The 57,671-nt window shown below is 46.9% G+C and carries 50 protein-coding genes and 2 pseudogenes (2 of these 52 cut by a window edge); 31 read left to right on the plus strand and 21 right to left on the minus strand.

Going from position 1 to position 57,671, the window contains the following annotated elements; genetic code table 11:
• Positions 1-658 carry the start of a methionine--tRNA ligase subunit beta gene (gene metG / locus BKN38_RS00830; RefSeq protein WP_070957648.1) on the minus strand. 1,520 nt of this gene lie to the left of the window's left edge, so only the first 658 of its 2,178 coding nucleotides appear in the window; its start codon is at positions 656-658; the stop codon falls past the left edge of the window.
• Between the two features lie 76 nt (positions 659-734).
• Between metG and BKN38_RS11400 the strand changes: the two genes are divergently transcribed.
• The 3 genes from BKN38_RS11400 (at position 735) to BKN38_RS00840 (ending at position 3,304) form a co-directional block, all read left to right on the plus strand.
• Positions 735-878, plus strand: a complete 144-nt coding sequence (locus BKN38_RS11400) for a hypothetical protein (RefSeq protein WP_156528126.1) — start codon at positions 735-737, stop codon at positions 876-878.
• 122 nt (positions 879-1,000) lie between these two features.
• A complete protein-coding gene (locus BKN38_RS00835) occupies positions 1,001-2,170 on the plus strand; it encodes a NifS family cysteine desulfurase (protein ID WP_066454676.1) in 1,170 nt (389 codons plus the stop codon).
• Between the two features lie 153 nt (positions 2,171-2,323).
• Positions 2,324-3,304 carry an iron-sulfur cluster assembly scaffold protein gene (locus tag BKN38_RS00840; protein WP_066454677.1) on the plus strand — a complete coding sequence of 327 codons (981 nt, stop codon included), beginning with the start codon at positions 2,324-2,326 and terminating at the stop codon, positions 3,302-3,304.
• Positions 3,305-3,724: 420 nt separating this feature from the next.
• On the opposite strand, the gene BKN38_RS00845 is transcribed toward BKN38_RS00840, so the two are convergent.
• Together BKN38_RS00845 and BKN38_RS00850 are read right to left on the minus strand one after the other, a co-directional pair.
• On the minus strand, positions 3,725-5,266 hold the full coding sequence (locus BKN38_RS00845; protein ID WP_066454679.1) for a S1 RNA-binding domain-containing protein: 1,542 nt from the start codon (positions 5,264-5,266) through the stop codon (positions 3,725-3,727).
• Between the two features lie 12 nt (positions 5,267-5,278).
• Positions 5,279-5,737: a GatB/YqeY domain-containing protein gene (locus tag BKN38_RS00850; RefSeq protein WP_066454682.1), complete on the minus strand. Its 459-nt coding sequence runs from the start codon at positions 5,735-5,737 to the stop codon at positions 5,279-5,281.
• A gap of 23 nt (positions 5,738-5,760) precedes the next feature.
• Between BKN38_RS00850 and BKN38_RS00855 the strand changes: the two genes are divergently transcribed.
• The 4 genes from BKN38_RS00855 (at position 5,761) to BKN38_RS00870 (ending at position 9,741) form a co-directional block, all read left to right on the plus strand.
• A complete protein-coding gene (locus BKN38_RS00855) occupies positions 5,761-5,973 on the plus strand; it encodes a hypothetical protein (RefSeq protein ID WP_066454684.1) in 213 nt (70 codons plus the stop codon).
• Between the two features lie 137 nt (positions 5,974-6,110).
• Positions 6,111-7,562: an LLM class flavin-dependent oxidoreductase gene (locus tag BKN38_RS00860; protein WP_066454686.1), complete on the plus strand. Its 1,452-nt coding sequence runs from the start codon at positions 6,111-6,113 to the stop codon at positions 7,560-7,562.
• Complete coding sequence (locus BKN38_RS00865; RefSeq protein ID WP_066454688.1) at positions 7,552-8,685, plus strand: RimK family alpha-L-glutamate ligase; 1,134 nt, start codon at positions 7,552-7,554, stop codon at positions 8,683-8,685. The genes BKN38_RS00860 and BKN38_RS00865 overlap by 11 nt, the downstream gene beginning before the upstream one ends.
• A gap of 30 nt (positions 8,686-8,715) precedes the next feature.
• A complete protein-coding gene (locus tag BKN38_RS00870) occupies positions 8,716-9,741 on the plus strand; it encodes an LLM class flavin-dependent oxidoreductase (RefSeq protein WP_066454691.1) in 1,026 nt (341 codons plus the stop codon).
• A 237-nt stretch (positions 9,742-9,978) separates the two neighbouring features.
• Here the strand turns inward: BKN38_RS00870 and BKN38_RS00875 are convergent, their stop codons facing one another.
• On the minus strand, positions 9,979-10,548 hold the full coding sequence (locus BKN38_RS00875; RefSeq protein ID WP_082942483.1) for a 3-isopropylmalate dehydratase small subunit: 570 nt from the start codon (positions 10,546-10,548) through the stop codon (positions 9,979-9,981).
• A 47-nt stretch (positions 10,549-10,595) separates the two neighbouring features.
• On the minus strand, positions 10,596-11,942 hold the full coding sequence (gatA, locus tag BKN38_RS00880) for an Asp-tRNA(Asn)/Glu-tRNA(Gln) amidotransferase subunit GatA (protein ID WP_066454695.1): 1,347 nt from the start codon (positions 11,940-11,942) through the stop codon (positions 10,596-10,598).
• 296 nt (positions 11,943-12,238) lie between these two features.
• Here gatA and guaB point away from each other — a divergent pair, with 296 nt between their 5' ends.
• From guaB to BKN38_RS00915, 8 genes are all read left to right on the plus strand, one after another.
• Positions 12,239-13,684 carry an IMP dehydrogenase gene (gene guaB / locus BKN38_RS00885; protein ID WP_066454698.1) on the plus strand — a complete coding sequence of 482 codons (1,446 nt, stop codon included), beginning with the start codon at positions 12,239-12,241 and terminating at the stop codon, positions 13,682-13,684.
• A 23-nt stretch (positions 13,685-13,707) separates the two neighbouring features.
• A complete protein-coding gene (locus BKN38_RS11575; protein ID WP_256325502.1) occupies positions 13,708-13,839 on the plus strand; it encodes a hypothetical protein in 132 nt (43 codons plus the stop codon).
• 24 nt (positions 13,840-13,863) lie between these two features.
• Positions 13,864-14,559, plus strand: a complete 696-nt coding sequence (coaE, locus tag BKN38_RS00890; RefSeq protein WP_066454700.1) for a dephospho-CoA kinase — start codon at positions 13,864-13,866, stop codon at positions 14,557-14,559.
• Between the two features lie 397 nt (positions 14,560-14,956).
• Positions 14,957-15,403 carry a flagellar basal body rod protein FlgB gene (flgB, locus tag BKN38_RS00895; protein ID WP_066454702.1) on the plus strand — a complete coding sequence of 149 codons (447 nt, stop codon included), beginning with the start codon at positions 14,957-14,959 and terminating at the stop codon, positions 15,401-15,403.
• A gap of 121 nt (positions 15,404-15,524) precedes the next feature.
• The gene (flgC, locus tag BKN38_RS00900; protein ID WP_066454707.1) at positions 15,525-16,019 is read left to right on the plus strand and encodes a flagellar basal body rod protein FlgC; all 495 of its coding nucleotides are present in this window, start codon (positions 15,525-15,527) and stop codon (positions 16,017-16,019) included.
• A 188-nt stretch (positions 16,020-16,207) separates the two neighbouring features.
• On the plus strand, positions 16,208-16,525 hold the full coding sequence (gene fliE, locus BKN38_RS00905) for a flagellar hook-basal body complex protein FliE (protein WP_082942484.1): 318 nt from the start codon (positions 16,208-16,210) through the stop codon (positions 16,523-16,525).
• 17 nt (positions 16,526-16,542) lie between these two features.
• A complete protein-coding gene (locus BKN38_RS00910) occupies positions 16,543-18,321 on the plus strand; it encodes a penicillin-binding protein 2 (protein ID WP_066454715.1) in 1,779 nt (592 codons plus the stop codon).
• Positions 18,322-18,474: 153 nt separating this feature from the next.
• Entirely contained in the window at positions 18,475-19,314 is an 840-nt protein-coding gene (locus BKN38_RS00915; RefSeq protein ID WP_066454717.1) for a hypothetical protein, read from the plus strand.
• Between the two features lie 5 nt (positions 19,315-19,319).
• Here the strand turns inward: BKN38_RS00915 and BKN38_RS10880 are convergent, their stop codons facing one another.
• Positions 19,320-19,466 carry a hypothetical protein gene (locus BKN38_RS10880; RefSeq protein ID WP_156528128.1) on the minus strand — a complete coding sequence of 49 codons (147 nt, stop codon included), beginning with the start codon at positions 19,464-19,466 and terminating at the stop codon, positions 19,320-19,322.
• 59 nt (positions 19,467-19,525) lie between these two features.
• On the opposite strand from BKN38_RS10880, the gene BKN38_RS00920 reads away from it, so the two are divergent.
• Entirely contained in the window at positions 19,526-20,899 is a 1,374-nt protein-coding gene (locus BKN38_RS00920; protein WP_070957646.1) for a DUF354 domain-containing protein, read from the plus strand.
• 126 nt (positions 20,900-21,025) lie between these two features.
• On the opposite strand, the gene BKN38_RS00925 is transcribed toward BKN38_RS00920, so the two are convergent.
• Both BKN38_RS00925 and argB read right to left on the minus strand, forming a co-directional pair.
• Positions 21,026-22,252: an aspartate aminotransferase family protein gene (locus BKN38_RS00925; protein ID WP_066456149.1), complete on the minus strand. Its 1,227-nt coding sequence runs from the start codon at positions 22,250-22,252 to the stop codon at positions 21,026-21,028.
• 149 nt (positions 22,253-22,401) lie between these two features.
• Complete coding sequence (argB, locus tag BKN38_RS00930) at positions 22,402-23,262, minus strand: acetylglutamate kinase (protein ID WP_199769839.1); 861 nt, start codon at positions 23,260-23,262, stop codon at positions 22,402-22,404.
• Positions 23,263-23,590: 328 nt separating this feature from the next.
• On the opposite strand from argB, the gene BKN38_RS11580 reads away from it, so the two are divergent.
• From BKN38_RS11580 to BKN38_RS00950, 5 genes are read left to right on the plus strand one after another with little or no spacing between them, the layout of a single operon-like run.
• On the plus strand, positions 23,591-23,716 hold the full coding sequence (locus tag BKN38_RS11580) for a hypothetical protein (RefSeq protein WP_256325503.1): 126 nt from the start codon (positions 23,591-23,593) through the stop codon (positions 23,714-23,716).
• A complete protein-coding gene (gene ilvA, locus BKN38_RS00935; protein WP_066456112.1) occupies positions 23,704-24,912 on the plus strand; it encodes a threonine ammonia-lyase in 1,209 nt (402 codons plus the stop codon). The genes BKN38_RS11580 and ilvA overlap by 13 nt, the downstream gene beginning before the upstream one ends.
• Positions 24,890-26,260: a hypothetical protein gene (locus BKN38_RS00940; protein ID WP_066456115.1), complete on the plus strand. Its 1,371-nt coding sequence runs from the start codon at positions 24,890-24,892 to the stop codon at positions 26,258-26,260. Before ilvA ends, BKN38_RS00940 begins: the two co-directional genes overlap by 23 nt.
• The gene (locus tag BKN38_RS00945; protein ID WP_066456121.1) at positions 26,244-26,954 is read left to right on the plus strand and encodes a Tfp pilus assembly protein FimT/FimU; all 711 of its coding nucleotides are present in this window, start codon (positions 26,244-26,246) and stop codon (positions 26,952-26,954) included. The genes BKN38_RS00940 and BKN38_RS00945 overlap by 17 nt, the downstream gene beginning before the upstream one ends.
• A complete protein-coding gene (locus tag BKN38_RS00950) occupies positions 26,948-28,765 on the plus strand; it encodes a hypothetical protein (protein ID WP_066456123.1) in 1,818 nt (605 codons plus the stop codon). The genes BKN38_RS00945 and BKN38_RS00950 overlap by 7 nt, the downstream gene beginning before the upstream one ends.
• Before the next feature lie 686 nt (positions 28,766-29,451).
• Here BKN38_RS00950 and BKN38_RS00955 read toward each other — a convergent pair.
• Complete coding sequence (locus tag BKN38_RS00955) at positions 29,452-30,312, minus strand: DUF5718 family protein (RefSeq protein WP_233712825.1); 861 nt, start codon at positions 30,310-30,312, stop codon at positions 29,452-29,454.
• Between the two features lie 328 nt (positions 30,313-30,640).
• Between BKN38_RS00955 and BKN38_RS00960 the strand changes: the two are divergent.
• The 5 genes and pseudogenes from BKN38_RS00960 to nusB form a co-directional block, all read left to right on the plus strand.
• Positions 30,641-31,279: pseudogene (locus BKN38_RS00960) on the plus strand (carbonic anhydrase); the annotation flags it as partial.
• Between the two features lie 94 nt (positions 31,280-31,373).
• Positions 31,374-32,894, plus strand: coding sequence for a hypothetical protein (locus tag BKN38_RS00965; protein ID WP_066456125.1), 1,521 nt, complete (start codon positions 31,374-31,376; stop codon positions 32,892-32,894).
• Between the two features lie 187 nt (positions 32,895-33,081).
• The gene (locus BKN38_RS00970) at positions 33,082-34,611 is read left to right on the plus strand and encodes an NTP/NDP exchange transporter (RefSeq protein ID WP_066456130.1); all 1,530 of its coding nucleotides are present in this window, start codon (positions 33,082-33,084) and stop codon (positions 34,609-34,611) included.
• 81 nt (positions 34,612-34,692) lie between these two features.
• Positions 34,693-35,193 (plus strand): 6,7-dimethyl-8-ribityllumazine synthase, encoded by a 501-nt coding sequence (ribH, locus tag BKN38_RS00975; protein ID WP_066456136.1) that lies wholly within the window; start codon positions 34,693-34,695, stop codon positions 35,191-35,193.
• A 130-nt stretch (positions 35,194-35,323) separates the two neighbouring features.
• Complete coding sequence (gene nusB / locus BKN38_RS00980) at positions 35,324-35,731, plus strand: transcription antitermination factor NusB (RefSeq protein ID WP_066456139.1); 408 nt, start codon at positions 35,324-35,326, stop codon at positions 35,729-35,731.
• Positions 35,732-36,358: 627 nt separating this feature from the next.
• Here the strand turns inward: nusB and BKN38_RS11585 are convergent.
• The 3 genes from BKN38_RS11585 to BKN38_RS00995 form a co-directional block, all read right to left on the minus strand.
• Complete coding sequence (locus BKN38_RS11585; RefSeq protein ID WP_256325504.1) at positions 36,359-36,490, minus strand: hypothetical protein; 132 nt, start codon at positions 36,488-36,490, stop codon at positions 36,359-36,361.
• A 458-nt stretch (positions 36,491-36,948) separates the two neighbouring features.
• Positions 36,949-38,334: a type I glyceraldehyde-3-phosphate dehydrogenase gene (locus BKN38_RS12220; protein ID WP_066456142.1), complete on the minus strand. Its 1,386-nt coding sequence runs from the start codon at positions 38,332-38,334 to the stop codon at positions 36,949-36,951.
• Positions 38,335-38,529: 195 nt separating this feature from the next.
• Positions 38,530-39,531, minus strand: a complete 1,002-nt coding sequence (locus tag BKN38_RS00995) for a DnaJ family molecular chaperone (protein WP_066456143.1) — start codon at positions 39,529-39,531, stop codon at positions 38,530-38,532.
• A gap of 1,375 nt (positions 39,532-40,906) precedes the next feature.
• On the opposite strand from BKN38_RS00995, the gene BKN38_RS10175 reads away from it, so the two are divergent.
• Positions 40,907-41,884 carry an outer membrane beta-barrel protein gene (locus BKN38_RS10175; RefSeq protein ID WP_082942506.1) on the plus strand — a complete coding sequence of 326 codons (978 nt, stop codon included), beginning with the start codon at positions 40,907-40,909 and terminating at the stop codon, positions 41,882-41,884.
• A gap of 783 nt (positions 41,885-42,667) precedes the next feature.
• Here BKN38_RS10175 and ccoS read toward each other — a convergent pair.
• The 3 genes from ccoS to BKN38_RS01030 are packed head-to-tail and all read right to left on the minus strand — an operon-like array spanning position 42,668 to position 46,799.
• Positions 42,668-43,837 (minus strand): cbb3-type cytochrome oxidase assembly protein CcoS, encoded by a 1,170-nt coding sequence (gene ccoS, locus BKN38_RS01020; protein WP_082942505.1) that lies wholly within the window; start codon positions 43,835-43,837, stop codon positions 42,668-42,670.
• Positions 43,834-45,594 carry a 4-hydroxythreonine-4-phosphate dehydrogenase gene (gene pdxA / locus BKN38_RS01025; RefSeq protein ID WP_066455064.1) on the minus strand — a complete coding sequence of 587 codons (1,761 nt, stop codon included), beginning with the start codon at positions 45,592-45,594 and terminating at the stop codon, positions 43,834-43,836. The genes ccoS and pdxA overlap by 4 nt, the downstream gene beginning before the upstream one ends.
• On the minus strand, positions 45,591-46,799 hold the full coding sequence (locus tag BKN38_RS01030) for a type II secretion system F family protein (RefSeq protein ID WP_066455058.1): 1,209 nt from the start codon (positions 46,797-46,799) through the stop codon (positions 45,591-45,593). Before BKN38_RS01030 ends, pdxA begins: the two co-directional genes overlap by 4 nt.
• Positions 46,800-47,423: 624 nt before the next feature.
• Between BKN38_RS01030 and BKN38_RS01035 the strand changes: the two genes are divergently transcribed.
• Together BKN38_RS01035 and BKN38_RS01040 are read left to right on the plus strand one after the other, a co-directional pair.
• Positions 47,424-47,867 (plus strand): hypothetical protein, encoded by a 444-nt coding sequence (locus BKN38_RS01035; protein ID WP_066455055.1) that lies wholly within the window; start codon positions 47,424-47,426, stop codon positions 47,865-47,867.
• 80 nt (positions 47,868-47,947) lie between these two features.
• Positions 47,948-48,214 (plus strand): helix-turn-helix domain-containing protein, encoded by a 267-nt coding sequence (locus BKN38_RS01040; protein WP_066455053.1) that lies wholly within the window; start codon positions 47,948-47,950, stop codon positions 48,212-48,214.
• A gap of 435 nt (positions 48,215-48,649) precedes the next feature.
• Here BKN38_RS01040 and groL read toward each other — a convergent pair whose 3' ends face one another.
• Positions 48,650-50,287, minus strand: a complete 1,638-nt coding sequence (groL, locus tag BKN38_RS01045; RefSeq protein WP_066455050.1) for a chaperonin GroEL — start codon at positions 50,285-50,287, stop codon at positions 48,650-48,652.
• 46 nt (positions 50,288-50,333) lie between these two features.
• Positions 50,334-50,597, minus strand: a pseudogene (gene groES, locus BKN38_RS01050) (co-chaperone GroES); the annotation flags it as partial.
• A gap of 270 nt (positions 50,598-50,867) precedes the next feature.
• On the opposite strand from groES, the gene BKN38_RS01055 reads away from it, so the two are divergent.
• Positions 50,868-52,574, plus strand: coding sequence for a CHC2 zinc finger domain-containing protein (locus BKN38_RS01055; RefSeq protein WP_066455046.1), 1,707 nt, complete (start codon positions 50,868-50,870; stop codon positions 52,572-52,574).
• On the plus strand, positions 52,571-53,695 hold the full coding sequence (locus BKN38_RS01060) for an argininosuccinate synthase domain-containing protein (RefSeq protein ID WP_066455043.1): 1,125 nt from the start codon (positions 52,571-52,573) through the stop codon (positions 53,693-53,695). Before BKN38_RS01055 ends, BKN38_RS01060 begins: the two co-directional genes overlap by 4 nt.
• Before the next feature lie 218 nt (positions 53,696-53,913).
• On the opposite strand, the gene BKN38_RS01065 is transcribed toward BKN38_RS01060, so the two are convergent.
• From BKN38_RS01065 to BKN38_RS01080, 4 genes are all read right to left on the minus strand, one after another.
• Positions 53,914-55,128: a DegT/DnrJ/EryC1/StrS aminotransferase family protein gene (locus BKN38_RS01065; protein ID WP_066455040.1), complete on the minus strand. Its 1,215-nt coding sequence runs from the start codon at positions 55,126-55,128 to the stop codon at positions 53,914-53,916.
• Positions 55,129-55,173: 45 nt separating this feature from the next.
• Entirely contained in the window at positions 55,174-55,605 is a 432-nt protein-coding gene (locus tag BKN38_RS01070; protein ID WP_066455037.1) for a group III truncated hemoglobin, read from the minus strand.
• Positions 55,592-56,722, minus strand: coding sequence for a tRNA guanosine(34) transglycosylase Tgt (tgt, locus tag BKN38_RS01075; protein ID WP_066455036.1), 1,131 nt, complete (start codon positions 56,720-56,722; stop codon positions 55,592-55,594). The genes BKN38_RS01070 and tgt overlap by 14 nt, the downstream gene beginning before the upstream one ends.
• Before the next feature lie 252 nt (positions 56,723-56,974).
• Positions 56,975-57,671: the final stretch of a flagellin B gene (locus BKN38_RS01080; protein ID WP_066455035.1), read on the minus strand. 848 nt of this gene lie beyond the right edge of the window; 697 of the gene's 1,545 nt are visible here — the last part of the coding sequence; its start codon lies off the right edge, out of view — the gene reads right to left on this strand; the stop codon is at positions 56,975-56,977.

The raw sequence follows: 57,671 nt of genomic DNA on the forward strand, positions 1-57,671 counted from the left end.
TAGCCACGCTAGGCAGATTCACACCCCACTCAAAGCTCGTGCGCGATATGGAGAGATCTTGCAACCCGCCCTCTACAAAGCGTATCACTTCATTTTTGCGATAGTTTGGCAGTATCACATCATCGCTGCTTTTATACCACTCTAGCAGTTTGTCTTGATACCTGCTTAGCGCGAAAAAATAGCTTTCTTCTTTGATTTTGATAAGCGGTTTGTTGCCTGCGCAATCGGGGCAAATGCCATTTTCCACACCGGTAAAAAAGCTCTCGCAGCTCACGCAATAATCGCCCTCATACTCGCCCAAATACACATCGCCATTTTCACAAAGCTTCTCAAACACGCGCACCACAGCGTCTTTGTGATAGTCATAAGTCGTGCGTATGAAGTAGTCATAATCGATCTCTAGCTCATCCCAAAGCGCCCTAAACACCGCGCTTATCTCATCGGTGTAGGCTTGGGGGCTTTTGTTTCTGGCGCGCGCGGACTGCTCGATTTTCTGCCCGTGCTCATCTGTGCCTGTCAGCAAAAACACATCGCTACCAGCAAGCGTTTTGTATTTTTTGAGCGTGTCGGCGATGATAGTCGTGTAGGCATGCCCGATATGTGGCACATCATTGACATAATAAATAGGCGTGGAGATAAATTCTTTTTTTTGCTTCATTTGTTTTGTCCTTTTTGTGTTAGTTTGCGCGCTTACTTGTTTGCGCTGGTTTGATTCGCGCAATTATAAGGCTTCTATGCTTAAAGACACAAGGCTTAATATGCAAGTGGATTTTCTGCAAATCGCCCAAAACGCCGCCCAAGCGCGACAAAATCGCCCCAAAACGCCTCATATTAAAATAGAGTCTCATTATCCGCGCATTTTTTTGGCTACACATTAGAAAACCTGCGCTATAATCGCCCCGCAATTTAAGTTTATTTTAATCTAAAACTTTAAATCACACGATAATCAGCCATTTCATCGCCACTTTTTGCAATGTAAATTTATCATTTAGGAGAGAGAATGCAAAAGAGAATCTACCTCGATAATAACGCCACTACCATGGTCGATCCCAAGGTAAAAGAGGCGATGGATCCGTTTTTTTGCGAGCATTATGGGAATCCAAATAGCTTGCATAAATTTGGCACAGAGACGCACCCAGCCATAGCAGATGCGCTGGAGAAGCTCTATAATGGCATAAATGCGCGCGATGAGGATGATATTATCATCACATCTTGTGCGACAGAGTCCAATAACTGGGCGCTAAAAGGCGTGTATTTTGACCTCATCCACAATGGCGCCAAAAACCACATCATAACCACTGATGTCGAGCATCCAGCTGTGGGCGCGACTTGCGATTTTCTAGAGAGTCTAGGTGTGAATATCACGCGCCTAAAGGTCAATAAACATGGCAATATCTTTAAAGAGCAAGTAGAAGAGGCCATCACTGATAAAACCGCGCTTGTAAGCGTGATGTGGGCAAATAACGAAACCGGCGCGATTTTCCCTATCGAAGAAATCGGCGCTATTTGCAAGCAAAGAGGCGTGCTTTTCCACACAGACGCGGTGCAGGCTATCGGCAAAATCCCTGTGGATGTGGAAACAGCAAATGTCGATTTGCTAAGCTTTAGCGCGCATAAATTCCATGGGCCAAAAGGCATCGGCGCGCTTTATATAAGAAAAGGCGTCGAGCTCACACCTTTGCTTCATGGCGGCGAGCATATGCGCGGGCGACGAAGCGGCACGCTAAATGTCCCCTATATCGTGGGTATGGGCGAGGCGATGAAGCTGGCGGTGGATTATCTAGACTATGAAAATAGCTATGTCAAAGCCCTGCGTGACAAGCTAGAATTCGGACTGCTAGAGATAAAAGATGTATCCGTGATAGGCGATATCAAACACCGCGTGCCAAACACGATCCTCGTAAGCGTCAAAGGGATCGAGGGCGAAGCGATGCTATGGGATCTAAATAAAGCTGGTATCGCTTGCTCTACAGGAAGTGCGTGCGCTAGCGAGGATCTCGAGGCAAACCCCATCATGGTAGCGGTGGGTGCGGACAAAGAGCTAGCACATACCGCGATACGCATCTCGCTTGGGAGATTTAACACGCAAGAAGACATCGACTACACGCTAGAGGCGTTTAGAAAGGCAGTCGAGCGACTACGCAATATCTCTAGCTCGTATGATGCGTAAAAGCGCGCTTTAAGCATGCGCGAGAATCTGGAGCCGAGAATCTAAAACATTAGAATCTAGATTCTGCTAGATTCTTGTATATTTGGATTCTGGCGCGATTGACGCAAATAAGGTGCGACAAACACAAACAACGACAACAAAAAGGATAAAATAATGGCAAAAAACGAACTCATAGGAGGCGCCCTCTGGGACGCTTATAGCAAAAAAGTAGCAGATAGGATGGATAATCCCACGCATCTAGGCGTCATCACGCAAGCCCAAGCCGATGAAAAGGGCGCGAAGCTCATCGTAGCCGATTATGGCGCAGAATCTTGCGGCGATGCGGTGCGGCTGTATTGGCTGGTGGATGCAAATGACAAAATCATCGATGCGAAATTCAAAAGCTTTGGCTGTGGGACGGCTATCGCTAGTAGCGATATGATGGTAGAACTCTGCCTTGGCAAAACCGTGCAAGAAGCGGTAAAAATCACAAACCTTGATGTAGAGCACGCCCTGCGCGATGACCCAGACACCCCAGCGGTGCCGGGGCAAAAAATGCACTGCTCTGTCATGGCGTATGATGTCATCAAAAAAGCAGCCGGGATGTATCTAGGCAAAAGTGCTGAAGATTTTGAAGATGAAATCATCGTGTGCGAATGCGCGCGCGTGAGCCTCTCTACCATAAAAGAAGTGATAAAGCTAAATGACCTAAAAAGTGTCGAGGAAATCACACAATACACCAAAGCGGGCGCGTTTTGCAAAAGCTGCGTGAAGCCCGGCGGTCACGAGCAAAGAGAGTATTATCTAGTTGATATTTTGGCTGATGTGCGCGCAGAGATAGACGCGCAGAATCTAAAAAGCAAGCTAGAAAAGCAAAGCAGCGGGGAAGCGAGCTTTGCTGAAATGACGATGGTGCAAAAGGTAAAGCTTGTGGATAAAACTATCGATGAGACCGTGCGCCCGATGCTTATGATGGATGGCGGGGATATGGAGATTTTGGATATCAAGGACACAAGCGATGGCTTTATCGATATCTACATCCGCTATATGGGCGCGTGCGATGGATGCGCGAGTGCGAGCACTGGCACGCTTTTTGCCATAGAGCAAGTGCTGCAAGAAAGGCTAGATCCCAAAATCCGCGTGCTGCCTATTTAATTTGATTTGGCTTAGTTGGGTTTGCTTGGATTTGGCTTTAATTCTGGATTGGATTTGGCTTTGATTCTAGATTGGATTGGTTTTGGCTTGGCTCGGCTCGGCTTTAATTTAATTTTGCCTTGCTTTGATTCAATTTGATTTAGGGCGCCTTACTTTTATTTGCTTTGATTTAGGCTGCCTTGCTCTAGTTTAGTTTAACTTGGGTTGCTTTACTTTTGCGCGCGCTTTAAGCTTGGCTAGCTTTTGGGCTAGCCAAGCACTTTTGATCTTGCTTGCAATGTTGGTATTTACCTATTTGCGTTAATTTTGTGTGCATATTACCCCTTGCGCACCTTCCCCCTAATTGCGCATATATTTTTTGACATATTTCACAAATACAAATCTGCAAAGATTGCAAAATTCAAAGCTTTTGTTAAAAAATTATTTTAGGATAATCTCTTTTTGTGGGATTAGGGTGATTTTTTGTGCTTTGAGGAGCTCGGTTAGGGCGCGTTTGAGTGCCTTTTTGCTGATGCCAAAAAGCGCGTTTATGGATTCTGGGCTGGAGTCATAATGCACGCCAAGCCGCCCGCCATTTTCTCGCAAGCGCTCTAGAATCTTTTGCGCATCACTTTTGGCACTGCTAGCACTTCGCAATGTCAAATCTAGCCTGCCATCTTCGCGCACTTTTTGGATAAACGCGACGCCCTCTTTGCCTATCTCTAAGCCGAAGTGGCTTATATCTAGCGTGTTTTGCGCGCACTTGCTGTCGGTGGCGTATATCAAGCCATAATACCGCCCTTCCACCACGCAAGACACGCCAAGCGGGCTTACTTCATAGGGCAGGATTTTTACCTTTTTGCCCCGCTGTGCTTGCGCTTTGCCCTCATGCGCTATTTTGTAGGGCGCTAGTGCCTCTTTGATGCCGCGTTTGGCGATGAGGCGCCCGGATTTATCAAGGCTAATATATACCGCGATTTTGGGAGCAGAATCTACACTAGAATCTAGCGAGGCGGATTCTAGTGTAGTGGATTCTGGCGCATATTTCTGCGCGTTTTTGCTAGGCATAAAAATATCTTTGTCAATCCCAAGATCCAAAAACAAGCCATTGCTAGCTATGCTTACCACGCGCAAAAACGCCAGCTCGCCAAGCGTGGCAAAGGGCGTCTGCGTCGTAGCCACAGGGCGATCGAGCGAGTCGGTATAGACAAAAGCTGGCACGATGTCGCCCACTTGCATTTGTGGCGTGCAAAATTTCTGCGGCAGCAAAACTTCGGTGATTTGGTGGCTGGCGAAGTTTGGAATGGCGTTTTTTAAAAATACGCGGGATTCTGATGCGCGGGATTTGGCGGCGCGCGCGTTTGCGCTAGAATCTTTTTTGCCAGAATCCAAAACGCTAGCATCCAAAAAGTCTGCGTTTAAAATTTTAGATTCTGCGATATTTTGCGCTTTTGGCATTATGAGATACGCGCCATGGTCGCTAAATCTGGCGATTTCTAGCGCGCTTATTATGCCTATTGGTATGCCTTGCGCGCTATTATTTTGGCGAGGATTTTGCTTTGTGGGATTTGTATGTTTTGGCGATGTGGCGCGCGACTCGCTTGATTTATAAGGCATTTGTGATTTGTGAGATTGCGATTTATGTGGCGTGCGCGATTTGGATTCTGATGTATTTTTGCTAGATTTTGGCATCCTAGAATCTAAACTAGATTTTGCGCCTGCTCTAGAATCTACGCTCCTAGAATCCGCGCTTACCCTAGAATCCGCGCCCGCAGAATCTAAATCTCGCGCCGCGCCAGCCATTGACTTAGCCGCTTTGGCCGCTTTAGCCGCCGCATCCATATCAAACGCCCTTTTATGCACTTTGCCAGCATTGGTTTGCCCCGCGCCTGCTGGGTGCGATTTGTTTTGCCCCGTGTTTATCGGGCGGGCATTCATTTGGCGCGCGTTTGCTGGGCGCGTATTCCTTGCGCGCGGATTCATTGTTTGCGCCTTCTAGCCCAGCTGATTTAGCAGCGTTTTCACCATTTCAGAGATTCTGCGTCCATCGGCGACTTCGCTTAGCGCCTTGCTAGCGCCCATCACTTTGCCCATGTCTTTGGGGCTACTCGCGCCCACTTGCGCGATGATTTCTTTGAGTTTAGATTCTAGCTCGGCATCGCTTAGCTGCTGTGGCAGATAGCGCAAAATGACTTCCATCTCCTTGCTCTCGCGCTCAAAAAGATCCGCGCGCCCGGCTTCTTTGTAGGATTCTGCGGCGTCTTGGCGCTGTTTGTAGGCGGTTTTTAGGATTTTGATGACTTTGGCATCATCTAGCACCTCGCGCGTATCGACTTCGACTTGCTTTATCGCCGCATTTAGCATGCGTATCGTATCGCGCAGAAACTCATCTTTTGCCTTCATTGCTTCTTTTAGATCAGCGCTTAGGCGCGCTTTTATGCTTGATTCGCTCATTTTTTTCCTTTATTTGGTTATTTGTGAAGCGCGTATTATATCCAAATCACAAGGCAGAATCTAAATATTTCGCGCATTGGCAAATTTTTGACTTCTCAAACCCAGAATCTAAAAATCAGCAAACACAATATGTGTTTAAAAGTAACACACCAGCAAAATTTTTGCAAAAATTTGCAAACACATATTGTGTTTATACAAAAAATTGCTACAATGCCAGCATATTTTACAAGACTTAAGTGGGCGCGACGCCCAAATGCAAGCCAGATTCTAGCCTAGATTCTAGGGATTCTTAGGAATTCTTGGGAACTCTTCAGAATTCTTGGGACTCTAGGATTCTTTGCGATTCTGGCATCAACCAAAAAGGAGAATCCAAATGGGTAAAAATCAAAAACAAATCAGCTTTAATGCGTTTGAGATGAATTGTATATCGCATTTGAGCCCGGGGCTTTGGCGCTATCCGGGCGATGAGGCGCTCAAATACAAAGATATCGAGTATTGGCAAAATATCGCCAAAATCGCGGAGAAAGGGCTCTTTGATGCGGTGTTTATCGCGGATGTTTTGGGCGTGTATGATATCTATGGTGGCAATGACATAGGCGCGCTAAAAACAGCGCTCCAAGTGCCGGTAAATGACCCCACACAGCTCGCTGTCATCGGCGCTGCGGTGACGAAGCACATAGGCTTTGGCGTGACAGCGGGTGTGCCTTTTGAGCATCCTTTTCCTTTCGCGCGTCGGCTTAGCACGCTAGATCATCTCACCAAAGGGCGCGTGGGCTGGAATATCGTCACAGGCTACCTCCCAAGCGCCAACAAAAACATGGGCGCTAGCGAGCTGCCGCATGATGAGCGCTATGAGCTAGCGGATGAGTATATGGAGGTGATTTATAAGCTGCTGGAGGGTAGCTGGGAGGATGATGCGGTGATTTTGGATAGGAAAACGGGCGATTTTGCCAATCCTAGCAAAATCCACCACATAGGCCATCATGGCAAATATTTCGATGTGCCCGGAATCCATGTCTGCGAGCCAAGCCCCCAGCGCACGCCCGTGCTTTTCCAAGCGGGCAACTCGCCGCGCGGGCGTAAGTTTGCTGCGACGCATGCGGAGGCGATTTTCATCGCGCCACCCACCAAAGAATACGCCAAAGTCGCAGTAAAACAAGTGCGCGATGCGCTAGTGGCAGCCGGCAGAGATCCATATAGTGCCAAAATCTACTTGCTAGCCACGATAATCACTGATGAGACGCAGAATCTAGCGCAGGCGAAATACAATGATTTGCTAAAATATGCAAGCGTAGAGGGCTCTTTGGTGATAAATTCTGGCTGGCTGGGCGTGGATTTGAGCCGATATGAGCTAGATGACCCGCTAAGCAATATCAAATCAAACGCGATGGTCGCGCAAGTAGAAGCGCTAAGCAACTCCACCACCGATGATGGCAGAGTCTGGACACTGCGCGATCTTATAAAGCTAACAGGTGTTGGTTGCCAAGGACCAAAATTTGTCGGCAGTCCCGCGCAAGTAGCAGACACACTGCAAGAAGTCATCGCGTATTCTGATGCGGATGGGTTCAACCTAGCCTATGCCACGACACCGGGGACATTTAGCGATGTGGTGGAGTTTATCGTGCCAGAGCTGCAAAAGCGCGGCGTGTATAAGCAAAGCTACACGCAAGGCAGCCTGCGCCACAAGCTATTTGGCAAAGGCGATAGGCTAGGAAGCGAGCATATCGGCGCGCGCTATCGCGTAGGTGGCGCGAAATCCACGATAAACGATTTCGCCGGCACCGGCAGAATCAAAGGCAAAAAGGAGAATGAATATGTCATCTAACAAATCTCAACTCTACAACAATCTCAAAAAAGGGATCTATATCATACATGAAAATAGCGAGTGGATTCCGCCTTTCAAAGAGGCTTTTGCACGCGCTGGTATAAGTGGAATAGAATCTAGTGGCGCAGAATCTAATAACGCAGCCAATAAGGCAGAATCCAGCGAAGTAGCTTTTGGTGAAATCGACTTGACAAAAGGCAGCATCGATTTAGATTCTGCGCCGCCAGAGGGGGTGTTTTGGAGCAGACTTAGTGCTTCTAGCCACACGCGCGATCATGCCTTTTCCAAAGAATATGGGCGCGCGCTTCTCTCATGGCTAGAATCCTATGGGCGCTGCGTAATAAATGGCTCAAGCGTGCTAGAGCTAGAAGTAAGCAAAGTGCGCCAATATCTAGCGCTAAGTCGCGCGGGATTCCGCACGCCAAAGACGATAGCCGCTTTTGGCAAAGATGAGATAATAAGCGCCGCCAAAGAGATAGAATCCCGCTTTGGCACGCCTTTTATCACCAAACATAACCAAGGCGGCAAGGGCTTAGGCGTGAAGCGGTTTGAAAGTGTCAGCGAGCTAAAAGAGTATGTAGAATCTAGCGCGTTTGAAGAGCCAATTGATGGCATCACACTTTTGCAAGAATACATCCCTTCCAAAGAGCCTTTTATCACGCGCGCAGAGTTTATCGATGCGAAGTTTCACTACGCAGTGCGCGTGGATACGAGTGGCGGGGCGTTTGAGCTATGCCCGGCGGATGCGTGCGATATAGAGCGCGCGCAAAAGGTGGATTCTGGCGATTTGGATTCTAGCAAGCTAAATTCTAGCGCGCGACTGCCAGAGCTAGCCAGCGCGGCGTGTGAGGTAGGCAGCGGGGATAAATTCCGCGTGCGAGAAGAGATAACCAGCGACACGCCCCTCATAAGACAGCTAGAAACATTTTTCAAAGCGCAAAAAATACAAATCGCAGGCATCGAGTTTATAGAATCTAAAAGTGGTGAAATAGTCGTGTATGACATCAACACCAACACCAACTACAACGGCGCGCTAGAATCTAGCCTACGCCAAAAGGGCGCGCAATGCGCAGCAGATAGAGTGGTGGAGTTTTTGCGCGAGCAATACGCCAAAATCCGCTAAACGATAACACAAACCTAAAAAGGAGCAAAAATGAAATTTGGATATTGGAGTCCTGTATTTGGAAGCTGGCTAAGGAATGTCGATGATGACACGACAAAATGCTCATGGGAATACATCAAAGACCTAGCGATAAATGCCGAGAATCTAGGCTATGACTTGACTTTGGTCCCAGAGCTTTATCTAAATGACATCAAAGGGCACAAAGCCCCTGTGCTTGATGCGTGGGCTATCGCTAATGCGCTGGTGGCGGTAACTTCGCGCATAGAGATTCTAGCCGCGCTCCGCCCGCAATACCACCAAGTAGCGCTCACCGCCAAACAAATAACCACCATCGCAGAAATCGCCAATGGACGATTTAGCATAAATATGGTAAGCGCGTGGTGGGAAGAGGAAGCGCGCCAATATGGCATAAGCTTTGATGGGCACGATGATCGCTACACGCTCACGCGCGAATACACCGAAGTGCTGAAAGGTTTCTGGAGTCAAAGCCCTTTTAGCTATGATGGCAAATATTTTCACTTCGAAAACTCCTATAATGAGCCAAAACCTGCCAAACAGCCGCTAATCTATGCGGGCGGTGAAAGCGAGATAGGGCGCGCGGCGATAACGCAGTTTGCCGATAAATATCTGCTGCATGGTGGCACGCTAGAAGAGGCGCGCGAAAAGATAGATGATATGAAAGCGCGTCGAGAAAAGGCTGGATTAGCACCATTTGCGGGGTTTGGCATGGCGGTGTATATGATCGTGCGCGACACAGAGGAAGAGGCGCAGGCAGAGCTAAAGCGCATCACGACTATCAAAAACTACGATGACTATGCTAACTCATATGATGACTTTACTAGCAACTCAAACCTCAATGTCGAGGTAAGCAAAGAAGAGTATAGCGTCTCAAACCGCGGACTGCGCCCAAGGCTCATAGGCACGCCAGAGCAAGTGGCAAAGAAAATCAAAGAGTATGAAAAAGCAGGCGTGGGGCTACTCATCGTGCAATGCGCGAATATGAAAGAAGAGCTCGCACGCATCGCTAGGAATGTATTCCCGCTAGTAAAAAGCTAGTGAATGGCTAGCGAATGGCTGACAAATGACTGGTGGCAAAAAGCTAATGGCGAAAGAACTAATGGCAAAGAACCAATAGTAAAAATCTAATGGTAAAAAGCTAGGCGCACGCCTGTGCGCTTTGCACAGCACACTTGATGCGCGACTTTCTAAAACCTATTAGTTTTAATTGCCATATGCTAGGCTTGGACTAAAAACGATCCAAGTAAGATGCTTATAAATCTTCTGTTAAAATATCTAAGATATCTGCTTTTTGGCGTATTGGATGAGTCCGCCGCTTTGCAAAAGCTCGAGCATAAACGCAGGGATGGGCTTGAAGGCAAACTCGCTATTTTTGCTGCGGTTAAACACCTTGCCCTGCGCCAAATCCGCCTCCAAAATATCGCCCTCATCGATGCTTGCAATCACGCTGCTATCCTCGCATTCTAGGATCAAAAGCCCCATGTTAAAGGCATTGCGATAAAAGATCCTAGCAAAGCTTGGCGCTATCACGCAAGCAATGCCAGCCGCCTTTAGCGCCAAAGGCGCGTGCTCGCGGCTTGAGCCACAGCCGAAATTCTCGCCTGCGACGATGAAATCGCCCTTTTTGATGATACTAGCAAAATCCGGGCGCGCATCCTCCATGATGTGCTTGGCGAGCGCGTTTTCATCGCTGGTGTTTAGGTATCTCGCTGCGATTATCACATCTGTGTCGATATTATCAGCAAACTTCCACGCGCGCCCGCTAAGATTGGCGAGGCTGGCGATATTGACAACATTGTCGGTATTAGCGACGCTCGCGCTATTTGTGCTTTTAGATTCTTGCATTCTCTCTCCTTTATTTTCGCTCGCCTTTTTGCTTGCGACTTTTGCTTTTACTTCAGCGCAGATTCTAGCCCAAACGCCGCATCTAGCACGCTTTGCTCTTCAAACGCGCGTCCGATGAGCTGCATGCCGATAGGCAGATTCCCGCTTTTGCCTACTGGCAGGCAGATAGCTGGCAGTCCGGCTAGATTTACCCCGATAGTATAAATATCGCTTAGATACATCTCTAGCGGGCTTTGAGTCGCGCGGAATTTGGGCGCGGTGGTGGGCGCTATGGGTGAAAGTATCAAATCCACATCATCAAAAATCTCTTCATACTGCTTTTTTATCATCGCGCGCACTTTTTGCGCTTTGAGATAATACGCATCATAATACCCGCTACTTAGCACAAAGCTTCCTAGCAGAATCCGATTTTTCACCTCATCGCCAAAGCCTTGCGTGCGCGTTTTGAGATAGAGATCTTTTAGCGAGGTGGATTCTGCTCTGTTGCCATAGCGCACGCCATCAAAGCGCGCGAGGTTGCTGCTGGCTTCTGCGGTGCAGATGATGTAGTATGTCGAGATATGAAGGCTTGTGTCTATCATCTTTTTTGGCACGATTTTGTGTCCGCTAGATTCTAGGACTTTTATCGTGTTTTCATAGGTTTTGGCGATTTCTGGCGAGGCGTCTTTTAGCGCATCATTTAAAACGCCGATTTTAAAGCCTCTCTCTCTATCTAGCTTGGAAAAAGTCTGCAAAGGTGCTAATGGCGCGCAAGTAGAATCCATACTATCCGCGCCACTTATCGCATCTAGCAGTATCGCGCAGTCCTCGACATTTTGTGTGATTGGTCCTATTTGATCGAGGCTAGAGCTATATGCCACAAGCCCATAGCGGCTCACGCGCCCATAGGTGGGCTTGAGCCCCACGCAGCCACAATACCCAGCAGGCTGGCGGATAGATCCGCCTGTGTCGCTGCCAAGTGCAGCTATAGCTAGCCCGCCAGCCACTGCCGCAGCGCTCCCGCCACTGCTTCCGCCGGGCACATGCGCGCCATCGCAGGGGTTTTTTGTCCTGCCATAGCAGCTAGATTCTGTCGTGCTTCCCATGGCAAACTCATCCATATTCGCGCGCCCAAAAGCGCTCATGCCATTTTTGCGTAAATTTTGCACCGCAGTGGCGTCATAGGGGGCGATGTAGCCTTTTAGAATCTTGCTAGCGCAGGTGATTTCCCAGCCCTTTACATTTATATTGTCTTTTATAAGGATAGGCACACCATCAAAGCCATCATCAGAAAAGTCGATATATGCGTTTAGCTCGATGTTGTCTTTGGATTCTTGCACCTTTTTGGCGATAGCGGATTTTAGCGCCTTTTGCTCCTCTTTTGGTAGAAGCAATGCTTGCTTTAGGGTTGTCATCATCTATCCTTTGGCTTTGGATTCTGGTGTTTATATTTGGATTTATAAAGTGCGCGATTATAAGCCAAAATAGCTTAAAACTTTTATAGCGCAGAAGCGGTGCAGGTAGGGTGTGGGCAGATGGGCGAAGTGGTTAGGCGAGGTGGATAGGTGAGGGAGATAGGCGAGTTTGCCTAGCATTTAGCAAGCTTTTTGCCTAAACTTGCTACAATTCCAAAAGTGAATGCACTTTTGGTTTGAAAATGCTGCGCCCTAGGCTAACGACACATGCTACAAGCACTTCATGAGGAGAAAACATGCGAAATATCAAAAAAGCCCTAACTTTCGAGGATATCCTACTTGTCCCAGCATATTCTGAAGTCCTACCCAAAGAAGTAAATACCAGCTCCAAACTCACAAAAAACATCACGCTAAACATCCCCTTCGTCTCCGCGGCGATGGATACAGTGACAGAATACCGCACCGCAATCTCTATGGCGCGATATGGCGGCATAGGCATCATCCACAAAAATATGCCAACAGCTCACCAAGTCGAGCAAATCATTAAAGTAAAAAAAAGTGAAAGCGGCGTAATAAAAGATCCTATCTACATCCAAGCCAACCGCTCGCTAGCTGATGCCTGTGTCATCACAGATAACTACAAAATCTCTGGCGTGCCAGTGGTGGATGAAAATGGCGTTTTGATAGGGATTTTGACAAATCGCGATATGCGGTTTGAAAAAGATCTAAGCCGAAGTATCGGCGAAGTGATGACAAAAATGCCTCTAGTCACCGCGCGCGAAGGCGTGAGTCTCGAAGAAGCGCAGCAAATCATGCATAACCACCGCATCGAAAAGCTCCCCATTGTCGATAAAGACAATGTCCTAAAAGGGCTCATCACCATAAAAGACATACAAAAACGCATCGAATACCCAAACGCCAACAAAGACAAGCTAGGACGCCTGCGCGTGGGCGCTGCGATAGGTGCTGGGCAGATCGATCGCGCGGAGTCGCTTATCGAGGCGGGTGTGGATTGTCTGGTGCTGGATTCTGCGCATGGGCATTCCAAAAACATCATCTCCACGCTTGAAATCATCAAAAACCGCTTTGAAATCGATATCATCGTGGGAAATGTCGTCACCGCGCGCGCGACGCAAGATCTCATAAATGCTGGCGCTGATGCAGTAAAAGTAGGCATAGGACCGGGCAGTATCTGCACCACGCGCATCGTCGCGGGCGTGGGCATGCCTCAAGTGTCTGCTATCGAGGGCTGCGCTGAAGTCGGTAGCAAAATGGGCGTGCCAATCATCGCTGATGGCGGGATAAAATACTCCGGTGATGTCGCAAAAGCGCTAGCTGTAGGCGCTTCTAGCGTGATGATAGGCTCTCTGCTAGCAGGCACAGAGGAGAGCCCGGGCGATCTTGTGCTCTACCAAGGGCGACAATACAAAAGCTACCGCGGCATGGGAAGCATAGGCGCGATGACAAAAGGCAGCTCGGATAGGTATTTTCAAGAGGGCACCGCGCAGGATAAACTCGTGCCAGAAGGCATCGAAGGGCGCGTGCCATATCGCGGGAAAATCGGCGATGTGTTGCATCAGCTAGTCGGCGGGCTTAGGAGCTGTATGGGCTATCTTGGGACAAAAGATATCCAGAGTCTTTGGGAGCGCGCGGAGTTTGTCGAGATCACATCTGCGGGGCTTCGAGAATCTCATGTGCATGATGTGGATATCACCAAAGAAGCGCCAAATTACCATGGGTAGAATCTATCGCGTTTGGCTAGGCTATGAGTGGGCTTGACGCGGCTGTGCTTAGTGTCGGCAGTGGGTTTGGCGCTGGCAGTGAGGCTAGCGCGCGCAATTTTGATGTTTTTTTGTTTGGCGCGCGCTTGTTGTTTGATGTGCGTCTGTGCTTATAGCGCGGCGTTTTATGGTGTAAAGCTATGCTAAAGCATGCCATAGCCATCACCGGAGGCATCGCTTGTGGCAAAAGCAGCGTGTCAAATCTGCTGAAAAAAGCGGGCTTTGTCATCATCTGCGCGGATGAGATAGCGCATAATGTGCTAGAATCTAGCGCGCAAGAAATCATCGATGCTTTTGGTGAGCGCGTGCGGAATGTGGATTCTAGATTAGATTCTGGCGCAGAATCTGATTTTGCCACAAACTCCGCCCCAGAATCCGCCATAGAATCCGCCAGCAAAGCGCCACAAATAAATCGTAAAGCACTAGGCGAAATCGTCTTTGCCGATAGCCAAAAGCGCGCCCTCCTAGAATCCATAACCCACCCCAAAATCCACGCTGAAATCATGCGCCAAGCGAGAATCCAAGAGGGCTTTGGCAAATGGTATTTTTTGGATATTCCGCTATTTTTTGAAAGCGGCGGAAAGGCGCGCTACCCAGCATTTGGCGTGCTATGTGTCGCCTCTAGCGAGGCTTTGCAAATACAGCGCCTAAAACAGCGCAATGGCTTTGACACCGCGCAGGCAAAGGCAAGAATAGCCGCCCAAATCTCGCTAGATGAAAAAATAAAATCAAGCGACTGGGTGATAGAAAACAACTCTACCCAACAAAATTTAGAGCAAAAAGTCGCTAGCTTTATAAGCACCATAAAGCCAAACAATTGGGACACGGGTCTTTGAACGATTGGCATCTTGATTTCAGTCTTTTTTGTTAAACTATTAGTTATAACTGTGTAAAAAGGTAATACTATGTCTGCTTTATTAGATTTTACGGAGCCCAAATGTTGCTTCTCTATTTTGATATTTTTGTAATAAATTTTAATATGTAGGGGTGAGATTTTAGAGGCCTTGGAATCAAAATTGCTTATATCGCACTAGATAAAGCATGGAAAATCAAGGGGCTTGAAAGAGCGCTGGAGAAGGACTTCAAAAAGTTTTCGAAGAGCCTCCAGTAAGCCTTTGGCAAGCTTTTGGAGGGCTTCCAAAAAACCTTCCCAAAAGCTTTCAAAGAAGCCTAAAAACGCCTTGATGTCTTGCAGATTATCGATTTTGCAAATATCGATTTAAGGAGTGTGCGATGATCTCATTTGCTGTAGAATCCAAAGTTTATTCTCTCGCCTACAAAGCGCTTGATTACCGCTCTTTGAGGCAGGATCTTATCGCGGGAAATATCGCCAACCAAGACACGCCTTTTTACCGCCCGCGCGATATAGAATTCACCCAAGCATTGGCTATCGAGCAAGCAGAGATTCTGGATAATGTCAAGCCAAAAGTGCTGCCACTCGCGCAAACGCACTCCACGCATCTCAACCTAGAATCTAACCGCACCGCGCGCATCGTGCATAGGCCGGATATGTTTTTTCGCGATGGGCATTTGGCGAGGAATGATGGCAATAGCGTGGATTTGGATATCGAGACTACCGAGCTTGGGAAAAACTCTGTGGTGTATCAAGGGCTCACCACCGCGCTAAAAAAGCACAAAGGCATACTAAACTACGCTATCGAAGCGGGCAAAAATATCTAGGTGAGAATTTAGATTCTGGCGCAGAATCTAAACGCCAGAATCCAAGCGGTAGATTCTAAGTAGCAGAATCTAAAATCCAAGCACAAACCAAACAACAAAAATCCAAACAAAAGGAAACCAAATGAATTTTTTCAACTCTTTTGACATCAGCGGATACGGGCTTTCATCACAGCGTTTGAGAGCAAACCTCATCTCTGCCAACATCGCCAACGCCAACACCACGCGCACCGATGAGGGCGGGCCATATAGGAGGCAAATGGTGTCATTTAGAGCATTTGACTTCAACAAAATGCTAAATAACAAGCTAGCCAAAAACTCCAATGGCATCGGCTATGAAGACCCGCTCAATGAAGGCGACATCGGCAAAATCCCAAAGCCCGCTATCATGGGCGTGTATGTGGATAAAATCGTGCGCGATGATAGAGAGCCGCTGATGAAATACGAGCCCGGACACCCGGATGCAAACTCTGAAGGCTATGTCGCATATCCAAATGTCAATCCAGTCATTGAAATGGCGGATCTCATCGAGGCGACGAGGGCGTATCAGGCGAATGTAGCGGCGTTTCAAAGCGCTAAGACGATGGCTGGAAATGCGATTTTGATGATGCAAGCATAAAAAATCATCAATAAATACAAAAAACTAAAATACATATACAAAATATCGATATAATAGCAGGATAATATTTCTGCGGCAAAGACTTAGGGCAGAGCTTAGATTCTGCTTTAGCCCGCTCACTTAAAGGCTTTAAAGCGGCGTGAATTTAGGGCGCGACATTAGAATGACCGGAGAGATTAGGAGCAAAAATGGAAGAAATCAAAAAAGTAGGCTTAAGCCAAGCATTGCAAACCACTTCTGCCAAAGCACCAAATATAAATGGTGCAGGCAGTCAAAGCGGGCAAGATGGCGAGTTTAGCAAACTACTAAAAAAATCTATCAATGAACTAAACCAAGTGCAAGAGACTTCTGATAGAGCGCTGGCTGATATGGCAAGCGGACAGCTAAAAGATCTGCACCAAGCAGCGATTGCTATCGGCAAAGCAGAAACAAGCATGAAGCTTATGCTAGAAGTGCGCAACAAAGCCCTAAGCGCATACAAAGAAATCCTAAGAACGCAAATCTAGATTCTAGCCCATAAATAATGCAATTGGAAAAATCGCGCAGAATCCTTGCTATTTTTGCTATTTTGCTGCTGTTTTTTATCGTATTTTTGAGCGTCATTTATGTCAAAATCATCCTCCCGCGCAAAATGCCAACGCTCATCATCTCAAAAACCGATGTGGCGGTGCGCGGCAGCATCCTAACCAAAGACAACTATTCTCTAGCAAGAAGCAAAAAGCTCTATAAGCTAGGCTTCAATCCCCGCTCTATCGACCCACAAAAAAAAGACTTTTTCATCACGCTTCTAGAAATCTATAGCGGCATCCCAAAATCAACCATCAAAAACGCCCTCTCACAGCCAAAATACACCACTTTGTCATATTCGATAAGCCCAAATGTCGCCGCCAATCTCAAAGCACTAAACTCCAAACTCCTAGCCTATAATGTCTTCCAAGAATACGAGGATGAAAATGGCAAGCCAGTGCAGAAAATCGGGCTTAGCATCGAGGTTAGCGGTATGGATAGAGAGTATCCTTACAAAGATTTGCTAGAGCCAATTGTTGGCTATACCAAAAAAGAGCAAGCTGGCGAGCTTACTATCCCGACAGGAGCAAATGGCATCGAGGGCTATCGAGAGCAGGTTTTGAAACCTACGAGCGATGGCATCACGCGAGGCCGGCGCGATATAGGGTTTAACATCATTCAGGGCAAAAATTCTATCGTCCAAAAGCGCTATGATGGCTTTGATGTGCAGCTTGGCGTGCCTTTGAAATTGCAGCAAAAGGTGGAGGATATTTTGGATGATGCGATTAGGGAGTTTGACTCTGAAGAAGTCATAGCAGGCGTGCTAAACCCCAAAAATGGCCAAATCATCGCGCTTGCGACCTCCAATCGCTTCAATCCCAAATCCATAAAAAAGCAAGACTATCCCAACCTAAAAATCCGCGCTATAGAATCCTATGAGCCCGGAAGCACCATAAAACCGCTCGTGTATGCCCTGCTTTTGGAAAAAAAGCTTATAAATCCGCTAAGCCCTATCGATCTAAATGATGGCTATTATCGCGTGGGAAAATACATCATCCGCGATGATGTCATCATGCCAAAAAACCCCACGATAGAGGATGTGCTGCTAAAATCTAGCAATGTAGGCATGGTGAAGCTCTCCATGCTGCTTAGCGGGCAGGAGTTTTATGATGGGCTCAAAGGCTTTGGGCTGGCGCAATTTACAGGCATCGATCTGCCTTATGAAAAAAATGGCATCATCCCTTCTGTGCGCGAGTTTAGCCAAGAATCTAGCGCGGCGAAGGCGTCTGTGTCGTATGGCTATCGCGTGCGCGTGACTTTTATGCAGCTTTTGCGCGCGTATGGCGCGTTTGTCAATAGTGGCTATCTCATCACGCCACACATCACGCAAAGCTTCATCGCGCCCGATGGCTCGGTGCATGTCCCCAATCTCCAAGCGCCCAAATCCGCTATCTCTAGCGCCACCGCGCGAAAAATGGAAGAGCTGCTTATCAAAGTCGTAGAATCAGGCACTGGCAAAGCTGCCAAAGTAGAGGGGCTCATCGTGGGCGGCAAAACCGGCACCGCGCGCATCGCCGCATCATCGGGCGGGTATGGCGAGACTTATAATGGCTCGTTTTTTGGGTTTGCCAAAGATAGCGAAAATGTCTATATAATAGGCGTCGTCACTTTTGGCTCATCCGGGCAGCACTACTATGGCTCGCAGACTTCAGCGCCTGTGTTTAAAAAGATAGCCGAGCTGCTCGCTGCGCAAGGGTATCTAAAGCACGCTAGGCAGGCGCAGGCAGCGAAGTAGATTCTGGACTAGAATCTAGCGCGCTCGGGCTTACTAAAGGCGGATTTGCCGAAGTAGATTCTAGGTAGATTCTGCAAGCACGGATTCTGGGCTAGAATCTAGCGCGCTTTTGCCAAACCAGAATCCAAATCCAACCATTCACAAAGGAGCATCATGAAAACAGCATTTGCATCTTATGTCAAATCAGCCACACACGCGCCAAGCGCTTTAAAAAATATAGGCGTTTCAAAAGACACGCGTGCGCCAAAAAGCGCCTTGCAAAATGTCTTGCAAAGCACCTTGCAAAAAGCCTTTGCTACCCTGCTAGCCTTGCTATTTTGTGCCAATCTCGCCCATGCGCTTGAAAGCAAAAAAATCCTTGACACGCTAAAAAAGCAAAACTACGATGCCAAAATCATATCCACGCAAGATTCTGGTATCAAAGGGCTAAGCATCGCTATCATCGAGCAGGATAAGTATTGGATTCCGTTTTTGGTAAATGAAGGCGGGGATGTGCTTATCGGCTTGACGCCAGATACTATCATCGCGGATAATGCGGCGTTTCAAGCCAATCTCGCCGCCGCTATTAGCAAAGTCCAAGACTACAACAAGCAGCAGCTTGATGAAAAAGTCATAGAGATTTTCAAGCAAAACGCCAAAATCGTGCTAGAAATCGCTGGCAAAAACAGCCAAAAAACCACCTACATCGTGCTTGACACCAACTGCCCTTATTGCAAACAAGAAGTCGATAAAATCGATGAATACCTCAAAGAAGCCAACCTAAAAGTGCTAATCGTGGGCGCGCTAAGCCAAGACTCCGTGCAAAAAGCCGCCACATTTGCCGCGCATCTAGGCGAAGCCAAAACCAACGAGCAAAAAATCGCCTATCTCAAAAAGGCGTTTGAAAAAACCTACAAAAGCGATAATGGCGTGAATATCCAAAAAACTATGGAAATCTCCGCCGCGCTTGGCGGTGCTGGAATACGCGGCGTGCCTTATATCATCAAGCGCTAAGTGCGCTAAAACTGCGCTAGATTTGCGCGAGGCTGGCGAGGTTTTGTGAGATGCTGGATTCTGCGATATTCTGCAAGTTTTGCTAGATTTTTGCTAGATTTTGCGAGGCTTGCTAGATTCTGCCAGAACCTAGCCCGCGCAAAAACGCGCATAAATTAACAAACGCAAGCGCCAGAAAGCCCGCGCTAGCCACACCACACAAAGCAAAACTATGATATGGATAGACATCACCGACCCAAAATACGCGCTTTTTTTCCACGCCTTTTTGCCAAAGCTTTTGACGCTTGATAATGTGCTTATCACGACTCGAAAAAGCGAGGGCTATGAAGAATGTGCCAATATCTTAGAAATGCTACAAATAGATTCTGCAAAGCCCGCGCCAGAATCTAACGCGCGAGAATCTAATACTCCAGAATCTAGCACGCACAAACCAAATTCCAACACAGAATCCACAAGCGCCCCAAAATCCACAAGCCATGCAAACACCGCAAACACCACAAATCCCGCCACCCCCACCCACACCATCCAAATCCACTGCGTAGGCGGCTATGGCGGCGGCAGTTTCGAGGGTAAACTTCGCGCGAGGATGCAGCGCCAAGAGGCGTTTTTGACACTTTTTGCAAGCCTAAATATAAAGCCAAGAGTCTTTTTGACCGGCGCTAGCGTGGAGGGCGCGCAGTGCGCTTATGGGCTAGGCATCCCAGTTATTCATTTTTCTGACACGCCGCTCGCCGGGCATCGCTTCAGCGCGCGCGACATCACGCTGCTTTCGCGCCTCACGCTGCCGCTTTCATCGCTGGTGTTTCACCCCTTTGTCATCCCCAGCAGCGTTTATAGCGCGTTTGGGCTGGATATGCGCGATGTGTATGCGTATGATTTTATCGATATTGCGCTGTGGCTGGTGGATTCTGTGCCAAAATCCAAAGCGCAAAACGCGCTAGAATCCAGTGCGTCAAAACTAGATTCTGCGCGAGAATCTAAAGCGCAAACAAAACCGCCCAAATCACCCCAAAAACCCCTCATCATCGCGCGCGAGGAGGAATACAAAGCGCACTATGTCAAGCAAAAGCTTAGCCTTTGGTATGAGAGCGTGCATGCGCTAGCGCGGCGGGATGTGGCGCAGATCCTCATCATCCCGCGATATGAGCGCGAGTATCTGCATCGCGAGTTTGGCGCGTATGCGTGCGTGGAGATTTTGGAGGAGCCGCTGCCCCCGCTTGAGCTGTATGCGCGCGCGGATATGATGCTGGGCGGCGGGGGGACGATGAATCTTGAGGCGTGTTTTTTGGGGATTCCTACGATTTCTACGCGCTCGCTTTTGCTTTTTCATGATATGTTTTTGATAGAAAATGGCTTGATGACGCATGCCAAAACGCTTGATGAAGTGCTGCGCGCGTTTGAAAAATTTCGCACGAGCGGATTCTCGCGCCAAAATAAACAGAATCTCTTTGTAAAATCTAGCGTGCTAAATAGTGCAAATAGCGATAAAAGCGTGCTAGATGATGAAAAAAATAAAAATATAAAAAATGCACTAGAATCTATGAAAGATAAAATTGTAGAGATAATAAAAACGCGGTTTTATTGAGGGTTTTTATCTATTTAGATTCTATCGCTATTTTTGCACCTTGTATTATTTTATTTATATTACTTTGATTTTATAATCCTAAAATCTATCAAGTGCGGTTTTAGCTTCGTGTAGGCTTCATCGATATTAAAACCTGCCAAGCGCTGTTTTTAGTTTCGTGCAGGCTTCATCGATATGGGATTGCGTGATGATGAGCGGTGGGGCTAGGCGCAGGGTGTTGCCGCCGGCGGAGAGGATGATGAGCCCTGCTTCGCGCGCGTATTCTATGATTTGTTTTGGTGTGATATTTTTGGCTTTTTTATCCACTTGCACGCCTTGCAAAAGCCCTTTGCCACGCACTTCTAGCAAAAAATCATAGCGCGCGCAAATAGATTCCAGCTCTTTTTGAAGTAGCGCGCTCATTTTGGTGACATTATCGAGAATCTGCAATTCCTCAAAAAGATCAAACACCTTGCTAACCGCTGCGCACACGAAAGGATTGCCCCCATAGGTGCTGCCATGATCGCCGGGTGTGAGCGACGCGCTAGCTACGCGCTCACTTAGCACAAACGCACCCACCGGCACGCCACAGCCAAGCGCTTTGGCAGAGGTGATGACATCGGGCATCACGCCATAGTGCTGGTATGCAAACATCTTGCCGCTGCGCCCCATGCCACATTGTATCTCATCAAGGATAAGCAGCGCATCGTGTTTATCACAAAGCTTCCTCACACCGCGCAAAAACGCCTCGCTAGCGGGCGTCACGCCGCCTTCGCCTTGTATCGTCTCTAGCACGATAGCGCAAGTTTTTGGCGTGATGAGATTCTCCACACTTGCTAGATCATTAAACCTAGCAAAGCGCACGCCGGGGATTAGCGGTTTGAATGGCTTTTGATAAGCGTCATTGCCCGTGATTGATAGCGCGCCTAGCGTGCGCCCATGGAATGAGTCGCGCATAGCGATGATTTGGGGGTTTTTGATGCCTTTTTGGTAGGCGTATTTTTTGGCGACTTTTAGCGCGCCCTCCATCGCCTCCGCCCCGCTATTGGTGAAAAATACGCGATCCAGCCCGCATGCGTTTGTGAGCTTGCGCGCGGCTTGTATGGCGGGCTCATTGTAGTAGAGGTTTGAGATATGCAAAAGTTTGTCTATCTGCGCTTTTAGCGCGGCATTAAACGCGGCGTTGTTATAGCCCAGCCCATTTACCGCGATTCCCGCGCCAAAATCTAGATATTTCCGCCCTGCTGTGTCATAGAGATACGCGCCCTCGCCTCTGTCAAACACGACTTTTTGGCGAGAATACACGCCCAAAATTGCGCTATCATCGAGCGCCTCTTCTGGTGTAAGGTTTTGTGATATATTTTTGTTTGGCATATTTTTCATAATATCTCCTTTGTGATGTTTGCGTGGTTTTTATGTTTTTGCGGTTTTCGCGCCAGAATCTAAAAACTCGCCAGAATCTAAAACTAGATTCTAGAATCCAAAAGCCTAGATTCTGCTATAAAAATCAGCCTTTCCAAAAATCAGTCTTTCAAAATCGCTGTGCCGATACCCTTATCCGTAAAAAACTCTAGCAGCAGACAATGCTTAATCCGCCCATCGATGATATGCACGCGCGATACACCATTTTCCACAGCTTTTATGCAGTTTTGCAGCTTTGGCAGCATACCCCCGCCGATACTTCCGCTATTTAGCAGCGCTTTTGCTTCGCTTGTCGTGAGGATATTTATAAGGCTATTTTTATCATCAAAATCCCTATAAATCCCCTCAATATCGCTCAAAAACACAAGCTTTTCCGCGTGTAGCGCCTGCGCTAGCGCGTATGCGGCATCATCGGCGTTGATATTATAAGTCTGCGCGCTAGAATCCATGCCGATAGGACACACCACCGGGACAAAATCACTTTCAAGCAGACTTAGGATGAGCTTGGTATTCACGCTCACGATCTGCCCGACAAAGCCTAGATCTGCACCTTTTACTAGCTTTTTTTCAGCGATGAAAGTATTGCCATCTTTGCCGCTTATCCCCACAGCATGCACGCCAAAGCTAGACATATAGCCTACAAGCCCCTTGTTTATGGAGTTTAGCACCATTTGCGCTATCTCTAGCGTGTGCGCATCTGTCACGCGCAATCCATGCTCAAAATGGCTAGCCCCGCCGGTGAGATCCACCCATTTGCTTATCTCTTTGCCCCCGCCATGGATGATGATGGGCTTAAATCCGATGCTTTTTAGTAGCGCGATGTCTAGTATCACGCTTTTTTTCAGCGACTCATCTTCCATAGCGCTGCCACCGTATTTGATGACGATGAGTTTGCCGCTGAAGCGCTGGATATAGGGGAGCGCTTCGATTAGGGTTTGGGCTTTGTTTTGGAGGTCTTGCACATTCACAGCGATTCCTTAAAGGTTAGATTGAGATAAAATCAAATCGCGCCGCACAACTTGCGCGACAATACAAAGCGCGGATTATAGCAGAATCTTTGGGTTTTGTGTAAGGATTTGGGGCGCGCTTTGGTGATACTTTGGTGATACTTTGGTGATACTTAAGTGATGTCTTAGTGATGTTTGTTTGCGCTTTTATTGTGATTGGCGCGCGGTTTGGCTAAAATGTCGCATTTAGTTCTTTTTAAGCTTGGTGGATTAAAATTTGAAACTTGGTTGCAAAAATCTACGATAAGGCAGAATCTAGACATAATCCAAAGCAAAATCTAAAATGCGCGAGAATCTAGATTCTGCATTTTACGCGAGCGATGAAGCAAACATAAAGCGCGCCAAACGCCACCAAAGCCCAAACAAAAATAACAACACCACAACAAAAGAGACGCCATGCTTCCCATAGAAAAAATACAGCAAGCCCAAAGCATTTTATCATCTGTCATAGAGCGCATCCCGCTATCATTTGCGCCACGACTTAGCAAGCTTCTAAACGCCAACATCTACCTCAAAAAAGAAAATCTCCAGCGCACCGGCGCGTTTAAAATCCGCGGCGCGTTTTACAAAGTCGCACTCATGAGCGAGGAGGAGCGCGCGCGAGGCGTCATCGCTGCAAGCGCTGGGAATCACGCGCAGGGCGTGGCATATAGCGCAGCGCATTTTGGGATACCAGCAGTGATTGTCATGCCAGAATCTACGCCATTGCTAAAGGTGCTTTCCACCAAAGAGCTAGGCGCAGAAGTCGTGCTAAGTGGCGATAACTATGATGAAGCCTATGCCAAAGCGTGCGAGATAGCCAAAGAGCGCGGGCTTTGCTTTATCCATCCATTTGCCGATGAGGATGTGATGGCAGGGCAGGGAAGTGTGGCGCTTGAGATGATAGAGGAGCAAGAGCTTGATTTTGTGCTGGTGCCTATTGGCGGGGGCGGGCTTATGAGCGGTATAGCCTCTGCCTACAAAGCCCTAAGCCCAAAGACTAAAATCATCGGCGTCACTGCCAAAGGCGCGCCAGCGATGCGAGAGAGCTACTATAGCAAACAAATTCATAACGCCAAAAGCGTGCGGACAATCGCAGATGGCATAGCGGTGCGCGATGTGCATGCGCTAAACTTTAGCTATATCTGCGAGGGCGTGGATGCTATCATCGAGGTGGATGATGAGGAAATAGCTTCAGCGATACTTTATCTGCTAGAAAACCAAAAACTAGTCGTAGAAGGTGCGGGCGCTACGGGTGTGGCGGCACTTTTGCATAATAAGCTAGCATTGAAACCAAGTGATAGAGTAGGCGTCGTGCTAAGTGGCGGGAATATCGATGTGACGATGCTAAATCTCATCATCCAAAAAGGACTTATCAAATCGCATCGCAAAATGCAATTCCAAGTCGTGCTTATCGACAAGCCGGGCTCTTTGCAGCAGCTTACCAATACGCTTACAAAAGTGGGCGCAAATATCGTGCAAATCGATTATGATCGCACTTCTACAAAGCTTGATTATGGCGATGCGTATGTCACTATCGCGCTAGAGACCAAAGGCGAGCAGCATGAGAAGCAGATTCGCCAAGAGCTGAAGGCGCAAGGCTATGATTTTAAAGAAATCCTCTAATCTAGGGGCGTGGCTACATCTCGCTAAAATATATGCGATAATCTGGCTCGAAAAGCGCGCGCGCACCAAGCGCAAATATGACTTCACGGATTTGGGATTTTTGGCACTGCTCGCACTTAGCGTGTGTGCGCTGCTTTATATGATAAGCGAGCTATCCATAAGCCACAAAGAGCTAGATAAACTCTATAGTAGCGATTCGTGGCTTTTTGCGTGGCTTAGGCTTTGTGTCGAGGTGTTTGGCGCGAATGATTATGCTTTGCGCGGGAGTTTCGTGCTGCTGCATGCGCTAAATATGCTGCTAATGTATAGCATAGGCAGAATCTATCTAAGCAGGCCAAATGATAGCCTCTTTCTAGCGCTTATTTATGCGCTAATCCCGGGTGTAAATATCTCGGCACTTATGCTCTATGAGAGCGGATTTATTTTGTTTGTTTTGCTGCTTATTTGTTATATGCAGCTTAGGTTTAGATACATCCCTTATGTGATGATTTTTATCGCGGGGTGTTTTGATCTCGTGTTTTGCGTGCTGTTTGTCGCGCTTGGGATTTATGCGCTAATCCACCGCAAGACAAAAACGCTCATCGCTTCACTCATAGGCTTTGGCGTGAATATGTTTTTGTATTCTAGCTCTATTGGTGGCGTGCCGAGCGCGCATTTTCTCGATGTGCTGGGCTCTATGGCGATGCTTTTTTCGCCACTGCTTTTTTTGTATTATGTCTATACGCTTTATGCAGCACTCGCGCGGCGCAAAGAGGATTCTATGATGGTGCTTATAAGTGCAAGCGGGCTTGTGCTATGCCTGCTGCTGTCACTGCGCCAAGAGATAGATATCATAAGCTTTGCGCCATTGTGCGTGGTGGGGCTGCCGGTGCTGGTGTTTGGGTTTTTTAGCGATATGAGGGTGAGGCTGAAGGCTTATAGAGGGCGCTTTAAGCTGCGTATGTTTTTTGTGTTTAGCGTGCTTTGTTTGGAGACTTTTGGCATTTATGGCAACAAGATTAGCTATATCTTCAGCCCCAAGCCAAACTTCGCCTATCCCTACTACATCGCCAAAGATGTGGCAAATGAGCTAAAAGCGCGCGGTATAGATAGCCTAAAGGTGCAGGATTCTAGGCTATCGCTTAGGCTTGGGTTTTATGGCATAGGGGCGGGGAATAATATCTGCCTCTATAGCAATGTCCTTGATACCAGCGCAGATAAGGCAAATCGCCAGAATGCGACACATCAGAATCCGACACAAAACACACCTGTGCGCAAAAATGCTAGTAGCGAAAACATCGACATAGTCTATCTGGGCAGAATCGTGGCTAGCTTTAAGCTTGTGAGAAGCAATGCGTGCCGCATTTAGCGCACTAGAGCTTATCATTGCCATCGCTCTGCTAGGCATTCTAGCAGGCTTTGGACTATCCAAATCTTCGCCCTCGCTCCACCACGCAGCCCTAAGCACACTCTCACACATCAAATACGCCCAGCACCTAGCGCTAAATGACTCGCTCGTGTTTGACACACTGCGCCAGACGCGCTATCTCACCGCCATGCATCCATCCATCGATCCCCAAAAGCTGCTAGAGTCGCACAAAAACTTCTGGCAAATCCAATTCCACCAAACCGGAATCTACACGCTAAACAGCTATAGCATATTTTTCGACACGCCTAGATTCTCGCCCACCACCGACCGCGACAACCAGCCCCAGCCCGGCGACATCATCGCGCGCAATGGCGCAAATATGCGCTGCCTATCCGGATATAGCAATGTAAATATTTCTATCGAGTGCCGCAACAACGCCGAAGTCTCCGTGCGCTTGCATGAGCGCTTTGGCGTGGAATCTATCCGCATCGAGGGCGAGCCGCTATGCCAAGAAATGGGCACTTTTCGCATCGCGTTTGACGCGCTCGGCGCGCCTTATTGCACCAAATCCAAATCCGCGCACAAACTCATCGCCCCGCTAAAAATCATCCTCCAAAAAGGCGCACACCAAAAAGCAATCTGCGTGATGCCACAAAGCGGATATAGCTTTCTCTCAAAGGATGGGAGATGCTAGGGGATAAAGGGTGCGTAGTGCTGGCAAAGGATGGGCGAATGCTGGGGGCAGAATCTAAAAATGCTCGAGAATCTAAAACCGCGTCAGAATCTAAAGCGCGAGAATCCGCACCAAATGTGGATTCTGCTTTACCAAAAAATATTTGGCTAGATTCTGCTCCAAACGCCAGCCCACCAGAATCCAAAGTGAGAGAATCTAAAAATGCAGAATCCGCCCGCCCGCGCATCGCAGTATTGGCTGATTTTGACACCACCAAGCGCCCGCGCCCACACCACATCATAGCGCTGCTAAAAGACATCGCCGAAGTGTTTGTCATCGCGCGCGAGCAAAGCGATGAAAGCGGCGCGCACTGCTTTGCTTTCCCTGCCCCAGCCGAGAATGCTGCCACGCGCAGTGCTAAGCAAAAAGCGCGCATTACAGATCTTTGCCAAAAGGGCGATTTCGCCCCGCTCATCTACACGCCAAACCGCGCGATTATCAGCGATATTTTGCGCGCGCTGCCTAGGCTTGATTTGCTTATCGTTGAAGACATCGCGCTTCTGCCCTTTGCCTGCGATTATAAACGCGAGGTTTTGCAGGCGGATTCTATCACCAAAGAATCTGCGACTAAAAAAGCAGAATCTACGCAAACCACCACGCCAAAATCCACACAATCAAATGCACTAGAATCCACAAAGCCAGCAGAATCTACAAAATCACGCGCGCTAGATTCTGCGACGCAAAAACCCGCCATTTTAGATTCTACCACGCCAGAATCCGCCCTTTTAGATTCCGCCCTTTTGGATTCTGTCGCACTAGATTCCGCCACCCACCCAGCGCCCAAAATCATCTGCGATTTGCGCGAATTTTACCCGCTAGAATACGAGGATGAGGCGTGGCAAGCGGGGCTTGGGCGATTTTTCACGCATCTATGCGCGCGCTATCTCAAAGAAGCGGATTTGTGCCTTTGTGTCAGTGAGGCGATTTGCGCGCGCTATGTGCGCGACTTTGGCATCGCGCCTAGGCTTTATCTCTCGCTCCCGCCGCATTTGGATTCTCTGCATTACAAAAAGCTGCGAAACGCCGCGCAAAAGCGACAAATACGAGAATCCACCGCACGCCGCCACGCCAAATATAACATACGCCACCACGCGCCAAAAACCAAGCCAATAAAAGCGCGCATCCTCTATCATGGCTTCATCAGCCGCGATCGCGACTCGCTAAACCTCCTGCGCCTAGCGCGCCTGCTCGGCGATAAATACAAGCTGCACTGCATGGTGGTGTGTAATGATGCGCGATTTTTGCGCGATTTTTGCGCGCGCGCCAAGCGGCAGAGAAACATCCGCATCATCCCGCCTGTGCCGATGAGCGACATCATCGCGCAAAGTGTGGGCTATGACATCGGGATTCTGACACTCCAGCCAAACAGCTTCAACAACGCGCACGCCATGCCAAACAAGCTTTTTGAATACATCCAAAGCCGCCTTTGCGTGATCTCTACGCCTATCCCTTCTGTGCGCGCGTTTTTGCGCGATTTTGGCGCGGGCAGGGTGGCGAGCGATTTTAGCGCACAAAGCCTAGCACGCACCATCCGCGCTATCACATGCCAACGCAAATGCTACAACTCTGCGATAGATTCTGCGACAAACCCGACTGCGCGCCAAAGTAAATGCCACCAAAATACCCCGCGCCACAAACGCGTTTTTCGCAAAAGCAAAAGCCCTCTTGCCTACCGCCAAACTCTAGCGCAGCATTTTTGCAAAGCCCTAAGCCTAGAATCTAACCGCGCCAAACTCCACCAAATCCTACGCGAGCTAAATATCATCCCATAACCCGCAAAAACGAATCCACAACGAAAAATCCACCTCAATATTTTTGCACGATAAAACCACAAAAACCCGTCACCGCAAACCAACTTGCCCACGAAGCAAAATTTTGATTGCACCCTGCCTACCTTTCCGTCATTGCGAAGATTCATAGAATCCGAAGCAATCCATAAAATTAAGGAGAGGCTGAATTGATAGCAAAATCTAATTCCTGCTAAATTTTGCGCTTTTGGATTCTGGCTTTACTTTTGGGATTTTTGGCTTTTGTTGCCAAGATTTTGTATTTATACTTTGCATCTTAAATGGATTGCTTCGCTACGCTCGCAATGACAGCAAAAGCGGCATATTGTCAAAAAAGCCGGCGCTTTGCTTCGTCGCTGAGGCGAGGTTTTGATAAAAAAGCTAAACGCGGTGCATTGTATAGAGAATCTATTAAGACATAAAAACATAAAGCATAAAAATACAGAGCATAAAGCATGAGGCGCAAAAAACACAAAACACAAAGTATAAAAACATAGCATAAAAACACGAGGCGTGAGGTATAAAATACAAAAGTGTGAAGCGCACACTCGTGGTGTTGGATGCTTGATTTAGATTCTAGTCTTTTGTGAAAGCCAGAATCTAGATTTTATATTTATTTCATTTTATATCTATTTGCGTGCGTCGGATGCCAAATCTATCTACGCATGATTTTATCGCACGATTTGATCTACTATGGAGGCGTTTTTTATGTCTTTTAGATTCTCATCTTTTATCGCATCGATGATGTCTTGCTGGGTGTATTGGTGGTGATTGTAAGTGATTATTATCACTCTATCGCCCTCTTTCAGATACCCATGCTCGTATTTTGGCATATAGCGCGTGGCACCTATGGAAAATATCGCCTCGCTCGGATATTGCGCGATTTGCAGCATTTTTGCTAGATTTTCTAGCACGCCGATATCTTGCTGCGTGTTTAGCTTGCGCGCCATCCACTCGATAAGCTTTGTGTAAAAATAGCTATATCCCGTGAGCCTGCTCGCCTCGCCATACGCCTCTACCGCGCCCGCCTCTACCGCCCCATTTTGCACGATAAAAGACGCTAGCGTATAGTCATCACACACCCCACCACAATCAAAAGAATCAATAGGAATCCACCTATCGCCCATGCCTTTTGAGCCAGCAGAAAAATTCTTTTTCTGTGAAAGTTTGGTGGCGTTTTTGTCATTTCTTACAGAAGTGTCATTAAACGCGCAAAAAGCTTTTGGCAGCACTTTTTGCACCTGCTTTTGCCCGGCTACTTCATGATAGAGTAGCTCGCAATGCAGCGCTATCTCTGGCTCTGCTTGTATGGATAGGCTTTTGTCAGCTGGCAAAATGATAGCGCTATCATCAAAGCAAAATCGCCCCAAATGCCCGCTATGATTTGGCACAAAAAATGGAAAAAGCCCCTTTGGCGCGCACGCCTCATCGCCTTCAATATTGGCAAAATCGCAAGCCTCCCCCGCCTGCTCCAAGTGATTTGCAAAATTCCCCACAAGCCCAAAACCTATCATCTGCTCTAGCTTCATCATGGCGCACTCCTTAAGACACCCTAAATATATGGGGCGCATTATATAGCCAAAAAACAAGAAAAATGCTTTTTTGTCGTGAAAAAATAATGCATATTTGGCGCGTATCACTATTTTACACATTATGAGAGGTTGTTTGGCGCTGTTTGTGTAAAATAGTAAATTTGCGCGAGGTTTATTGAGGTTTATTTATGAGGCTTTTGGCGTGGGTTTTGCCACATATATTTGCTAGGCTTTTATCGCGCCTTTGTCGCGCCTTTTTCAGAATCTTTGCCAAAATATTGTAAAATCACAGAATCCAAACACCAAATACATCAAAAAAGGAAAAATTATGAAAGAACTTTTTGAAGGCGCGATAAAGTTTAGAGAAGAGGATTATAACGACCACAAAGAGCTGTATGAAAGCCTAAAAAAGCACCAAGACCCACACACGCTTTTCATCTCTTGCGTAGATTCTCGTGTCGTGCCAAACCTCATTACAAACACGCTTCCGGGCGATTTGTTTGTCGTGCGAAATGTCGGCAACATCGTCCCACCTTACAAAGATTCTCATCGCCCGCAGGATTTGCGCGAGGGCTTCCTAGCCACCACCGCCGCGATAGAATACGCCATCACGATTTTGGAGATAAAAAACATCATAATCTGCGGGCATAGCAACTGCGGGGCATGCTCGGCGATATACGAGCCGCCCGCCAAACTCGAGCAAACGCCCTATGTCAAAAACTGGCTAAGACTGCTAGACCCCGTCAAAGAAAAGGTGCTCGCGATAAATCCCAACTCCAAATCAAAGCGCATCTGGCTTACTGAACAGATAAACATCGAGCAGCAGCTGGAGAATCTCATGAGCTATCCTTTTGTCGAGGAGCGCTTCGATCGCGGTGAGCTGCGCGTTTTTGGCTGGTATTATATCATCGAGACGGGCGAGATACTAAACTACAATATGATAACGCGCGAGTTTAAGCCAATCTCCAATCCGCAGCACAAGGCAGAGGGCAAAGATTCTAGCTCGAGCAAAAAGGCAGAATCTAAGGGCGCGGAATCTAAAAAGGCGGATTCTGCCAAAAGTGCAGATTCTAGCAAAAGCGCAGATTCTAGCAAATCCACAAAAACCGACAAATCCGCCAAATAGCCGCGCGCCAATGCCAGATAATCGCATAATGCTTGATATAGATGGCTTAGAAAAACTGCTGGCAAAACGCGCGCAAGCATCGCAAAATGCGCGAGCATCGCAAAGCGCGCGGGGCGCGCTATCGCCACAAAATACGCAAAACGCGCAGGGTGCGCTATCGCCAAAAGAGCAAGAAAAGCTACAAAACATCATAGAATCCTTGCGCGCGCACAAGGCGCAAATAGATTCTGCGTATAAATACGCGGCGTGCGCGTATGCGGCGTATGCGGGCTTGGATGATTATATGAGCGGGCGATTTTCGCGATTTGGCACGATAGATAGCGTGCAAAAATCTGCAAACGCCACGCCAAACACCGCATTAGACGCTATATTAACCCCCGCGCAACTAGAATCATTTGAGCGCCTAACCCCCGCGCAAAAGGCGCTTTTCGCCGCACTCATACGCCGCCCAAATATGAAAGGCGATAAAATCATCATCGGCGGATTCTCCCCGCGCCTGTGGAGCGAGGCGCTGGCGGTGGCGCGCGATTTTGAGGTGGTGAAGCATATCAATGAGAGATGCGCAGAATCTCGGGGCGGCTTCAAAGCCACGCTTTTCAAAGATAATAGCCAAAGCGCGCCAAACGCGCAAAGCTATGTGCTAGCACTCGCTGGGACAGACGCACCAAGCCCCAATATTTTCAACGATGAAATCGACATCAAAGACTTGTGCGCAGATGTGAGCCTCGCTTTGAAACGCCTGCCGCACGCGCAGTTTGAATCGATGATAAATTTTTATTATCGGATAAAGAGCGAGATTTTCGCGGGTGTAAAAGTGGATTCTTGGGATTTGGATTCTGGCTCGACGCAAAAAGGCGAGAATCTAGGCATGCGGAATTTAGATTCTAGTGTGGCGCAAAAAGGTGAGAATCCAAGCGCGCAGGATTTAGATTCTGGCGCGCCGATAAACCCAGCTACCAGCCTAACCGCCATCAACTTAACCCCCATCAGCTTAACCATAGTGGGGCATTCTTTGGGCGGGTATTTAGCGCAGATTTTCGCGCTCGTTTTTGCTGAAGACATAAGCGGCGTTTATACCTACCAAGCCCCGGGCGCAGGCGATTTTTATCGCGAGTTTTTGGGCGTCAAAACTTGGCGCAGATATGCAAGCGGAGGCGCGATAGAGCGGCATTTATATCAAGCGTATGAGAATCTAAGTTTTGCGCGCAAACGAGCAGCGGAAGCAAAAGTGCGCGGCAAAGTTTTTCATCTAAACACCGCTAGCAGCGCGCATCATTGGCGTAATTCTTTTATTTTTGGCAATTTTATCGAGGAGTTTGGCAGGAAAATACAAGGGGCTAGATTCTACGCAAATGTCGGCTCTAGCGGCAATAGACATCACCCCTCATATCCGCTCCTAGCCTTGCAGCGGCTAGAAAACGCCCTGCGCGATTTGGAATCCAAAAATATTTTATAGATTCTCGCTAGCCTTGCGCTTGCAAAGGCCTTTTTCGCGCAATAGTCACAAAAATATGACTATATACACTTTTTGTGCCTACTTGATTTTTGGATATTTGCGTTATATAATCGCTATTTGTTTTTGGCGCGCGTTCTAATATTTAGACAAATGCCGCGCAAAAATATCAAAATAAAAAAGGATTTTTATGAGTTTATCAAGCTTTTTTTATCGTATTTTAAACCTAAAAAATGATGAGTTAAAACTACTTTTTGGCTCTTTTTTCTTTATGTTTGTGATATTTGCAAGCTATGCAATACTGCGTCCTATACGAGATGTAGCAGGCTTGTATAATGACAAAGAGATTTTGAAATGGCTTTTTTTGGCAACTTTTATCGTGGTGATTGTTTTTAGCATTTTATCGATGTGGCTTAGCGGATTTGTAGCGCGCAAAAAATACATAGATAGTATTTTTATTTTTTCTAGTGCTTGTTTGCTGGTATTTTTTCTAGCGCTTTGGTGGATTCCAAAAGAGAGTGCGTATAGGGAAAGTGCGCATTTTATATGGCTTATGCGCGTGTTTTATGTGTGGGTTAGCGTGTTTATTATGTTTGTGTTATCTAGTGCGTGGAGTTTGCTTGTGGATGTGTTTAGCAAAGAGCGCAGTCAGCGGCTTTTTGGCATCATCACAGCGGGCGTGAGTTTGGGCGGAATCGCTGGGTCAAATATCGTGCTATTTCTAAGCAAATTTTTGCAATTGCAAGATTTTATCCTCATATCTATGGCGCTGCTTTTTATCGCTATTTGGCTAAAGTCTTTTATCATAAATAGCGCTTATGAATTGCTAGAAAAAGAAACTCAAGCACAAGAGAAAATAAAAAATAAAAATATCACCAAAAATAGCACAAAAATAAATGATAGAGAAAATTTAGATTCTGCCACAGCATTAGAATCTAACGCGCAAAAAAATATACTAGATTCTAGCGCAGAATCCGCGCGCGCGTCAAACACGCCAAATGCACTAGAATCCAAAAACGCGCCAGAATCCACCCTAGCTCAAACACCAGCGCTCACCCCCACCGCCGCGCTAAAGGAGCGTTTCTCCAAGCCCGCCGGCTCCAAAAACCCATTTGCCGGCTTTTCTATCATCATCAAGTCGCGCTATCTACTGGCTTTCATGGCGTTTATCTTGCTGCTTTCTGCGGTCAGCACTTTTCTTTATATGGAGCAGACGCGCACGCTAAAGCTGCTTTTCCCAGAATCTATGGAGGACTATGATAAAGCGCGCACGCAGGCGCTCGCTGGCATTGATTTGATCGTGCAGAGTGCTAGCTTTGTCATCCAGATATTTTTGACTTCGCGCATCGTGCGTGCGGTGGGGCTTCCGTGGATGCTTTCAGTCGTTGGCATGGTGGTGGCGTGCGGCTTTGTGGTGCTGTATTTCACGCATCCTTTGCTAGCACCGCTTGCGATAGTGATGATTTTGCGCCGCGTGGGCGAATACGCCTTCATCAAGCCCGGGCGCGAGATGCTTTTCATCCCGCTAGATTCTGACTCCAAATACAAGGTGAAAAACTTCTTTGACACCGTCGTATATCGCGGCGGAGACTCGCTAAGCTCGCAAGCAGAAGACGCGATAGCCAAAGTGAGCGTGGGCGCAGCACTTTTGTCCGGCGCTTTTGTAAGCGTAGTTTGGGGCGCGCTAGGCTACTATCTAGGCAAAAAATACGACAAATAACGCGCAAAATGCAGAATCTAAACTTGATTATCAGCCAAGATTTTGTAAAATAGCGGCTTTATTTTATGGCAAAGGATTTTTATGGCAACATTTGCAGACAAGGCTTTTGCGGGCAAGGTATTTGAAGGCAAGATTCTGCTAAAAGGCAGCGAAAAAATCGCCATCATCGCCAGCAGATTCAACCACATCATCACCGACCGCCTCATCGAAGGCGCCAAAGACAGCTTCCTGCGACATGGCGGGAATGAGAAAAACCTAGATTTGATCCTAGCACCGGGTGCGTATGAAGTGCCATTTGTGCTGGATAAGATTCTGGCAAGTAAGCGCTATGATGGCGTCTGCACGCTTGGAGCGATCATCAGAGGCGGGACACCACATTTTGACTATGTGAGCGCGGAGGCGACCAAAGGCATTGCCAACACCACGCTAAAATACGGCGTGCCTGTGAGCTTTGGCGTGCTGACGACGGACAATATCGAGCAGGCTATCGAGCGCGCCGGCTCAAAAGCTGGCAACAAGGGCTCTGAAGCGATGAATAGCCTAATCGAGCTCATAAGCCTCTATAGCGAGCTGAAAGTTTAGGCAGAATCTAGATTCTTAATATCTCAAGATTCTAGGTAGTCAAGCGGGATTCTAGGCGCCTTAAGCATCTAGATTCTAGCTAGAATCCGCTAAAACAACCAGAATCCAAACCAAAAACACAAGGAAAAATATGGCGACAAGGACGCATGCGCGGGAAGCGGTGATGGGGCTTTTGTATGGCTATGCTATTGGAAATGATGCGATAGGGCTTAACGCGCAGGCGATTTTGGAGGAAAAAAAAATAAAAAACAAGCAGCAAGACTTCGCGTTAAAGCTGTTTGCCGGCGTGCAGGAGAATCTAGAGGCGCTTGATAAAATCATCGAGGAGAATCTCGATGACTGGGAGTTTAAAAAGCTTGGCAACACCGAAAAAAGCATACTTCGGCTTGGCGCATACGAGCTGCTCTACACCGACACCGATGCGCCCATCATCATCAATGAAGCTGTGGAGCTTGCCAAAAGCTATGGCGAAGACAACGCCCCCAAACTCATAAACGGCGTCCTTGATGCGATAAAAAAGGCAAAAAGCAAGACATGAAGGCCAATGTGTTTTGACATGTATTTAAACTTGTCTGGTTGTGATATTAATCGTTATTGTGAGTAATACCCTTACAATTAATCCATAAATTCTTCATTAAATTTTGATTAAGACAAAACTCCACGCTAGCAAGCACATAGCCCATTGCTCATGCTATATTTATATTCTTAAGCAATTGGTTGTTTTTTAACCATCTCTTGTCTTTAGGAATATCTGCACCAAATTTTTTATATCTACTATGAGTTTAACAAAGACTTTAGAAAACACGCAATCAAATAAATGTATATCTCCGACACTATTATCATAAAAAATTTTTTCAAATCTAAATGACTTTCGAGTGGGCAGATAGAATTCTTAAATATTGACAGCAATAGTAAAAATACAAATAATCTAAACATATTTTGTAAAAAAGAAATATGACGAATAAAAATTGGCTTAATCAGCTGATCAAAATTATCCTTTTGTCTTAGTTTATCTATAAAAATATTATTTTTGCTAAGAACTTGGATTGCAAATGGAACAATTGCAATAGTAAATCCAAATAATCCAGCGATCAATGTTGTTAGCAAAATATTCAATTCATTGTTTAGCAATATTGCCTTATAAATTGCATAAATCAGATCAACCTTAGCTGCTAAAAATGAAAACCAGTCTGGCTGCAAGTTCTCTCAAAATATCGCTAAAATTTTTATAGCCAATAAAAAATAAACTATTTGGTATCAACTCTACCTTAAAGATAGAAGCTTTTAAAATTTTCATATTTGACATCCTTTAATATTATTATTCCCTGCACATTGCATCGTAGCATATCAATTAAATATTGCAACCTTATATCTTATGCCTTGTTTTTGTCTTACAATATTATTGATGTATTCTGATAAATTGAGCGACACCCGAGTTGCAAAAAACAAAATATAGCCCAGCCAATTCTTGTTTATTGCTTCAATATTTTAAATACTTTTATTAACGATTGCATCTCGTATCTCTAAAACGTCTGCAAAAATCATGCCAACAATTTTAAATACTTTTAAACAAGATTGGCTACACGCGATTTATTGCAAAAATCTTGTCGCATAGTTTGTCAAGAAATAAATAACTTTGTCAAAAAATATATACTGCTTTTGCAAAATTCTATATATTTAAGGTATTGCAAATTTTTTCAACAAAACTTAAAGTAAGCCAAGATTATACAAAATTTCATATAAGCTAAATCTCCGCTACAAAATCACCTTCGCCATGTCTAGGATTCTATTAGAATACCCCCATTCATTGTCATACCACGACATCACTTTACACATATTTTGCAGGCAAAATGTCAAATCCCTAGCGATGATGCTACTTCGCGCATCGTTCAAAAAATCGCTACTCACGCCATACTCATCATCAATGCCTAGAATCCCTTTTAGCGCGCCTTTGGATTCTGCTTCAAACAGCTCATTTAGCGTGCGCGCATCCACACTTTTTTGCAAAAACGCATTTAAATCCACCATCGACACATCCGCCACCGGCACGCGCAGGCTGTGCCCATGTATTTTGCCTTTTAGTGAGGGGATGACTTTGTATAGCGATTTGGCAGCGCCTGTGGTGGTGGGGATGATGTTTATCCCAGCGGCGCGCGAGCGGCGTTTGTCGCTGCGGTGGGGGACATCAAGGAGACTTTGGTCGTTGGTGTAGCTGTGTATCGTGCTAAGCGTGGCTTCGCGTATCCCAAACTCGCGCTCTAGGATCATTGCGATGGGTGCTAGGCAGTTGGTGGTGCAAGAGGCGTTTGATATGATGCGCTCGCCGGCATAGGCGCAGTGATTTACCCCCAGCACGAAGGTGGGCGTGTCATCGGTGGCGGGGGCGGAGATGATGACGCGTGGCACGCCTTTTTGTATATGGTGGGCGACTTGCGCGCTTTGCAGGAAAATCCCGCTGGATTCTATCACGACATCCGCGCCAAGCGCTTTGAAATCAAGCTTGGTAGGATCGCTATGGGAGAAAAATGGTATAGATATGCGCGCGTTTTGAGTGGCTTGCTCTTGGCGCGTGGATTGCATAGCTTGCGTGTGTTGTGCGCGTTGCAAGTCTTGCGTATTTGGCGTATTTGGCGCGTGCTGTGCTGGCTGGCGCGGCGTGGTAGAATCTTGTGTGGTAGAATCTTGCGAGGTAGAATTTTGTGTGGTAGAATCTTGTGAAGCGCTAGATTCTAGCATGATGCGAGCAGAATCTAGATTTGCCCCAGAATCTCGCATTTTGCTAGAGCCTGCCAAACTAGATTTTTCCAAGCTAGATTCTTGCAAACTAGATTCTGCCAGCGCACCAAAATCCGCCCATTTGCCAGAATCCACTGATTTATAAGCATTCGCTTTGCCAAAATCCACCAGCGCGCTAAAATCCACCAGCGCATCATCTTGCAAAGATTCTAGCACCAAACACTCATTTTCTATCCGCGCCCTCCTGCCAAGCGCGCCATGCATGGAATCCTTTTGAAAAAGATACGCGAGATTCTCGTGATTTGCGATGTCATTGATGCCTACGATCTCCACATCGCCGCGCTGCAACGCCACGCGCGCGATGCAGCGCCCAAGCCTGCCAAACCCATTGATAGCGATTTTCAAAGCCTTCCCCTTCTAATCCGCCAGAGCTCGCAAATGCCCGCTGGCGCGATTTTGCAAAATCATAAACAAACTGATATTTTGGTGTTGTAAATTTGATATTGTATATTGTTTGTGTAATTTTCGCTGCACTTTGGGAAAAATTAATGCAACTCTTAACAAAAGGCAATAACTTTTGCCAAATGTTGGTTTTGCAAATCACGCGGTCGTGCGGTGCGCCATTTTGGAGTTTTTTATCGTTTTGTAGGCGTCTGAAATGCGTTTAAACCTATCTTGATACAGCTCGATAGTATGCGGGTCTTTGCCATGCGCGTTGTCAGGGTGAAATATTTTGGCAAGCTTCAAATACTGCTTTTTCACCGACTCCATATCATCGCCCACCTTCACATCAAGCTCGCTGTAGCATTTATGCAAAAGATACTCCTCGCGCGTGAGAAAAGAGTCGCTAGATTCTGGCTTCTCGTATTCAAACTCAAGCGCGACATTGTGGATGATGCGCGAGCCTATGAGGCTGATGATGCCCTCCCACATCGACTGGCTGTAGCCCGCGGAGTTGATGCAAAACTCATTATCCACTTCATACACGATTTTATCGCCAAAAAGCGAGTGGATGTAGCGACGCGCGACGCGGTCGTTTTCCTCGAGGCGCAGGATGACTTGCCCTAGGCTTGAGATGTGGATGTGGATTTTTACCTTTTTTAGCACATCGTTTGGATTGGCGATTTTTATGCGTATGGGGAGGTGGCTGCGCTCTAGGATCTTTTCTAGCTCGGTGGGCTCGGGCTCTGCCTCGATGCCTTCATCCGCATGAGTCGTGCCAGAATCCGCGCCAGATACACTGCTAGAGACGCTGCTAGATACGCTAGCCGCGCTCGCACCAGAATCTAGCGCGTGCTTGTTTTGCTTGATAGATTCTATGCTTTTGCTAGAGTGGCACGATGGTTTTTCTTTGTCATCTAGTTTGCTGGAGGGCTTGCTAGATTCTGGTGCGTTGGCGTCTTCTTGCAGCGTGGCGTGATACATCCAGTTGATGAGATAATCTTTTTTGAAGCGCTCGCCATCATCTAAAATAAGCAGCGAGCTGGAAAGATGATAGCGCTTGGAGAAGTGCTTGGAGGCATATTCTAGCACCTTGTCCAAAAGGCGCGTCCCCTTAAACAGCTCGATTTGCACATAACGATCGCAATAAGTTATATTCATCTCCGACTCTCAATAGCTTGATATGGCGCAGCGTTGGCTTGTTTTTGCATATATTTGGCGCGATTTTACCACAAATCCACAAAATCTTGGTGCAAATAGGCAATGCAAAAGGCAATTTGCTCCGCTACCCATAGTGCTAAGATAGCTTTTGCGCTGCTACTCATAGCGCTAAGATTGACTTTGTGGATAGTTTGGATGGCTTTTAGATAGCTTTTGTAGCAAAATCTGTTCCGCCAGCGGCTAGCAAATCGCCAAAATAGTGGGCGTTTGTCAAATTTTTGCTAAGCTCTTTCCAAACTTTTGCTAGAAGTTTGCCAAAGTGTTTGCCAACTAGAGTTTGCTAAGCTTTTGCCAGGCCTTCCCAATCTTTCTGCCTTCAGCTTTTTCATTATTGCAATCTTTTTCACCTTGCAATCTTGTTGCTTTCGATCTTTTTGCAGGGCTTCGCTGATTTTGTGGCGTGGCGCTTGGCGCGCTTTTGCTTTCTGCGCGCCTCAAATATAATGCATCAAACATAGCCAAATGCTACATTGACAAAATCGGACAAAAAGAGATTTTTTAATCAAAAATCAAATCTTCGCGCGAAGCGCGCACCTAGATTCTGCATAAATTTTGCATCGCGAAATCTATACAGAATCCAAATCTCGCACAGCGCAAAACCTTATTTTTCGTCATTGCGAGGATTCTGCGAATCCGAAGCAATCCAGAGAATCAAAAATTCGCAGGGATTTTTGCGTAAATCGAGATAAAAGGCGCGCGAGCGCCGAACCTAGATTCTGCATAGATTTTGCATCGCAGAATTTATGCAGAATCCAAAATTTGCCACGCAAATTTTCAACAAACAAATTTTCAATCGCATTAAATCTCCGCATAAGCATACATCTCATAATAAAACCAAAAATATTCGCGCAAGCATGCATTTTAATAAAATCACTAGAATCTAGATTTGCGCTTCGTGCAAGATTTTATCTAACTAAAAATCCTTACACTTTTTTGGCTTAAACTTTTTCGGATGTTGTCTTAGATTAGATTCTGTTTTGGATTCTACTTTGGATTTAGCTTAAAATTTTCTTTATTTTCCCCTTTCAATTTCGCATCAGATTCTGTGATTTTGCATCTATTCACACCAAAAATGTTTCATATCGTAATGACTGCTTAAATTTTCGCGCAGTTTTTGGCTCAATATATTGACCCCCCCCCCCCATTTTTGTTATCGTGGCACTTCAGATTTGGCTTGTTGTCGAGGTTTGGAGCGGATGCAAAACTGCGGTGCGTTTAGCGCGACGCAAAACATAACGCAAAAACGCAGAATCTAGATTTGCAAATCCAAAACTCGCAAAAAGCCAAAGCGATAAAAATAACACAAAGGACAAAAATGAAGGCAAAAAGAGTTTCTAATGTTTTCAAAGTTTTTGGAGCGGTGAGCTTGGCTGGACTGCTTAGCGTGGCAAGTTTGCAAGCGGATGAGGCGCAAAACACGAAAGATATGCAAGCCGAGATAGACGCGCTAGAAAAAGAAAATCAGCTGCTGGGGCTAAAGCAGAAAAATGAGAAGCTAAAAGCAGAGCAAAGCGAGCAAACACAAGCACAAGTGCAAAAAGTAGATTCTAGTGCAGAATCTAAATCTATCAGCGCCGCCAGCAAAGCAGACAAAGGCGGTGCATTTGGATTCTGCAAAGGACAGCATGCAAGCACAGGATGCTTTATTGGCGGTAGCGTTGGTTTGGCGTTTGGGGAAAATTGGATGCCAATACCTAGCACAGACATCCTAGAATCTAGCTTGGAGAAAAGCTTTGTTGCTGTGCCTGTGAATCTCGACTTTGGCTGGCAGTGGTATTACGCACAAAATGCTGGCTTTAGGTTTAAAGGCTATATAGGCTATAGCAATTATAACTCGAAAAAAATGGGGAATATTACAGATACAACATCGCTCCCAATGCAAACAGCGAATATAGATGTAAGCATCCACGCGCTGCAATATGGACTAGAAGCTAGCTATCTTTACGACTTCATCTACAAAGGCAATCACAACTTTGGCGCGCATGTAAGCACAGGGTTTGAAGGAAGCACATTTGTGGGGCAAGGAGCAGATGCAAATATGGCTGAAGGCTACACATTGACAACCAATTTTCCAAGCTATAGTAAATTCACTTGGACTACAGGAATTGGAATTCATTATTTCTACAAAGTGCATCATCAGGTTTTCATAAGCTATCTTTATAGAGGATATACCAACAGCAAAATGGTGTTTAACAAGGATGGTAATGGAGAGGGCGAACTCGGTTCAGATATATTCCAAATCTCCACCACACCACGCAGCACCATAATGCTGTCGTATGCGTATAAATTCTAGGCTGCTAGACTAGCTCGCTAAAATTCTAGTTTGCCAAAATTCTAGTTTGCCAAATGCTAATCGCTAGGCTAGCTCAACTATCTCAACTATCCCCACTTGGGGATTTGGATTCTGGGATTTTGGAATATGAAATATGAATTTTTGAAATCTGGAATTTCGGAATCGGGTATTTTGAAATCTTGGAATCTTAAAACTTAGAATCCACAATTCAGAATCTTAGATTTTGGATTCTGGAATCTGCAATTTGCAATTTTTGATTCTTGGATTTTGAGTTTTTGGAATTCTTAAGGTTGTAGATTCTGATTTTTTTGGGTTTTGCGGGTTTCAAAAATCTTGCCTAGTTTGAGATTTGGATTCTGCAATTCTGCGGTGCAAAATCTATGCAGAATCTAGGTGTGCGCTAAAGTGCGGAGATTTGATGCGATTGAAAATTTGCAAAGCAAATTTTGGATTCTAGTTTTGTCAAACTAGAATCTAGGTTTGGCGCTTACGCGCCTTCTATCTCAATTTATTTTACCCAAAAATCCTTGCGGATTTTTATGGATTGCCGCGCCGCACAAGTGCGGCTCGCAATGACGATTTCGCGTAGTTTGTCGGTTTTTATAGATTGCTTCGCTACGCTCGCAAAGCGTTAGCTTCTTTAGTAATGACGAATTGAGATTTTGCATTAATAGATTTTGGATTCTGGCAGATTTTATAAAACTACTTTTCCAAATCCGCCAGAATCCACGCCTGCGCCTCGTGCGAGTTTTGCAGAATCTAGGTTCGGCACTAGTGCGCCTTTTACCCCTCTAGACTTTTTATATAGTTTATTATTTTATCCGCTTGTGAGATTGCCACAGCGATAGAAGCGCCGGATTTAAACAATATATCCCCAGCCACAAACACGCCCGCCACGGAGCTTTGCAGATTCTCATCGACTTTTGGGATATTGTTTTCATCAAGCTCTAGCTGACATTTTTTGAGAAAATCCACCGGCGAAGACCCGCCGATAGCGTATATCGCGCGATCATACACCTCGCTAGTGCCATCGCTAAAATGCGCTTCCACCTTGCCATCTTTTTCGCTCAAGCTTTCTATATCGATGCCTAGCTTCATCTTTAGCGCGCCGCTCTCGCGTTTTTTGGCTAGCTCCTCGGCGTTGGTGTCGTTTATGCGCGAGAAGGTTTCGCGGCGATAGTTTAGCGTGGTGTCATGCGTGTCAGCCAGCTCGCATGCGTATTCTACCGCGGAGTTGCCCCCGCCTACGATGAGTAGCTTTTCGCCCGCTTGCACGCTAGAGGCGTTGTAATTCACTTGGCGCAGTATCGCTGGGGGGATTTTGTAGCTTGGCTTGTTTGGTTGTCCCATTTTGCCGATGGCAATTATTGCGTATTTTGCGCTATATGTTTTGTTGCCCCCAGCGCTTATTTCTAGGCTGCCATCAGGCTGCTTGCGGATGGATTCTACATCGCTTTCATAGATGACATTTATGCTGTTTTTTGCCAGCAGTTTATCAAACATCGCCAGCGCGCTCTCTTTCGTGCCATCTTGAAAATCCACGCTCCCAGTCAGCTCGACTTTTTGCCCCTTGTAGTCGCGATCTACGCGCTTGCCATCTTTGTAAAATTTTCGCAAAGTCGCATTATGCTCTTTGCCTTTTTCAAAAAGCACCACTTTATCAATGCCTTTTGCTTTCGCCTCTACCGCAGCGCCGATACCGCCGGGTCCTGCGCCTATGATTGCCAATGTATAATCTGCCATATTTTCTCCTTTTTTTGAGTTTTGCGAATTTTTCTGCGAGATTTGATACGCGAAGTTTAGATCCTCCACGCTATCAAACAGCGCTCCATGTGTGATTTTCTGCGCATCGTCAAACTGCCCGCTCCTAAGCCCCCACAAAAACACCACAAGCCCGATAAGCCCGATAGCGATAGATACGATTAGCATGATAGTGATGACGGCGGTATTCATACAATCTCCCAAAATGCCAAAAGTCGCTCTATGCTAAGCCCGCGCGCGCAAGATTCTAGCCCTAAGCGGCGGCGTATGTAGCGGCGGTGAAATCCCTCCACCATCACGCAGCCCGCCTTTCCGCGCCACTCACCAGAATCCAAATACAAAAGCATATCATCAAGCATAAACGCATCTAGCTCTAAATGACACGCACTCATATCCTGCAATGCGCCGCGCGCGCTTTGGTAGCTCATCGCGGTGATGACGCTTATACGCTTTGCGCTTTGGAATTCTAGCATATTTCTCGCTTCTTTGGCACTTTTAGCTTTTCTTTGTAGCACGCCGCCCACGCTTATCACGCTATCAGCCACCAAAACGCCAGAATCTAGCGCGGATTCTAGCCTATTTTCTGCGCGGAGGCGTTTGAGCGTGGCGTCCATTTTGCCTTGACATGCTTGGAAGACGAAGGATTTGGGCTCGCTAGTTTGCAAGCTATCTTCATCAAATCCACTCTCTAGCTGGATAAACTCTATACCATGCGCGCGCAAAATCTCCGCTCTCGTGGGGCTGGTGCTGGCTAGGATTAGCTGGCGGCTGGGTGTTTTGGATGTTTTGGATTCTAGAGATTTTTTGGATTCTGGCGCGTTTTTAGAGTCCAAAGATTTTTTAGATTCCAGAGGCGTTTTAGATTCTGCGATGCCAAAATCTAGCGCATTGCGATAGCTTTGCGTGTGCGCGATGCCCTTATACGCGATGTCAAATGCCACGCCATGATCGACAGAGACGCGATTTATCGGTAGATTTAGGTTGATGTTGATACTCTCATCAAAATACAGCGCTTTGAGCGGCGCTAAGCCGATGTCATGATAAGGCGCGACAAACACGCGAAACTTCGCGCGCATATGCGGTGCAAACGCGCTATCTGGCGCGACTATGCCAGCGTAAGCCTCTCTGCCTAGCGCTTCATTGGCGTTTCTTAGCGCTTTTTGTATCAGCTCATCTTCTTTGCCGCCTATCGCGCCATTATCGCCACAATGCGGGTTAAACCCAAGCACGAGCGCCTGTGTGAAAGAAAAAGCGCGCGCAAAGTTTATGAGAAAGCGCGTGTAAGATTCTACGCTAATGCAAGCACTAACACGCTCAAGCGCGATATGATCGCTAAAAAGCGCGACAAACATTTGCGCGCAGCCTAACATCATTATCGCCTCTTTGTCATAGCGCGCGCGCAGGGCTTCGGTATGCCCGGCAAATGCGACGCCCGCCTCTTTCCACGCGGCTTTGTGGATGGGGAGCGTGAGTAGCGCGCTGGCATGCGATTCTGCCAGCTCCACGCCTTTTATGAAGCTTGCAAAGCTGTAAGCCCCGCTTGCCTTATCGATGCTAGAATCTGCTTTGATACGCAGCTCTTTTTGCGCTGGCGGGGCGAAGTGGCGCTCTGGCAGAGAATCCAAAAGTTGCTTTATCTCATCAAAATCTATGTGGCTGGATTTTGGCAAATTAGATTCTGGCGAAGCGGATTCTGGTGAGGCGGATTCTGACACATCAGATTTTGGCGCGCCGGATTCTGACAAACTAGATTCTCGCGCACGCATTTTCAAAATCTCAAGCGCTTGATAAAGCACCCCCTTATGCGCGCAAAATATCGGCTCACACACACTAAGCGTATGCTTTAGCTCGCGCAAAATGATCTCTAGCCCCACGCCATTCAGATCGCCTATGCTAATCGCGATTTTTGGCTTCTTATCAGCATTTCCCATATTTGCAAGATTTTTCATAGATTTATCCCGCCAAGATCCCAAATCGGCAAAAATATCCCAAACGCCAGCCACGCCACGACAAGCGCGATAAGCATCGTAGAAAGCGGCTCGATAAACGCCAAAATCCTAGCGATTTTCTGCTCATAAAGCCCTTGATAATACTTCGTGCTAAGCTCTAGCATCTGCTCTAGTTGCCCGGATTTATCGGCAGTGGCTAGAAAATGTTTGATATTATTATCGATGAAATTGCAGCGCGCAAACGCCACGCCAAGATTCTGCCCGCGCGCCACAAGTTCGGCGGATTGCAAAATCTGCGCTTTGATGATGGGGCTTTGGATAGCGTGCGCGGCGAGGTGCAAAACCTGCTTGAAATCAAGGCGCGCGGTATAAAGATACCAAAAACTCAAAAAATACGCCCACAAATCCCTATACACCACAAGCGAGCCAAACAGCGGTGCGCGCAAAAACGCCGCTGCAAAACGCCTATATAGCGCATTTTCCCGCGCGACACAGCCCCACACAAACGCGCCAAAAAGCAGCGCGCCAAGCGCGATAAACGCCCCATAGCTATGAAGCGCGCTAGATACCGCCATGAGCGCTTGCGTGCTAAGCGGCAGCACCGCGCCAAACGACGCAAAAAGCTCGGCAAACTGCGGTATCACAAAATACGCGATAACCACAAACGCCACGCATATGCTAAGCAGCACAAATGAGGGGTAAAACAGCGCTTTTAAAAAATTGGCGTGATTGTTTGACAGATCTTTGAAATAGGCGGAGAGGATTTTTAGCATTTGTGGAAGCTGGCTTGACTCTACCCCAGCGCTTAGGAGTGCCACGCCCATGGGGCTAAAGATGCGCGAAAAGGGGGCGAGCGCTTCTTGAAACGATAAGCCAGCTTGGATGCAAAGCAGAATCTGCCTATACATATCGCGCAAAAATGCGCTCGGCGCGCTTTGTGCGAGGCTCTCTAGCGTGTCTTTGAGCGGCAGGGCAGAATCTAGCATGATGGCAAAAAGATGCAGGTTTTGCGAAAGCACAAGCGGGCTGGGCTTGCGCCCAAAGGGGTTAGCGAAGGAGCTGATGAAAGTGCTCGGGCGGAGGCTTAGGCGCGCGTTTGTGATGTGGAGGTTTGTAGCGAGCTGTTTGGCTTGCGCGCGCGAGGTGGCATGCAGAGTGATGTTTATAGGCTTTGCGTTTTGGATGCCACTCACTTCAAAACGCATGCTACTCCTTTTTTGGATTTGGTTTTATTTTTAATTTTGGATTCTGGGTTTTTGTTTGTTATTTTTTAGTTCTAGATTCTATTTTTTTGCACTTTTGGCTTTTTAGTAATCCGCCCTTCCTGTCATTGCGAGGAGCAAAGCGACGAAGCAATCCATTTTGGCAGCTCGAATTCATTTTGCGATTTTTATTTTTCTAGATTGCTTCGTCGCTTTGCGCGGATTCTAGATTTCGTCGCGATTTGCTAGCAGATTGTATCAGAATCTCGCGCGCTTTTGGTATAATCGCGCCAAATTTTGGTAAAATCAAGATAAAGTATCATAATCGAGTTGCAATATCGCTAGCTTGGAAATATCGCTAACAATAGCCACCAAGTCGCCAAAAGTCCGCGCCAAAGCCAGAATCTAAAACGCGTGGCAAACCAGAATCCAAAGCGCGCAATAAACTAGCCACATAAGGCGCGACAAAAGCAGAATCTTAAGCGCTGCAAAATCCAAACGCCGGCACTTAGATTCTAGGCATGTAGGTCGCCAAACCCCAAGCGCGCAGCAAGCAAACAAACGACGACAAGCAGGCAACGACAAGCAGCAAAACGCAGAATCCAACCCCACCACAAAGGCGATTTTATGTATCCGGCATTTTTCTATCTTGCGCTAAAAATTATCCACATTTTGAGTGCGTGCGTGGTGATAGGGTATTTGATGTATGATGTGTTTATTTTCGCGCGGCTTGGCAAAACGCGCAGCAAAGAGGCGTTCAAATCGCTAAAGCGCGAGATTTTGAAGCCATCTGCTTTATGCATGGGTGTGGGATTTTTGGTGCTTATAGGCTCTGGTGCGATGCTGGGGGCGCAGTATTTTGGCGGGGATTTGGGATTTTGGCAAAATGATTTTCAAAAGCTTTTGTGGCTGAAAATCGCGCTCGTGGCGAGTCTTTTTGTGCTTACGCCTTTTTCGCTGTATTTTATCATCATCCGCAAGACGCGCGATCCTTTTAGGGAGTATTATCATCATATTGCGCTTGTGATTTGCGTGTGCGTGGTGGTGGTGGCAAAGCTGATGCTGGGCTAGATTCTACTCTATTATGCTAGAGTGAAAAAGAATTTTAAAACAAATAAACTTAAGAAAATCTATAATAATAGAGTTTCTGTATGCCAAAAAATACCAGCAAAGATAAAAGCACAGATGAAATTTCCAAAAGCCAAATTGCGCATTTTCATCATCAAATCGCGCAAAATGTCGCCAGAATCCGCAAAGAAAAGGGGCTATCGCAGCTTGAGCTAAGCCTCGCTATCGGCTACAAATCTGTTTCTTTGGTGGCTGGCGCGGAGGCTGGGTATAAAAACATTCATTTTAACCTAGAGCATTTGTATAAAATCGCGCAGGTGCTTGAGGTGGATATAAAAGAGCTGTTTTGAAGCATTGAGGCTTGGTAAAATCAACAATGCGGATGATTTGGTGTTAAAATATAGTCAAATGCATTATTGTTAAATAGCTTATTGGTGTATTTTATAAGGGTGAAAAATATAGCAGTTTTATAATTTTAGATTTTGCAGGACAAGTTATAAGGCAACCAGCAAGCAAATGTTTATCGGCTAGAATCTAGATTCTAGCCAAGTATTTGTATCGACACCGGCGCCTTGCATTATGCAAAACGCCGCGTCAATGCGCCAAGAATACAAAGTGCGAGGCATGCCAAGCGCGAGGAACGCAATGCATGTGAAGCGCAAGACATGCAATGCGCAAAGAATGCATGCGCGCAAAGCGCGAGACATGCAAGGCGTAAAAATATAAGGCGCGCGGGGCGCATGAAACATTAAAGCGTAAAACATGAGGCGCGGAGGCGTGCGGTATTACATCATACCGCCCATGCCTCCCATACCGCCCATTCCACCCATATCAGGCATTGCTGGGGCTGGTTTGTCTTCTTTTACTTCATTGATAGTCGCTTCTGTGGTAAGCAGTAGGCTAGACACAGATACCGCGTTTTGTAGCGCCACTCTAGCTACTTTTAGCGGATCGATGATGCCCTTTTTAAACATATCTACAAACTCGCCGCTGCTCGCATCAAATCCAAAAGAATCTTTTTGCTTCTCTACTTCATTGACAACCACACCAGAATCAAAGCCCGCATTTGCCGCGATTTGCGCTAGAGGCGCTTTGATAGCGCGCTTGATGATGTCATATCCGATAAGCTCATCACCGCTAAGCTTTAGATTTACCTTTTGTGCTGCGCGGATAAGTGCTGCGCCGCCGCCGATTACGATGCCTTCTTCTACGGCTGCTTTTGTAGCGCTTAGCGCGTCATCTACGCGATCTTTTTTCTCTTTCATCTCTACTTCGCTAGCAGCGCCGACTTTTATCACCGCTACACCGCCAGAAAGCTTCGCCAAGCGCTCTTGCAATTTCTCTCTGTCATAGTCGCTGGTAGTTTCTGCGATTTGCGTTTTTATCTGCGCTACGCGTGCTTTGACATCAGCGCTTTTGCCTTTGCCATCGACGATTGTGGTATTGTCTTTGTCTATGACGATGCGTGCTGCTTGTCCGAGATCTTCGATATCAGCGTTTTCTAGCGTTTTGCCAAGCTCTTCGCTGATGACTTGCCCGCCTGTAAGGATAGCGATGTCTTTTAGCATTTCTTTGCGGCGATCGCCAAATCCAGGTGCTTTCACTGCTGCTACATTTAGCACGCCGCGAAGTTTATTTACCACAAGCGTAGTAAGCGCCTCGCCCTCGATGTCTTCTGCTACGATAAGTAGAGGCTTGCCGCTTTTCATAGTGGATTCTAGCAGAGGCAAAATATCTTTCATAGAAGAGATTTTTTTGTCAGTCAGCAAGATAAACGCATTTTCTAGCTGCGTAGTCATTTTGTCCGCGTTTGTCACAAAATATGGGCTCAAATAGCCGCGGTCAAACTGCATACCTTCAACCACACTTAGCTCATCATTGATGCCCTTTGCTTCTTCTACGGTGATGACGCCATCTTTGCCTACTTTTTCCATAGCTTCAGCGATGATTTTACCGATGCTTACATCAGAGTTTGCAGAGATAGTAGCGACTTGTGCGATTTCTGCGCCGCTTACTTTTTTGCTAGATTTTTTAAGCTCAGCAATGATCGCTTCTGCTGCTTTGTCCATGCCTCGTTTTACACTGATAGGATTCGCGCCAGCAGTGATGTTTCTTAGGCCTTCTTTATAGATGCTAGCTGCTAGCACGGTAGCTGTGGTTGTGCCATCGCCCGCCGCGTCTGCTGTCTTGCTAGCCACTTCTTTTACTAGCTGTGCGCCCATGTTTGCGATAGGATCTGCAAGCTCGATTTCTTTAGCCACGCTTACGCCATCTTTTGTGATGGTTGGTGCGCCATAGGATTTTTGGATAAGCACATTGCGCCCGCGTGGTCCCATAGTGACTTTTACCGCATCGCTTAGTTGCTTCACGCCTTCATAAAGTTTGTTTCTCGCATTATCACTAAATTTGATTTCTTTTGCCATGTTTTTCTCCTTGAGGTAGTTTTGGTGTTTGGCTGGCGGCTTAGCCTAGCACGCCTAGCACATCTTTGATTTCTAGGACAATGTATTCTTTGCTATCTAGCTTGATTTCGCTTCCAGCATATTTGCCAAATACGATTGTCTCGCCTTCTTTGAGTAGTTTGTCATCAGCGACTTTTTTGCTTATCGCGATTACTTTACCCATAAGCGGCTTTTCTTTGGCGTTGTCAGGGATGATTATCCCAGAGCTTGTTTTGCTTTCTTCTTCGAGTCGCTCTACAAGGACGCGCTCGCCAAGTGGCTTGAATTTCATTTGGTTCTCCTTTGGGATTAAATTAGCACTTAAAAAATTTAAGTGCCGAGATTTTAGGTAATTATGTTAAATAAGTCAATACTTTATAGTAAATATATAAAAAATATTTAGTCATATTGACTAAAGAATGATTATACAAAGCCCTTAAGAGTTTGGAAAAATTGGCGCATGGCTTTGTGGGATTTATGTTTTTCTAACCAAATACTAGGCATAATCGCAAGCTTTAAAAAACTAGAAAACTACGCAATATTATATTAAAGAAGGCTTATCGTGATCACCGCCTCATCTATCGAGAATCTAAAAACAAACATCGACATCATCGAAGTCATAGGCAGCTACATCGACCTAAAGCGCGTGGGGAGCAACTACGCCGCATGCTGCCCCTTCCACAATGAAAAAACGCCAAGCTTTATGGTATCGCCCAGCAAAGGGCTTTTCCACTGCTATGGCTGCGATATAGGCGGCGATGCGATAAAGTTTGTGATGGAGTATGAGAAAGCGGGCTTTGTCGAGGCGGTGGAGAAAATCGCTGATATGATGAATTTCCGCCTAGAATACGACAGCAAAACGCCCACCAAAAAATCTGACACGCTAGAGAAAATCGCCGCGTTTTACCATGAGCGATTATTAGATTCTAGGGAGAATCTAGCGTATTTGCATAAGCGCGGCATCGATGATGTGCTTATCGCGCGGTTTAATCTAGGATTTTGCCCCTCCACCCAGCAAAATCTCTCTTTTATCAATGGCAATGGGCTAGATTTTGATGAATTATTGCAAAATGGCATACTAGGCAAAAGCGCCAACCAGAATCCAAATAGCGGCTACTCCAACAGCTACAACGGCGGCTACAGCGCCAAAAACAGCGCCTCGCAAATGTATGCGCGTTTTAACGATCGGATCATCTTCCCCATATACTCGCCAAATGGCAAAATCGTAGGCTTTGGCGGGCGCACGCTAAAAGATGGGCTTGCCAAATACATAAACTCGCCCCAAACAAAGCTTTTTAATAAATCGCGCCTGCTTTATGGCTACCACATCGCCAAACAAGCGGTATTTCAAAAAAGCCAAATCATCATCACCGAAGGCTATATCGACACCATAATGCTCCACAAAATCGGCATGAATAATGTAGTCGCCACGCTTGGCACCGCGCTCACGACCGATCACATCCCGCTATTAAACAAAGGCGACCCAGAAATCATCATAAGCTATGATGGTGATAATGCTGGGATAAAAGCCGCCTTTCGCGCCAGCACCATACTAGCACCACTTAGCAAAAAAGGCGGCGTGGTGATTTTCCCAGATGGCGCAGACCCGGCAGATATGGTGCTAGCTGGCAAGCTAGATGAGGTGCGCTCGCTTTTTGCGCGCCCTATTCCTTTTATCGAGTTTTGCTTGCAGACTATCGCAAGTCATCATGACCTTAGCAATCCGCTTGCCAAAGAGGATGCGCTAAAAGAAGCGAGTGCGTTTTTGCGCACGCTTTCGCCGCTTATGCAAGAAGAATACGCCGCATTTACTGCAAATCTCTTGCAGATTCCGCTGCATCTCATCGGCACCAGCGCACCGCGAGCTAGAGGCGCACACAAAGCAGCGCAAAGCGTCTCTACACAAGCCCAAATCCCTCAAGCGCCCCTAGAATCTAGCGGCGATCGCCTAGAGCGCCTCATCCTGCGCTATATGCTAGAAAATGAGAATCTGCTAGAGCGCGCACTGGATTTTATCGATAGCAGAATCTTTATCGAGTATAAAGATGCCTTTGAAGCGCTATGTGCCAATAAGCTAGACCACCCAAAGCTAGTAGGCATAGCGCTTGACCCGCTGCCGCTGCGCCAAGATGGCTTTGAAGCGGAGTTGCGTATATTTATCTTGCGCTTTTTGGAGCTAGAGCTAAAGGCGCAAAGTGACATTGATAAAATCATCAAAATCCGCCAAAAAATCATCAAACTAAAAAAAGGAGAACTTCAGCCAATATGACAGCATTAGCCCTATTTAGCGGAGGCTGCGATAGCCTCATCTCTATGAAACTTCTTACCATGCAAAATATCCGCGTGATCGCGCTGCATTTCAACATCGGCTTTGGAGGGAATAAAGACAAGCTAGAATACTTCCAAAACGCCGCCAAACAAGTGGGCGCGGAGCTTATGATTTGTGATATCAGAGAGCAGTTTTTTGACAATGTGCTTTTTGCGCCAAAATATGGCTATGGCAAATATTTCAACCCCTGCATCGACTGCCATGCCAATATGTTTGCCAACGCGTTTTATAAGCTATTAGAGCTTGACGCGGATTTTGTCATAAGCGGCGAGGTGCTAGGACAGCGCCCCAAATCCCAGCGCAAAGAAGCGCTCGATCAAGTGCGCAAGCTAGTGCGCGAGGTGGGCGCGGATAAGCGGTTTGAAGCGATACTAGATCCAAGTGGTAGCGATCCTAGCAAGCCTCGCTATCTTGATGAGCTGCTTTTGCGCCCAATGAGTGCGAAGCTGCTAGAAGAGAGTTTCCCTGAAAAAATGGGCTGGGTGGATAGAGAGGGCTTGCTAGATGTCAATGGCAGGGCGCGCCACAGACAGCTTGAGATGGTGAAAAAATGGGGCTGGAAGTATTATGAGAATCCGGGTGGGGGGTGTTTGCTAACAGATATAAATGTCGCAAACAAGCTAAAAGATCTAAGCGCGCATAGAAAAATGGTGCTAGAAGATACGACGCTTGTAAAAATAGGCAGATATATGGTGCTGCCAAATGGCGCGCGCTGTGTTATCGGGCGTAACCAAGAAGAAAACGACAAGCTAAAAGCGCCAAATCCGCAAATGGAAATCATAGAGCTGCTAGAGGACATAGGACCCATAGGCGTGGTGGAAAAAGATGCCAGCCAAGCAGATAAGATTCTAGCTGCGCGCATAACGCTAGGATATGGAAAAGCAGGGCATGATAAAGTAGGGCATGAAAAGGCGGGCGCGGTAAATATGGCGGCTGCGGGTGCAAATGTGGCGACTACCACAAACCCAAGCGCGCACAAAGTGCAAGTGGGCGCAGAGGTGCTAGAAGTATCGCCTTTGCCAAGAGAGCAAGCGAGAGAATATCTGCTTTTCAAAGATTAGAATCTAGTTAATACCCATTTTGCTCACTGCAAGAAACGCAAAACGCTAATTTATTGTCGCAAGTGAGTCTATGCGCGAAGTCATCCAAAATATATTGCGTCAAATCATTGATATTTTTGAATTTTGGCATTTTAACACCAGCGCTATTTTTTGCTTATATAAAATATCGTCGATTTTAAGAATACCAAACGCGATAATATTTTTAGCTTGATTCTTATTTATATCCGATCGGCGAAGGCCTTTATCACGCTAGCGACATATGCCACATCATCCACGCTTAGATGCTCGCCGATTGGCAGGCTTATGATGTTGCGCGCGCGGCGCGAGGCGTTTGGCGTGGGGAGGATTCTGGCATGTGGCTTAAGTGCTTCTATCTCGCTTAGCGCGTGTGGATAATGCACGCCACACTCCACCCCATTTTCTTGCAAAAATGCCAGCATCTCATCGCGCTTGCCCGCCGCTTTGCCGCAGCACTCTATGACAAACAAATGCCACACGCTAGAGACAAACACATCTGGCAGCTTGATAAAATCCACATCTTGCAAATGGTTTAGATACTCCTTCGCACAGCGCGCTCGGTAGGCGTTGTGCTGCTCTAGCGATGCTAGCTTGATACTCAAAATCGCCGCTTGTATAGAATCTAGCCTTGAGTTGCGCCCAAGCATTATATGGCGGTTTTTCACCCAGTAGTTGTTGTCAAACTCTTGTCCGTGGTTGCTAAACTCGCGCGCTTTTTTCACCAATGCCAAATCCTTTGACACCACCGCGCCACCATCGCCATACGCGCCTAGATTCTTGCAAGGATAGAAGCTAAAGCATGCGACATCGCCGACACTCCCAGCAGCCCTGCCGCTAGAATCCACGCCGCCATGCGATTGCGCGCAGTCTTCGATGAGTTTTAGGCCATGCTTCTTAGCAAATGCTTCAAACGCGCTAAGCTCTGCTATCCTGCCATACAGATGCACCGCCAAAATCGCTGAAGTCTTATCGCTTAGCATTTTTTCATCGGGCAAAAAGCTGCCATCCTCTTGGCAGTCTGCGATGACTGGCACTAGATTTGCGTTTATCACAGATTCTGCGCAGGCGAAGTAGGTGTTTGCTGGGATTATCACTTCGCTTTTTGGCGGGAGTCCCAGCACGCTAAGTGCGATTTCTAGCGCGTCAGTGCCATTTCCTACGCCCACACAATGGTTGTTTTGATACATCTCTTTTAGTCGCAGCTCTAGCGCTTCTTGGAGGTTTTGTTTGGGCTCTTCACTCGTGCGCGCAAACAAAAAATCACTAAAATCCTGCTCAAACTGCTTCACCGCGCTCCCTAGCACAAACTCCGCACTCTGGCACACATCTTGCACGCCTTGCAAGACTTCTTTTTGTATGTCGCTAAACTGCGCTTTGAGATCAAGAAAAGCCACCTTTTGCCGGTCTTCTCGCATGCTTTGCTCCTTTGTAGAATCTAAAAATTAGCGTGGTGAAATAAATTAGTGTGGCATATCATAGAGCATCGTCTGGAATCTATTGGCGATGCTTTGTGCGCGATCTAGCAGCATCTGTGCTGGGGCTGGCTCGAAAATCTTCGCGCAAGATTCTGAAAAAAGATTTAGCCAGATAGAGAAAAACTCGCGCGGAAAAGGCGGCAGGTCAAAATGCGCTTTTAGCGGCGCACCATGATAGCTAGAATCTCCTAGAAACATCCCCGCCCAAAAAGAGGCTATCTTTTTCTTATGCGCGCTCCAGCTTTCTTCATCCGTGCCTATCGCGCCATTAAATATCGGCCCTAGATTCTCATCTTTTCTCACCTTACCATAAAACAAATCCATAAGCTTATCTAGCCCTTCATAAGTTATGCTATCAAACTTTTTGCCTGTGCTTTGGGCGCTTTGCCCGCTTTGTTCGTTTTCAAGATTTTGCATTTTCCATCCTTAAGTGATAAAATTCTCGCCTAAACGCCTCAAAGCGCCCAGCGATGATAGCCTCGCGCGCTAAACGCAAAAGCGTGAGATAATACCACAGATTGTGTAATGTTGCCAAACGAAAATACGCGATTTCGCCCGCGCGGAATAAATGATACAAATACGCGCGAGAATAGCGCGTGCAAGTGTAGCAGCCACATGCAGAATCTAGCGGATTCTCATCATCTTTGTAGCGCGCGTTTTTGATATTTAGCTTGCCAAATGTCGTAAAAAGCGTGCCATTTCTCGCGTTGCGACTAGGCATCACGCAATCAAACATATCTATCCCTCTAGCAACGCCTTCGATGAGATTCTCCGGCGTGCCTACGCCCATAAGATAGCGCGGCTTGGATTCTGGCAGAAGTGGCGCGCTAAACTCGATAGTATCATACATCGCTTGCGTCTCTTCACCCACTGCAAGCCCGCCTAACGCATATCCATCAAACTCAAGCGCTACGAGTTCATTGGCACTTCTTAGGCGGTGTTCGTTGCTTGTGCCGCCTTGCACGATGCCAAAGATATGATTGGTAAGCGCTTTGCCTTGTGCTTTTTGCGCGCGATGATACTCTATGCTTTGGCGCGCCCAAATAGTGGTCGTCTCGATGCTTTTATCTAGCCTTTCTTTGCTGGCTGGCAGTGCGATAAGATCATCCAAAATCATCATGATATCGCTATTTAGCGCGTATTGTATATCTAGCACGGATTCTGGGGTGAAGAGGTGTTTGCTGCCATCGATATGCGAGGTGAAAAACACGCCTTCATCTACCTTTTTGGCATTGCTACTTAGGCTAAATGCTTGGAATCCGCCGCTATCGCTTAAAAAGCTACCATCAAAACCGCTAAATCCATGCACGCCGCCAAATTTTTGCAAAATCTCAACGCCCGGGCGCAAGTATGTGTGATAGGTGTTTGCGAGGATTATTTTTGCGCCTAGATGTTCTTTGATGTCGGTGGCGTCTAGGGATTTGACGCAAGCCTGCGTGCCAACAGGCATAAAAACGGGAGTCTGTATAGTAGAATGTGCCAAAGACAGCGTGCCAGCGCGCGCTGCGCCATCGGTGTGTGAGAGCTTAAACATCGCTAGAATCTATCCTGTAAATCAAAATAAAGCCAGAATCTAAAAATCACAAAACTAAAAAATCACGAACCCAAAAAAAATTAAAAGTCTAGAATCCAAAGATTGAACGCCAAAAAATATTTGCTAGCCGCGCCAAACTCACTAAATCTAACGCATAAGCGCGGCTATCGCAAGCCGCTTCAAGCCGCCAAGCGACTTTAGGCTACTTCAAGCCATTTTTAAGCCACTTCAACGCGCTTTTGAGCTAGCCCGCTATTGCAATAGTCTAAGGACATTTTGCTGCACTGCGTTTGCTTGCGCCATAGCGAAGCTTCCGCTTTGTGCGAGGATGTTGAACTTAGAGAAATTCGCAGATTCTGACGCGAAATCCACATCGCGGATTTGAGATTCTGCGGATTTTACATTTACTTGGGTTACAGAGACATTATTCACAGTGGCGACTAGCTGGATTTGCACCGAGCCTATGTCTGCGCGCACCTTATCAAGCTGCGTGCGAGCAGAATCCGCCATATCCATGACAAGCATCGCACCCTTTAGGCTGGTAACCCCAGCGCCGATACCCTTCCAGTTCAAATCCGCTTGGGCGACATTGGCATTCGCGCCATACGCACTTGCGACATTGGCGTCAAACACACCGCGCAATTCGCGGAGGTTTGCGGTGTATTCAGCGATACCTTGTGATGAGTGGAATCCGATGTGAGAGAAATTCACACCGCTCACCAAAATATCGCGCGCATCGGTTCTGATAAGCGTCAAACGCCCAACTATTGCGTGATTGTATCCAGAGATGCCGTTGAAATCCCCGCCGCCAAACACCGTGGCAGCCTCGCCGCCAGCGTGGATTTGGATAGCTCTACCATCTGGCGAGCTTAGGTTTAGCCTGCCGGTAATATCTAGGTAGGCATATACGCCGGTGCGCTCTTTGACGCTGTTTATCGCGTTTATGAGG

Origin of the sequence: Helicobacter sp. CLO-3 (assembly GCF_001854545.1) — a bacterium.
In the GTDB taxonomy this organism is placed as follows: domain Bacteria; phylum Campylobacterota; class Campylobacteria; order Campylobacterales; family Helicobacteraceae; genus Helicobacter_B.

Excerpts from the sequence above, each read along its gene's own strand:
- BKN38_RS10880 (WP_156528128.1), bottom strand. The coding sequence starts at position 19,466 with ATGCGCGTTTTTGCGCGGGCTAGGTTCTGGCAGAATCTAGCAAGCCTC.
- BKN38_RS00840 (WP_066454677.1), top strand. The coding sequence starts at position 2,324 with ATGGCAAAAAACGAACTCATAGGAGGCGCCCTCTGGGACGCTTATAGC.
- ilvA (WP_066456112.1), top strand. The coding sequence starts at position 23,704 with ATGCTTCCCATAGAAAAAATACAGCAAGCCCAAAGCATTTTATCATCT.
- BKN38_RS00945 (WP_066456121.1), top strand. The coding sequence starts at position 26,244 with ATGCGTGCCGCATTTAGCGCACTAGAGCTTATCATTGCCATCGCTCTG.
- pdxA (WP_066455064.1), bottom strand. The coding sequence starts at position 45,594 with ATGAAAAATCTTGCAAATATGGGAAATGCTGATAAGAAGCCAAAAATC.
- BKN38_RS00915 (WP_066454717.1), top strand. The coding sequence starts at position 18,475 with ATGAAAACAGCATTTGCATCTTATGTCAAATCAGCCACACACGCGCCA.
- BKN38_RS01040 (WP_066455053.1), top strand. The coding sequence starts at position 47,948 with ATGCCAAAAAATACCAGCAAAGATAAAAGCACAGATGAAATTTCCAAA.
- BKN38_RS00845 (WP_066454679.1), bottom strand. The coding sequence starts at position 5,266 with ATGAATCCGCGCGCAAGGAATACGCGCCCAGCAAACGCGCGCCAAATG.
- flgC (WP_066454707.1), top strand. The coding sequence starts at position 15,525 with ATGAATTTTTTCAACTCTTTTGACATCAGCGGATACGGGCTTTCATCA.
- BKN38_RS00970 (WP_066456130.1), top strand. The coding sequence starts at position 33,082 with ATGAGTTTATCAAGCTTTTTTTATCGTATTTTAAACCTAAAAAATGAT.
- BKN38_RS00920 (WP_070957646.1), top strand. The coding sequence starts at position 19,526 with ATGATATGGATAGACATCACCGACCCAAAATACGCGCTTTTTTTCCAC.
- ccoS (WP_082942505.1), bottom strand. The coding sequence starts at position 43,837 with ATGAATACCGCCGTCATCACTATCATGCTAATCGTATCTATCGCTATC.
- BKN38_RS00910 (WP_066454715.1), top strand. The coding sequence starts at position 16,543 with ATGCAATTGGAAAAATCGCGCAGAATCCTTGCTATTTTTGCTATTTTG.
- BKN38_RS00860 (WP_066454686.1), top strand. The coding sequence starts at position 6,111 with ATGGGTAAAAATCAAAAACAAATCAGCTTTAATGCGTTTGAGATGAAT.
- BKN38_RS11580 (WP_256325503.1), top strand. The coding sequence starts at position 23,591 with ATGCGCGAGAATCTAGATTCTGCATTTTACGCGAGCGATGAAGCAAAC.
- BKN38_RS10175 (WP_082942506.1), top strand. The coding sequence starts at position 40,907 with ATGAAGGCAAAAAGAGTTTCTAATGTTTTCAAAGTTTTTGGAGCGGTG.
- BKN38_RS11575 (WP_256325502.1), top strand. The coding sequence starts at position 13,708 with ATGAGTGGGCTTGACGCGGCTGTGCTTAGTGTCGGCAGTGGGTTTGGC.
- BKN38_RS00870 (WP_066454691.1), top strand. The coding sequence starts at position 8,716 with ATGAAATTTGGATATTGGAGTCCTGTATTTGGAAGCTGGCTAAGGAAT.
- BKN38_RS01060 (WP_066455043.1), top strand. The coding sequence starts at position 52,571 with ATGACAGCATTAGCCCTATTTAGCGGAGGCTGCGATAGCCTCATCTCT.
- BKN38_RS01070 (WP_066455037.1), bottom strand. The coding sequence starts at position 55,605 with ATGCAAAATCTTGAAAACGAACAAAGCGGGCAAAGCGCCCAAAGCACA.
- tgt (WP_066455036.1), bottom strand. The coding sequence starts at position 56,722 with ATGTTTAAGCTCTCACACACCGATGGCGCAGCGCGCGCTGGCACGCTG.
- BKN38_RS00995 (WP_066456143.1), bottom strand. The coding sequence starts at position 39,531 with ATGAATATAACTTATTGCGATCGTTATGTGCAAATCGAGCTGTTTAAG.
- ribH (WP_066456136.1), top strand. The coding sequence starts at position 34,693 with ATGGCAACATTTGCAGACAAGGCTTTTGCGGGCAAGGTATTTGAAGGC.
- BKN38_RS01065 (WP_066455040.1), bottom strand. The coding sequence starts at position 55,128 with ATGCGAGAAGACCGGCAAAAGGTGGCTTTTCTTGATCTCAAAGCGCAG.
- BKN38_RS00955 (WP_233712825.1), bottom strand. The coding sequence starts at position 30,312 with ATGATGAAGCTAGAGCAGATGATAGGTTTTGGGCTTGTGGGGAATTTT.
- BKN38_RS11400 (WP_156528126.1), top strand. The coding sequence starts at position 735 with ATGCTTAAAGACACAAGGCTTAATATGCAAGTGGATTTTCTGCAAATC.
- BKN38_RS00850 (WP_066454682.1), bottom strand. The coding sequence starts at position 5,737 with ATGAGCGAATCAAGCATAAAAGCGCGCCTAAGCGCTGATCTAAAAGAA.
- BKN38_RS00950 (WP_066456123.1), top strand. The coding sequence starts at position 26,948 with ATGCTAGGGGATAAAGGGTGCGTAGTGCTGGCAAAGGATGGGCGAATG.
- fliE (WP_082942484.1), top strand. The coding sequence starts at position 16,208 with ATGGAAGAAATCAAAAAAGTAGGCTTAAGCCAAGCATTGCAAACCACT.
- gatA (WP_066454695.1), bottom strand. The coding sequence starts at position 11,942 with ATGACAACCCTAAAGCAAGCATTGCTTCTACCAAAAGAGGAGCAAAAG.
- groL (WP_066455050.1), bottom strand. The coding sequence starts at position 50,287 with ATGGCAAAAGAAATCAAATTTAGTGATAATGCGAGAAACAAACTTTAT.
- BKN38_RS01035 (WP_066455055.1), top strand. The coding sequence starts at position 47,424 with ATGTATCCGGCATTTTTCTATCTTGCGCTAAAAATTATCCACATTTTG.
- BKN38_RS01030 (WP_066455058.1), bottom strand. The coding sequence starts at position 46,799 with ATGCGTTTTGAAGTGAGTGGCATCCAAAACGCAAAGCCTATAAACATC.
- nusB (WP_066456139.1), top strand. The coding sequence starts at position 35,324 with ATGGCGACAAGGACGCATGCGCGGGAAGCGGTGATGGGGCTTTTGTAT.
- BKN38_RS00925 (WP_066456149.1), bottom strand. The coding sequence starts at position 22,252 with ATGCCAAACAAAAATATATCACAAAACCTTACACCAGAAGAGGCGCTC.
- BKN38_RS00940 (WP_066456115.1), top strand. The coding sequence starts at position 24,890 with ATGATTTTAAAGAAATCCTCTAATCTAGGGGCGTGGCTACATCTCGCT.
- guaB (WP_066454698.1), top strand. The coding sequence starts at position 12,239 with ATGCGAAATATCAAAAAAGCCCTAACTTTCGAGGATATCCTACTTGTC.
- BKN38_RS00865 (WP_066454688.1), top strand. The coding sequence starts at position 7,552 with ATGTCATCTAACAAATCTCAACTCTACAACAATCTCAAAAAAGGGATC.
- coaE (WP_066454700.1), top strand. The coding sequence starts at position 13,864 with ATGCTAAAGCATGCCATAGCCATCACCGGAGGCATCGCTTGTGGCAAA.
- BKN38_RS00835 (WP_066454676.1), top strand. The coding sequence starts at position 1,001 with ATGCAAAAGAGAATCTACCTCGATAATAACGCCACTACCATGGTCGAT.
- BKN38_RS00875 (WP_082942483.1), bottom strand. The coding sequence starts at position 10,548 with ATGCAAGAATCTAAAAGCACAAATAGCGCGAGCGTCGCTAATACCGAC.
- flgB (WP_066454702.1), top strand. The coding sequence starts at position 14,957 with ATGATCTCATTTGCTGTAGAATCCAAAGTTTATTCTCTCGCCTACAAA.
- BKN38_RS11585 (WP_256325504.1), bottom strand. The coding sequence starts at position 36,490 with ATGAAAATTTTAAAAGCTTCTATCTTTAAGGTAGAGTTGATACCAAAT.